A 54,729-nucleotide genomic window follows, 5' to 3' on the forward strand; every position below is an offset into this window, starting at 1 on the left:
AACCGCGCCCGCTGCCGCCCGGCATCGACGTCACCGCCTACCGGATCGTCCAGGAGGCGCTGACCAACGCGCTCAAGTACGGCGACGGGGGCACGGCGACCGTGACGGTGCGGTATTCCGACCACGGTCTGCGGGTCGAGGTGCTCAACAGCGGACCGAGCGTGCTGTCCGCCGGCCCCGCGAGCACGGGCGCCGGATCGGGCAGCCGCGAGCGCCGGGACGACGGAGCGGGGCGCGGCCTGATCGGTCTGCGCGAGCGCGTCGCCGTCTACGGGGGCCACTTCGACGCCCGGCGCCGCATCGGTGGCGGGTACCGTGTCCGCGCCCGCATCCCCCTGGAGCGCCCGTGACGCAGCCCGCCGCCGACCGCCGCATCCCCCACGCCCCGGGCCGGATCCCGGACACCCAGGGGCCGGGCCCGAACCGGAGCAGGGAAACCGCCGCCCCGCGAGTGCTCATCGCCGACGACGAGGAACTCATCCGAACCGGCTTCCGCCTCATCCTCACCTCGCGCGGCATCGAGGTCGTCGGCGAGGCCGCGGACGGCGTACAGGCCGTCGCGGAAGCCGAACGGCTGCGCCCCGACGTCCTTCTGATGGACATCCGGATGCCCCACCTGGACGGCCTGGAGGCCGCCAAACGCGTCCTGCGGCTGCTCCCGCACTGCCGGGTCCTCATGCTCACCACGTTCGACCTCGACCGCTACGTCTACGCGGCGCTCGCCGCCGGGGCGAGCGGCTTCCTGCTCAAGGACGTCACCGCCGCCCACCTCGCCGCGGCCGTACGACTCGTGAACACGGGCGACGCGCTGCTCGCCCCCTCGATCACCCGCCGTCTGGTCGAGCGCTACGCGACCACCCACGAGGCCGACCGGGCCGGCCCCGTGCGCCACCCCGCCACTGCGCCGGCCACGGCCCGCACCGCCTCGATCCACCGCGACCTGGCTCCGCTGACCCCCCGTGAACGCGAGGTCCTGACCCTGATGGGCCGGGGCCTGTCGAACACCGAACTCGCCGGCGCCCTCACGCTCAGCGAGGCCACCGTGAAGACCCACGTCGCCCGGATCTTCGCCAAGCTCACCCTCCGCGACCGCGCCCAGGCCGTCGTCCTCGCCTACGAGACGGGCCTGGTCACCCCCGGCGACTCCGCCGCCGGCTGACACCGCGCCCTTGGGAGACGGTCAAGGACCGCGCCCGCGCCGGCGCTCTGGGATGTGGAGCAGGGCGGTGCCGCCGGGATCGAGGCGCGGGTGGTCGATGCCGCCGAGGCTGTCGCCCTGGCCCTACACCGCGAGCCAGGCCGCCCGGTCGGGACCCAGCCGGCCGTCCTCGACGGGGCCGCTGGTCAGCAGGATCGCGGTGTGCTCGGGCAGCGGGTACGGCTCGGTGGAGAGGTTGACCACGCAGACGAAGCCGGGGTCGCGGCGGAAGGCGAGGACTCCGGCGGGGGCATCCAGCCAGGTGAGGGTGCCGTCGCCGAGGGCGGGATGCTCGCGGCGCCGCAGCAGCGCGGCGCGGTAGAGCTCCAGCATGGAGGTCTCGTCGCCGGTCTGCGCCTCGACGGTGCGCGCGGCCCAGTCCGCGGGCTGCGGCAGCCAGGGTGCGGCGGAGGCGCCCTCGGGGCTGAAGCCGTACGGTGCGCTCCGCCCGGACCAGGGGATCGGCACCCGGCAGCCGTCGCGGCCGCGGTCGGTGTGGCCGGAGCGTTCCCAGACGGGGTCCTGCAGCACCTCCTCGGGCAGGTCCTCGACCTCGGGCAGGCCGAGTTCCTCGCCCTGGTAGACGTAGGCGCCGCCGGGCAGGGCAAGCATGAGCAGGGCGGCGGCGCGGGCGCGGCGGGTGCCCAGGTCGAGGTCGAGGGGGCCTTCGGGTTCGTACCGCTCGTTGGCCACCCAGCGCTTGGCCGCCCTGCGGCCGTACCGGCTGGCGTGGCGCATGACGTCGTGGTTGGAGAGCACCCAGGTGGCGGGTGCGCCGACCGCGCCGAGCATGGCGAGGGAGTCGTCGATGACCGTGCGCAGGTCCTTGGGGTCCCAACTGGACATCAGGAAGTCGAAGTTGAACGCGGTGTGCAGGCCGTCTGCGCGGACGTAGGCCGCCAGCCGCTCGGGGGTGTCGGCCCACGCCTCGGCGACGAAACACCGGTCGCCGGGGAACTCGTCGGCCACCTTGCGCCAGGCGCGGTAGATGTCGTGGACCTCGTCGCGGTCCCAGTGCGGGTGGTCGAGGTGGTGCCGGCGCCGGCCGACCCCGGCCGGAGGCGGCGGCAGGTCGGGCAGTTCGGGGTGCTTGATCAGTCCGTGCGCGACGTCGATACGGAAACCGTCCACGCCCCGGGCGAACCAGAACCGCAGGATCGACTCGAACTCCGCCCGCACCTCGGGGTGCTGCCAGTTCAGGTCGGGCTGCTGCGGGGCGAAGAGGTGCAGGTACCACTCGCCGTCGGGCAGCCGGGTCCAGGCCGGGCCGCCGAAGGAGGAGACCCAGTCGTTGGGCGGCAGGTCGCCGTCGGGGCCGCGGCCGGGGCGGAAGATGTAACGGTCGCGTTCCGGGCTGCCCGGGCCGGCCGCCAGCGCCGCCTGGAACCAGGCATGCCGGTCGGAGGTGTGGTTGGGCACCATGTCGGGGATGACGCGTATCCCGTGCCGGTGGGCTTCCTCGATGAGCCGCTCGGCCTCCTGCACGGTGCCGAACAGCGGGTCGATCGCGCGGTAGTCGGCCACGTCGTAACCGTGGTCCGCCTGCGGCGACTTGTACCACGGGTTGATCCAGAGGGCGTCGACGCCCAGCGCCTTCAGGTACGGCAGCCGGGAGCGGATGCCGGCGATGTCACCGACGCCGTCCCCGTCCCCGTCGGCGAAGCTGCGGATGTAGACCTGGTAGATGACGGCGCTGCGCCACCACGGTGCGGTGCCGGACATGCTGCTCCTTAGGAGTGGACGAGGGCTTACTTCGCGGCACCGGCCGTCAGGCCGGCGACGATGCGGCGCTGGAAGAGCAGCACCATGACCACCAGCGGGATCGTGACGAGGACGCCCGCGGCCATCTGGCTGCCGAACGGGGTCTCGTACGTCGTGGCGCCGGTGAACTTGGAGATGGCGACCGGTGCGGTCTGCATGTCCGGCCGGTTGGTCATCGACAGGGCGATGAGGAACTCGTTCCAGGCGGCGATGAACGTGATGATCGCGGTGGTGAAGATGCCGGGCGCGGCGAGCGGGACGATGACCTTGCGGAAGGCCTGGCCGCGGGTGCAGCCGTCGACCATGGCGGCGTGCTCCAGCTCGTCCGGCATCTGCCGGAAGAAGGTGGTCAGGTTCCACACCGCGAGCGGCAGTGCGAAGGACATGCTCGGCACGATCATGGCCTGGTAGGTGTTGATCCAGCCGATGTCCGTGAACAGCTTCAGCAGCGGGACCACGATCGACACGACCGGGAACATCGAGGTGGCGATGATCAGGGTGAGGATCAGCCGCTTGAACCGGAACTCCAGCCTCGCCATCGCGTAGGCGGTGAACGTGGCCAGCAGCAGCGCCAGCACGGTGGTGACACCGGCGACGACCAGGCTGTTGAGCAGCGCCCGGGTGAAACCCTGGGAGGCGCCGAACAGCGACCGGTAGTTCGCGAACGACACCGGTGTCGGGACGAGCGAGGTGTCGAAGATGTCGGAGGTGCGGCGCAGGCTGGAGACCAGCATCCAGTAGAAGGGGGCCAGGCAGTAGGCCACCACCGCGGCAACCCCCACGTACAGCAGGCGGCCGCGCCACTTCGCCGTGGTCGTCATGCCGTCACCTCCGTACGGCGCGCGAACACGAGCCTGGTCTTCGTCTTCCGGCGGCCGCCGCCGGTGTCGCCGACGAGATCCGCGCCCAGCAGCCGTACGAAGGCGAGCGCGATGAGGAAGACATACAGGAAGAGCAGGACCGCGTAGGCGGAGGCGGGCCCGAAGCGGACGTTGGACGCCTCGTTCTGCGCCAGCATGGACAGGGTTTCCACCGAGTTCTTCTGCGCGCCGATCAGGATGTACGGCAGGTCGAACATCCGCAGCGCGTCCATGCAGCGGAACAGCATCGCCACCAGCAGCGCGGGTTTCACCAGGGGCAGCGTGATGTGCCAGAACCGGCGCAGCGCGCTCGCCCCGTCGATGCGGGCCGCCTCGTAGACCTCGTTCGGGATGACCTGCAGTCCGGCCAGGACCAGCAGCCCGATGAACGGGGCGGTCTTCCACACCTCGGCGACGATGACCGCGACCTTGGCGTGGAAGCCCTCGGTGGTCCACAGGATCTGGTGGCCGATCAGGGCGTTGGCGATGCCGTCGCTGTTGAAGATCCACCGCCACAGCAGGGCGGAGATGGCCGTGGGCACCGCCCAGGGGACGAGGATGCTCGCCCGCACCAGGGCCCGGCCGCTGAACGCCCGGTGCATGATCAGGGCCATGACCACACCGATCACCGTCTCCAGTCCGACGGTGACGACGGTGAAGAAGCTGGTGTTCCAGAAGGCGTTCCAGAACCGGTCCCCGGCGGCGCCGAAGATGTCGGCGTAGTTCTTCAGCCCGACGAACGGCTCGGTGCTGCGGATGAAGCCGGTCCTCGGGTCGAGACCCTTCGGTCCGTACAGCGACTCCCTGAGCGCCATGAGCGTCGGGTAGAGCACGACGACCGTCAGCACCAGCAGCGTCGGGGACACCAGCAGGGCCGCCATCCGCCCGGCGCCGGCCGTGGCGCGTGCCCGGGGGCGGGACCGCCGGCCTGTCACGGTCGTACCGGACCGGCGGTGGGGCTCGGCCGCCGCGGGTCCGTGCGGCATCTCGATGTCGGTCATGGCCCCGCTCCTCACTGCCCCGTGGACTTCAGCAGCTCCCGCTGCAGGTCCTTCAGCGCCTGTGCGCTGCTCTTGGTGCCGGTCAGCGCGGCGTACGCCTCCTGCTGGACCGCCGAGGTGACATCGCCGTACTGGACGACGCGCGGGCGGGGCACGGCGTGCAGGATCGACTGCTTGAGGACCGGGAGGTACGGGTACTGCCCGGCCAGTGCCGCGTCGTCGTACAGGTCGGCGTACGGCGGGGCGAGGGAGGCCTTCTCCAGGAAGGTCTTCGCGGTGGCCTCGCTGCTGTAGAACTTCATGAAGTCCAGGGCCGTCGCCTTGTTCTTGGCGAAGGACGACAGGGCCAGGTTGTGACCGCCCAGGCTGGAGGCGCCGGGTCCGTTCAGGCCGGGCAGCGGCGCGACGGCGTACTTGCCGGCCAGCTTGCTCTTGCCGGCGAGCGCGTACATGTACGGCCAGTTGCGCAGGAAGACCAGCTTGCCGGCCTGGAAGGCCTGGCGGCCGTCCTCCTCCTGGTAGGTGATGGCCTCCTTGGGGATCGTGGCGTCCCGGAAGGAGCCGGCCAGGAAGTCCAGTCCCTTCTTCGCCTCGGGGGTGTCCACGTCGGGCTTGCCGTTCGCGTCGGTGACGACGCCGCCCGCGGAGTTCACGGCCTCGGAGAAGTTGACCGTCAGGCCCTCGTACTTCTGGAACTGCCCGGCGTAGCAGGACACGCCCTTGGCGGCGGGCAGCTTCTTCACCTTGGCGCAGTCGGCCTTCAACTCGGCCCAGGTCACCGGGGCCTTGCCGATTCCCGCCTGCTTCAGCAGGTCGGTGCGGTAGTACAGCATGCCGCCGTCCGAGCTGGCCGGGGCCGCGTACAGACCGCCGCGGTACTTGGCCGTCTCCACCACCGGCTTGAGCATCCTGTCCAGGGGGAACTGCTGCTCGGGCAGCTTGTCGATCCACTGGTGCGCGGCGAACTCCGACGTCCACACGACGTCCAGAGAGAGCACCGTATAGGCGTCGGACTTCGTCTCGGCGTTCTGGATCATCTGCTGGCGCTGCGCGTCCGCGTCCGTGGGCAGCTGGATGAAGGTGACCTTCTCCTTCGGGTGCAGCTTGTTCCACTGGTCGAGGACCGGCTGGACGGCTCCGGTGGTGTCCTTTCCGGCCACGTAGGTGATGGGGCCGCGGCCGGTGAACGAGGTGGGCCCGGACTGCCCTGCGGAGCCGCCGTCGTCGGACGAGCCGCAGGCGGTGAGGAGGAGTCCGGCGGCGGCGAGCGCGGCCGAGCATCGAAGGGCTCTGGCGGTTGTGGTCTTCACTGTCTCTCCTGGTCGTGCGGAACCTGAGGCGACGCTGTTGTGAGACTGCGTTGTCACAGCAACTTCTTAATCAAACACGCAGGTCAAAGCACATGGAGCAAGTACATGGGGGACGGCTTTGACCCCTCCGAGACAACGCTTGCACGCTAGGAGCGAGGTAAGCGGAAGTCAATGCGTTACTTCCCGGTAACGAGTGGAAATCAGGGCGCCGGGCTTGTGAAAGCGCTGTCACAACCAGCGTCGACAGCGGGCCTTTTGTGCTACGGTCCGGCACATGCCTCCAGCTCAGCGACACCCGACGATGGCTGACGTCGCCGAACGGGCCGGGGTCTCCACGTCCACCGTCTCGCGGACCCTGCGCGGCCTGACCACCGTCTCGCCGGAGGTGCGCGCCCGTGTCGAACAGGCCGCCCGCGAGCTGAACTTCGCCGTCTCCCGGCAGGCCGCAAGCCTTGTCACGGGGAAGACCGGGACCGTGGCGGTGCTGGTCCCCACACTCAACGCGTGGTTCATGGGATCGGCCCTCTCCAGCCTGGCCCCGGTGCTGCGGGCCGCGGGGATGGAGCTGACCGTCTATGTGATACCCGACCTCGCCGAGCGCACCTCGTTCTTCGACCGGCTGCCCGCCCGCCGGAACGCCGACGCGCTGCTGGTCTTCTCCTTCGACCTCACCGAGGAGGAGACCGACCGGCTGGACACCCTCGGCATGCCGGTCATCTACGTCAGCCAGCATGTCGACGGCCGCCCCAGCGTGTACGTCGACGACGTCGCCGGCGCCCTGCACGGCACCCGGCACCTGCTCAACCTCGGGCACCGGCGGATCGCGTTCATCAAGACGGTGGGCGCGAGCGGCTTCTCCTTCAGCTCCAACGAGCGGCTGCTCGGCTATCAGCAGGCGCTCACCGAGGCGGGCATCCCCCTCGACGAGAACCTGGTGGCCGGGCTCCCGGTGGGCGACAAACGCGCCACCGCCGAAGCGCTGGGGAAGCTGCTGAGCCTGCGCGAGCCGCCCACCGCCGTCTTCGCCGAACAGGACGAGGTCGCCGTCGCCGTCATCCGGGCCCTGCGCCGGACGCACATCGAGGTACCCACGCAGATGTCCGTCCTGGGCTTCGACGACCAGCCGGTGGCCGACTGGTTCGACCTGTCCACCATCGCCCAGTCACCCTCGGACATCGGCCGCGAGGCCGGCCGGCTGGCCCTGCGGCTCATCGACGGCACCGAGGCGGACCAGCCCGACCAGCCCGACCGGGCGGACCACAAACAGCACATCGTGCTGCCCACGCATCTGATCCCGCGGGCCACCACCGCGCCCGTCCCGCACGGCGACCGGGACGTCGACGGCGAACTCCCGCGCGCCTGAGGCTTTCTGCGTACGCGTTCGGAGAACGGGTACGGTCGTGCGTTCGGCAACGGGCCCGGTCGGTTTCCCCTCGACCGGGCCCCTGCCGTCCGCGTATCCGCCGTCAGTGGAACTGCGGCACGATCAGACAGATCCCGTACACCACCACCGCCGCGCAGGCGAGGAAGCACAGGGCGGCCTGGACCCGGCCCGCGGTGGCGGCTCCGGAGCGGCCGGCTTCGGCGGCGTCGGCTTCGGCCCGGGACAGGCCGAGGACGCCGAAGGTGAAGACGACGACCAGGGCGACCGTGACACCGAGACTGACCACGGCAACCTTGCCGAGGGCGGACCAGTCGACATGCATGGGGACTCCCGGGGGTTCAGGCGGCCGAGCCGACGTTCGTCGGGCTCGGGGCGCGGAGGGTGACCTCGTGGTGGTCGTTGACGTTGTCGGCGCGCACCGGATTACGGCGGGACGCGGCGACGATGACGGCGGCGAAGGCCAGGGCGACCAGGGCGATGACCGCCGTACCGAGATTGCCGCCGTGCTTGACCACGCTCGCCGCGAGGCCGCCGACCAGCGCGGCGGAGGGCAGGGTGATCAGCCAGGCCAGCACCATACGGCCGGCCACGCCCCAGCGGACCTCCGCGAGCCGGCGGCCCAGGCCGGCGCCGAGGATGCTGCCCGAGGCGACCTGGGTCGTGGACAGCGCGAAGCCCAGGTGGGCCGAGGTGAGGATCACGGCCGTGGAAGCCGTCTCGGCGGCGAAGCCCTGCGGTGACTGGATCTCCGCCAGACCCTTGCCCATGGTGCGGATGATCCGCCAGCCGCCCAGGTAGGTGCCGAGGCCGATGGCGAGGCCCGCCGAGCCGATCACCCACACCGGCGGACCCGCGTCATGGCCGAGCGCGCCCGCCGAGATGAGGGTCAGCGTGATCACGCCCATGGTCTTCTGCGCGTCGTTGGTGCCGTGCGCGAGGGAGACCAGGGAGGCGGAGGCGACCTGGCCGAGGCGGAAGCCCCTGGTCACCGACTCCTGGCGGGCGCGGGCGGAGAGCTTGTAGGCGAGGTAGGTGGCGACCAGGGCGGCCAGGCCGGCCACCACCGGAGAGGCCACGGCCGGGATCAGCACCTTGTCGACGACCTTGTCGAAGTGCACGGCGCCGGAGCCGGCGCCGACCCAGACCGCGCCGATCAGACCGCCGAAGAGGGCGTGGGAGGAGCTGGAGGGCAGTCCGGCGAGCCAGGTCACCAGATTCCACAGGATCGCGCCGACCAGCCCCGCGAAGATCATCGCCGGGCTGACCAGGGAGTCGTCCACGATCCCGCCGGAGATCGTCTTCGCCACCTCGGTGGAGAGAAAGGCCCCGGCGATATTGAGGATCCCGCTGATCAGGACCGCTACGCGCGGTTTGAGTGCGCCAGTCGCGATGGAGGTGGCCATCGCGTTCGCAGTGTCGTGGAACCCGTTCGTGAAGTCGAACGCCAGTGCCGTGACGATGACGACCGCCACGAGGAACGTGATGTGGTCCATTCTCCAAGGCAAGCAAGAGAGAGCCAATGCACGGGGAACCGAAGGCGAACGGCGTGTCGAATATGGGGAAGCCTGTTGTGCAGTCCTGTGCGAAACCGTTGCATCCCGCGGTGTCGGTGCCCTGTGCCAAGCTGTGGACGTGACCCTGGAGGACCTCAGACAGCTGCGGCGCGTGCGCGACCGCATGGACCGGGAGTACGCCGAGCCGCTCGACATGACCGAGCTGGCCCGGGGGGCCCATATGTCGCCCGGCCACTTCCAGCGCAGCTTCCGCAAGGCCTTCGGGGAGACGCCGTACAGCTATCTGATGACCCGCAGGATCGAGCGGGCCAAGGCGCTACTGCGCCGGGGCGATCTCACCGTGACCGAGGTGTGTCTCGCCGTGGGGTGTACGTCGCTGGGCTCCTTCAGCTCCCGCTTCACCGAGCTGGTCGGGGAGACTCCGAGCGCCTACCGGGCTCGCGACCACGAGGAGAGCGCGGTGATCCCGTCCTGTGTGGCCCGTACGTTCACCCGCCCCCGCCGCCGCCCGTACTGAACAGCACGCCTCCCGACCGCCTCGGCGTGAACGGCTCACTACACCCCGCACCGCCTCGCCGACGACTCCGCGCCGCCGCCCTCAGCGTCCCCGCACCGGCCCATCCCACCCACCGCCGCCTCCACCCCCCGTCCCCCGACCGCCGACCGCCGACCGCCGACCGCCGACCGCCGCCACAGCGTCCCCCCAGCCGTCCGCACCGGCCCATCCGCCTCCATTGCCGCCACCGACCCGCCGGCACCGCCGTCCTCGGTCCCCCCTGGGCACCACCGCACCGCTGCCCACGATCCCCGACCGCCGTCCTCGATGCCCCCTTCACATCCAGGCGCCCACACCTCCGGTCCCCTCCCCTCCCCCTCCCCCCTCCGGCGCCGCCGCCTGTCGGCTCGCGCGCTTCGGCGCGGATGGGCCTAGCGTGAGCCCATGGACGTGAAACTCAAGAACTGCTTCATCGCGGTGGATGACCACGACAAGGCGCTCGCCTTCTACCGTGACGTGCTCGGCCTGGAGGTCCGCAATGACGTGAGCTTCGAGGACATGCGCTGGGTGACGCTGGGCTCGCCGCTGCAGCCGGACGTCGACATCGTGCTGGAGCCGCCCGGCGCGAACCCGGACGCCTCCCCCGCCGACCGGCAGGCGATGGCCGAGCTGCTGGCCAAGGGCATGCTCCGGGGCGTCATCTTCACGACCGAGGACTGCGACGCGCTGTACGAGCGGGTGCGGGCGTCCGGCGCCGATGTGCTCCAGGAGCCGACGGACCAGCCGTACGGTGTGCGTGACTGCGCCTTCCGGGACCCGGCGGGCAACCAGCTGCGCTTCCTCCAGCGCCTCGCGGAGTGAGTGCCCCGGCTGAATTCCCGGAGTCCGTCGAGGAGTTCGGACCTACACTCCCCACATGATCATTCGCTGGACGTACGCCTTCGCCGACCGCCCCGCCGGCCGGCTGCCCGAGGCGCGCGACTTCTGGACGGCCGTCACCGGCACCCGGGCGTCCCGGCCCCGTGGCGAGCGCGGCGAGTTCCTGACCCTGCTGCCCGAGGGGGCGGCCGGGACGGACCCGTGCGTGAAGCTCCAGGGCGTCACCGAGGGCGACGGCGGCGCCCATCTCGACCTCTGCACCGAGGACGTACGGGAGTTGACCGGGACGGCCCTGGAACTCGGCGCGGCGCTGGTGGCGGACCACGGCGACTGGGCCGTACTGCGTTCCCCAGCGGGGCAGTTGTTCTGCGCCGTGCCCTGGCACGGAGAAAGGGTACGGCCGCCGGTGGTGGCCGGCAGCCGACTGGACCAGGTGTGCCTGGACATCCCGCCGTCGGCGTACGCCGCCGAGTCGGACTTCTGGGCCGGTCTCACCGGCTGGGAGCGGCTGAAGGGGTCCCGGCCGGAGTTCGAGGTGCTGAGGCCGCCGGCGGGGCTGCCCGTCCGGATCCTGCTCCAACGGCTCGGCGAGGAGCGCGCCGCCTCCGCCCACCTCGATCTGGCCTGCACGGACATCGCCGCCGTCCGCGCCCGGCACGAGGAGCACGGCGCCGTCGTGGTGGGCGGCGGCCCGCACTGGACGGTGCTGCGCGACCCGGCGGGCGGCGTCTACTGCCTGACCGGCCGCGACCCGGAGACCGGCGGCCTGCCGGGCGGGGGTCGGCGAGCCGTCGTGGCGTAGCGGCACACGGCCGCGGCGTGCCCGGCTGCCGCCGCCCGATCCGCCGGCGGACTCGGCGGGCAGGAGCGGTCGTCGCCCAGCGGCTGCTGCCGCAGGCGCCGCGCCGCGGCCGGAGACGGGCCCGCCCCATGACCGCCGTCCAATGGCCGCCGTCCCATGGCCGCCGTCCCATGGCCGCTGTCCCAGACCTACGCCCCTGCGGCCGGGCGGCTTCCCGGAGTACGACCGTGACTCCTCCCACGGCCACGGCGACCGCCCGGACCGTCACCGCCCACCGCCACCACCGGCGGCGAGGCGTTCCCTCTGCGCGGTCAGCCCCAGGACTCCACGGCCACCACGGCGTCGGCCGGCACCGGCCCGTACACATGCGGGAACTCCTCCCCGCCGGGCTCCACGGCCTCGTACTTCACCGGCGCGCCGACCAGGGCCGGGTCCACGACCAGCACGACCAGCTCGTCCGGGCCGGCGTAGTCGCCGTAGAGGAACTCGGCGATGCGCGGGAGCTGTTCGCGGGTGGAGAAGTGGATGAAGCCCTCCTCCTGGAGGGTGCGGCCACGGGTCGACACCTCGTAGGTGCCGCGCTCGCGCGCCGCCTCCCACAGGGAGCGCTCGGTGATGTGGACGATGTGCGGAAGTTTCGGCATGCGGCCACGCTACGGCCCTGCCGGGGGCGCGCGTCTCCTCATCCGGCCCCGATGTCGTCCGCTCCGCCCATGACGGGCCGGATCACCACGGGGTAGTCGGTCAGGCCCTCGGGGCCGGGACAGCGGGTGACGCGTTCGGCGATCTCGGTGACCCGGTCCAGGCTCGCGCAGTCCACCACCCAGTAGCCGGCCATCAGCGGTTCGGTCTCGTCGTACGGGTCGTCGGTGATCAGGGTCCGGCCGTTCTCACCCCGCGCGACCAGCCGGGTCAGGGCGGGCTCGGCCAGGCCCTGGGCCTCGACGAGTTCGCCGGACTCGGCGAGGTCGTCGCTGAGCGCCGCCATGTACAGGTACATGGCCTTGAGCTGCACCTCGGTCCAGGCCGGGGCGTGCTCGGTGCGCTTGCCGGCCATCGCGTCGTAGTCCGCCTGGGTGCCCTGCACCATCACCAGGTACCTCATGGCCCCCTCCTTCGGCTCGGGACCGCCCGCCTCAGGACTCCTCGGCCGTGGATCCACCGGGGCGCGGCTGCTCGTTCCCGTCGTCCGGAGCCGCGGGCGCGACGGGCGCGACGGGCTCGCCGTAGGCCGGGCAGTCGGGGTTGCGGCAGGGGCCGGGGCCCCACACCGGCACCCAGGCACCCAGCGTCTTGCGCCGTCCGACGACCGTGTCGACGGGCTGTCCGCAGACGGGACAGACGTGGTCCTCGCTGTCCATGTCCTCAGGGTAGGGCGGGCGAGGGTTCAGCGCTTCCTGCGGTACGTCCGCACCAGCGCGCCGTTGCCGAAGGTGCGCACCGAGTCCAGGGTGAACTCCTTGATGTCGAGTCCGGTGCCGAACATCGGCATGCCGGTGCCGTAGACGATGGGATAGGTCTTGATGACGAGTTCGTCGATCTCGTCCAGCAGTGCGCCGGCGAGCAGCGAGCCACCGCACAGGAAGATGTCCAACCCGCCTTCCTCGGCCTTCAGTTCACGCACCCGGCCGACCAGGTCGTCGGCGATGACCTCGACGTTCGGGTCGGGGGAGCTGCCCAGCGTGCGCGAGGCGACGTACTCGCGCAGATGGGCGTAGGGGCTGGTGATGCCCTCCTTCAGTGCCAACTCGTAGCTGGCCCGGCCCTGGATGACGGTGTCGAACCGCTTGTTCTCCAGGTCGTCCAGGCCCATCGGCTTGCGGACGTGGGTGGGGAGGGTCTCCGGGAACTCCGTCCCGAGGAACTTGAGGGAATCCTCGTCCAGGAAGCGGAACATCGCGGAGGCGTCGCCGTGCTCGTCGCCGATGAAGCCGTCGAGCGAGCAGGCGATGAAGTACGTGAGCTTTCGCAAGCTTGGTCTCTTTTCGTAGGCTGCTGGGCGGCCGGTTGACCACTCCGTCTGTAGTGCTTCATTTGTAGTACTCCGTATGTAGTGGTGGCAAGGTCTTTCGGGGATGCTGTCGGGACCGAAGGCAAGTGGGAGAAGGGATTCCGCATGGCGGGCAATCCGGAACGGCGGGCGGCGCTGGTGGACGCCGGGATCGCGGTGCTGGCGCGGGAGGGCGCGCGCGGGCTGACGTTCCGCGCGGTGGACGGCGAGGCGGGCGTGCCCACGGGTACCGCCTCCAACTACTTCACCAACCGCGACGACCTGCTCCGCCAGATCGACGCCCGGTTGCATCTCCGGCTCGCGCCCGATCCGGAGGTGGTGGAGACACTGTTGCGCGGGGCCCGCGACCGCTCCCTGGTCTTGGCGTTCATGCGGGATCTCATGGACCGCGCCACCCGCGACCGCACCGGCTATCTGGCCCTGCTGGAGATGCGTCTGGAGGCCACCCGGCGCCCCGAACTGCGCGCCTCCTTCACCAGGTCGGTGCGCGGGGACCTGGAACAGGGCATGGCGTTCCACCGCGAGAGCGGCCTGCCCGGCGGCGACGAGACCGTCACCGTCCTCTACCTCGCGATGCTCGGCCTCATCCTGGAGCACCTGACACTGCCCGGCGTCCTGGACGGAGCCCTGGCAGGAGTGAGCGTGCCGGAGGGGCTGGTCGAGAGAATCGTGACGACGATCGTCCCGGCCGAGTAGGCCCCGGCGGCCCTCTTCGGCGCGACGGCTCCTTGACGACGGCCGTCCCCGCCGAGCGGGCCGACGGGGCCCCACGGCTCAACGGCTCAACGAAGATCGCCCCGGCCGAGTGACCCGGTGACCCGGTGGGGCTCCGCAGCGCGACGGGTGGTTGCTTCCGGGCCCCCGTGCCCTCAGGGCTCAGCTGTTGCGGCGGGTGACGAACTCGGCGAGTGCCAGCAGGCCGCCCGCCGCCTCGGGAGCGGGGATCGCGCGGGACAGCTCCTGCATGGCGCGGGCCATGCGGTCGGCCGCCTCGGCCTGCGCCCAGTCCCGGCCGCCGGCCCGCTCCACGGCCAGGGCCGTACGCGCGATGCCCTCGTCGTCACCGGAGACGTACGGCTTGCCGTACAGCTCGGCGAGTTCGGCCGCGGCCTCGGTGCCGGAGGCCAGGGCCGCCACCACGGGCAGCGACTTCTTGCGGGCGGCGAGATCGGCACCGGCCGGCTTCCCGGTGTGCCGTGGGTCACCCCATATGCCGATGACGTCGTCGATCAGCTGGAAGGCGAGCCCCGCCTGGCGGCCGAAGCCGTCCAGCGCCGCCACCTCGTCCCGGCCGGCGCCCGCGTACAGCGCGCCGAGGGCGCAGGCGCAGCCCAGCAGCGCGCCGGTCTTCGCCTCCGCCATGGCGAGCACCTCGTCGAGGGTGACCTCCTCCGGGGCGCGGTGCTCCATGTCCGTGTCGGTGTGCTGGCCGGCGCACAGCTCCACGACACAGTCCGCCAGCCGGGCCGCGGCCGGACCGGAGGCCGGGTGCGTATCCTCCGCGAGCAGCCGCAGGGCCAGCGCCTGCAGTGCGTCACCGGCGAGGATCGCGTCGGCGTCGCCGAACACGGTCCAGGCCGTGGGCCGGTGCCGGCGGGAGGTGTCGCGGTCCATCACGTCGTCGTGCAGCAGCGTGAAGTTGTGGACCAGTTCGACCGCCACCGCCGCCCGGACCGCCGCCGTACGGGCCTCGGATCCGCCGAGGGCCGCGGCCGCCGCCAGGACGAGCGCGGGCCGTATCGCCTTGCCGGCGTTGCCCGTTGCCGGGCTGCCGTCCGCGTGCTGCCAGCCGAAGTGGTAGAGCGCGATCCGGCGCATGGAGGCGGGCAGCGACTCCAGGGCCGACCGCAGCTCCGGGTCGACGACGGCCCGGGTGCGCTCCAGCAGCGCCGGCGCCTCCTGCCCTTCGGACCGAACTTCGAGCTGTTCGTCGAGAGGCCGCCGTTGCCCCGCCGTGCCGCATCCCGGCACGGCGGGGCAACACTGTTCGGTCTCTGTCATGAACTCGGCCATGTCTCCCCCTCGCCAGGTCCGTGGACACCGGCGTCGCCGGCCCGGCCGGACGCATATTCCGAGGGTCTACCCCGCCCGGCGGGCGGGGACACGGCCGCGTAGTGCGGAAACGTCACCTCCACCGGCCGATCTCGACGTTCTCCAGGACGCCGAGCGCGTCCGGCACCAGTACGGCGGCCGAGTAGTAGGCCGTCACCAGGTACTTGATGATGGCCTGTTCGTTGATGCCCATGAACCTCACGGACATGCTCGGCTCGATCTCGTCCGGGATGCCCGACTGCCGCAGGCCGATGACACCCTGGTCCTGCTCACCGGTACGCATCGCGATGATCGAGGTCGTGCGCTCCGGGGTGACCGGGATCTTGTTGCACGGGTAGATCGGCACCCCGCGCCAGGTCGGGATGCGGTTGCCGCCGATCTCGACGGTCTCCGGAACCAGTCCGCGCTTGTTCAGCTCGCGCCCGAACGCGGCGATCGCGCGCGGGTGGGCCAGGAACAGCTTGGTGCTGCGCCGGCGGCTGAGCAGCTCGTCCATGTCGTCCGGGCTGGGCACGCCGTCGTGCGGCTGGATCCGCTGGTCGTACTCGCAGTTGTGGAGCAGGCCGAAGTCCCGGTTGTTGATCAGCTCGTGCTCCTGGCGCTCCTTGAGCGCCTCGACCGTGAGCCTGAGCTGCTGCTCGGTCTGGTTCATCGGCTGGTTGTAGAGGTCGGCCACGCGCGTGTGGATGCGCAGCACGGTCTGGGCGATGCTCAGCTCGTACTCACGGGGCCGCGCCTCGTAGTCCACGAAGGTGTGCGGGATGTCGGGCTCGCCGGAGTGACCGGCCGCCAGCTCGACCTCCTTCTCGCCGTACTTGTTGGTCCGCTGCTCCGGCACCGAGCGCAGCTGTTCGAGGTGCTCACGCAGGCTGTCCGAGCGCTCGGCGACCTGCTGGAAGTCCCGGCGGCTGAGGATCAGCACGGTGGTCGCGGTGTCGGCGCGGACGGTGTACTCCCAGATGGCGTCCGGATCCAGCAGCGCCTGCTCGCCGAAGTAGGCGCCGTCGGCGAGGACTCCGAGGACGGCGTCGTCGCCGTAGGGGCCGGTGCCGACCTTCTCGACCCTGCCGTGCGCCAGCAGGTACACCTCACCCGTCTGGTTGCCGAAGTCGGCGATCACCTCGCCGGGCGCGAAGTCGCGCTGGCGGCAGCGCCGGGCGAGCTCCGTCAGCACCTCCTCGTCCTCGTAGGCGCGCAGGGCCGGCAACTCGCCGAGTTCAGCCGGGATGACCTCGACCTGGTCCCCGGTCTTCACGAAGGTGATGCGGCCGTCGCCGACTGAGTACGTCAGCCGCCGGTTGACGCGGTACGTGCCGCCCTGGACATCGACCCACGGGAGTGTGCGCAGCAGCCAGCGGGAGCTGATCTCCTGCATCTGAGGAACGGACTTGGTCGTGGTGGCCAGGTTCCGCGCGGCCGCCGTCCCGAGGGACTGCTGCGGCTTGCCCTGATCCGTGCGGACCTCTTCGCCTACCGACATAGAGAATTGCCTCCCAAGTATGCCCGGCACCGAATCGCAGGGGGCACCGGTCTCACTGTCGAGCTTCCATCACGGAACGTGATCGCGCCATTACCCGAAAGAGCGGGAATGGATCATCGGACTACTGGGCAAGAAGGGGGACTCCGGCCGGCGCGTTGTGCCGACGGCGACCCGCGCCGCCTGTCCGGATCGGCTCGCACAGCGTGCGAACGATGTGGTCCGCGACGTCCGGTTTTCGGTAGATGTTTCATCGTAAGTCGGCAGATCGGCACGGCACGAAGGAGGCGGCATGGCCCCACCCATGTCCGCGAGCGGATTTCTGGACGCACTGCGCGCGGAGGGCGGCACAGTCGTCGAGGTGGGCGACTGGCGGAACCACAACCGCAACCACAAGGGCCCGTGGGGGCCCGTCCACGGCGTGATGATCCACCACACGGTGACCCGGGGCAGCGCGCACACCGTGCAGATCTGCCGGGACGGCCACCCAGCGCTGCCGGGTCCGCTGTGCCACGGCGTGATCACCAAGGACGGCACGGTCCACCTGGTCGGCTACGGCCGCGCCAACCACGCCGGCCTCGGCGACGACGACGTGCTGCGCGCCGTCATCGCCGAGAAGGGGCTGCCGCCGGACAACGAGGCCAACACCGACGGCAACCGGCACTTCTACGGCTTCGAGTGCGAGAACCTCGGCGACGGGGAGGACCCCTGGCCTCACGCCCAGCTGGACGCGATCGAACGGGTCGCGGCCGCTTTGTGCCGGCGGCACGGATGGACCGAGAGGTCGGTCATCGGCCACTTGGAGTGGCAGCCGGGGAAGGTCGATCCTCGCGGGTTCGGGATGGATTGGCTGCGGGATCGCGTGGCAGAGCGGCTGAAGGGATAGCGCCGCAGGGGTTCCTGGCCGTCACCGAGTGCGGTCCCCGGGCGACAATGGAGCGGTGACCAGCCGTACCCCGCTCACCCCCCGCCTCCCCTCCCCCCTCCAGGAGGTCAGGGACGACCGGTTCGAGCGGCACGGGCTGCGGCTGGTGCTCAAGCGGGACGACCTGATCCACCCCGAGCTCGTCGGCAACAAGTGGCGCAAGCTCGTGCCGAATGTCGAGGCGGCACGAGGGCGGCCGCTGGTGACCTTCGGCGGGGCCTACTCCAACCATCTGCGGGCCACCGCCGCCGCGGGCCGCATCCTCGGGCTGCCGACCACCGGTGTGGTCCGCGGCGAGGAGCTGGCCGGCCGTCCGCTCAATCCCTCGCTGGCCCGGTGCGCGGCGGACGGCATGCGGCTGCACTTCGTCGACAGATCGACGTACCGGCGGAAGAACGAGCCGGAGACGCTGGGCGCCGTCCTGCGCGCGGCCGGCGCCGAGGACGCGTACGTCGTGCCCGAGGGCGGCAGCAACGGCGCGGCCGTGCGCGGCTGCCGGGTGCTGGGAGCGGAGTTGCGCGGGCTCGCCGAGGTCGTCGGCGTCGCCTGCGGCACCGGGGGCACGCTTGCCGGACTGGCCGCCGGACTGGCCCCCGGGCAGCGGGCACTCGGCGTGCCGGTGCTCAGGGGCGGCTTCCTGGAAGGCGACGTACAGGAGCTGCAGGAACGTGCCTTCGGCGGCCGTACCGGCTCCTGGTCCCTCGACGAGCGTTTCCACTTCGGCGGCTACGCCCGTACCACACCCGAACTGCACGCGTTCGCCGAGGACTTCGAGGACCGCCACGGGCTGCCCGTCGAACGTCTCTATGTCGCCAAGTTGCTCTACGGACTTGCCGCCCTCGCGGAGGAGGGCGCCTTCGCGCGCGGGACGACGGTCGCCGCCGTCGTCACGGGGCGGCCGTTCCCGTAGCGCTACTCCGCCTCCCGGTAGGCCGCCGCCTCCTCCAGGTCCAGGCGTCTGAGCAGCGCGCGCAGCATCTCGTCGTCGATGTAGCGGTGATCACGGAGCGTGACGAAAACCTCGCGTTCGGCGCCGATCATCTCGCGCGAGAGGCGGCGATAGGTGTCGTCGACGGACTCGCCGGTGATGGGGTTGGTCTGGCCGAGACGCTCCCAGACGGCGTTGCGGCGGCGCTCCAGGACGGTGCGCAGACGGTCGGCGAGCGGCGGGGGCAGCTCGTTGCGCTCGTCCGAGAGGAGGTCGTCGAGGCGGTTCTCGGCGGCCCGGGAGGCCTGTGCCTGGGCGTTGGCCTCGGCGAGGGTCTCGGCCTGCGGGTCGCGGGCGGGGAACTTCAACAGGCGGATCAGCGGCGCGAGCGTCAGTCCCTGCACCACGAGGGTGCCGATGACCGTGGTGAAGGTCAGGAAGAGGATCAGGTTCCGCTGCGGGAAGGGGGCGCCGCCGTGCACCGTGAGCGGGATCGAGAAGGCGATGGCCAGGGACACCACCCCCCGCATGGCGGCCCACCCGGTCACCACCGGCCCCCGCCAGGTCGGGTTGTCCTCGCGCTCCCTGATGCGGCGGAAGAGCAGCCGGGGCCAGAAGGTCGCCGGGAACACCCACACGAAGCGGGCCGCGACGACCACGAGGAAGACCGCGACCGCGTACCAGGCCGCGTCGGCGCCCCGGTACGCGCCCAGTCCCTTGAGGACGGTGGGCAGTTGCAGGCCGATCAGCGCGAACACCGCCGATTCCAGCACGAAGGCGACCATCCGCCACACCGCGTCCTCCTGGAGCCGGGTGGCGAAGTCGACCTCCCACGCGTGGTGCCCGAGATAGACCGCGACCACGACGACCGCCAGGACCCCGGAGCCGTGGAACTGCTCGGCGACGCCGTAGGCGACGAACGGGATCAGCAGGGAGAGGGTGTTCTGGAGCAGGGCCTCCTTCAGGTGGGTGCGCAGCCAGTGGATCGGCACCATGAGCACCAGACCGACCACGACACCCCCGATGGCGGCCCGCAGGAACTCACCGATTCCGCCCGCCCAGGTGGCGCCCTCGCCGACGGCCGCGGCGAGGGCCACCCGGTAGGCGGTGATCGCGGTGGCGTCGTTGAGCAGGGACTCGCCCTGGAGGATGGTGGTGATCCGGGAGGGCAGACCCACCCGGCGCGCGATGGCGGCGGCCGCGACCGCGTCCGTCGGCGCGACCACCGCGCCCAGCACCAGCGCGGCGGGCAGCGGCAGCCCCGGTACGACGAGATAGGCGACCCAGCCGACGGCGAAGGTCGCGAAGAGCACGTATCCGATGGACAGCATGCCCACGGGCCGCATCTGGGCGCGCAGATCCAGGTACGAGCTCTCGGTGCCCTCCTTGTACAGCAGCGGCGGCAGCACCAGCGGCAGGACGATGTTCGGGTCCAGGGTGTAGTGCGGGATGCCCGGGATGTACGAGACCGCCAGGCCGACGGCGACCAGCAGCAGCGGCGCGGGCACCGGCGTGCGCCGGGCGACCCCCGCGACCCCCGCACTGCCCGCCACCAGCAACAGCAGCGGCATCACGTCCATGGTCCTCGCCCACCCTCGTTTTCCGCGCGGCCAACAGCAGGCCCGTCGTAATCTGGCAATCATGAAACAGTGCACGCACGCCGACGCGCTGCCGCACCCGGAACCGGAACCGCTCGATCCGACCTGCCCGGAGTGCCTGCGCGACGGCACGCACCCCGTGCAGCTGCGCCTGTGCCTCACCTGCGGCCATGTCGGCTGCTGCGACTCCTCGCCCGGACGGCACGCGACACAGCACCACGAGACGTCCGGTCACCCGGTGATGCGGACCATCGAACCCGGCGAGGACTGGCGGTGGTGCTTCGTGGACCACGTGCTCGTCTGACCCTCTTTCGAGCGGGTTCTCGCGTGATCGCATTCCCGTTCGACCGTGTTCTCGTGTGACACTGCATGCGGCGGCTGCCGCACGACGGTTCGAGTGTCTGACGTCTGGGTACGTCAACCCGGCGCGCGCTCCTCCCTTTTGGGCCCGCAAACCCTCTAGACACGGAGCGTATGCACAGCTTTACTGTGAGTGACGCCTGGGGGGTTGGGGTCCCGGGACAGGACCGTTCGGAGCGCGATAGCGTCACCGCGGAACCATGTGCGCGTTACCCCGGGGGGCGACCCTCGGCCCCGTAAAGCTTGTACCACCATGGAGGTGAGGGTGTCCCAGATCGCAGGCGAGCCCGCGGCGAATCAGGACTTCGTGGAAGTCCGGCTGCCGGCCGCGGGTGCCTACCTGTCGGTGCTGCGGACGGCCACGGCCGGTCTCGCGGCCCGCTTGGACTTCACCCTGGACGAGATCGAGGACCTGCGCATCGCCGTGGACGAGGCGTGCGCGATCCTGCTGCAGCAGGCCGTGCCCGGCTCTGTGCTCAGCTGTGTCTTCCGGCTCGTCGACGATTCGCTGGAAGTCACGGTCTCGGCGCCGACCACGGACGGTCACGCCCCTTCGCGGGACACCTTCGCCTGGACCGTGCTCTCGGCCCTCGCGGGCAAGGTCTCGTCCGCCGTCGACGAGGACAAGACCGTGTCGATCAGCCTCTACAAACAGCGCGGCGCGGGCCCCGGCCCGGCGTGAGGAACGGGGACGGTCCGGTGCGGGACGAAGAGCGCGGCACACGGGAGCTGCCGGCCGAGGACGGGGGCGCGTCCTGGCCCAGCACGGGCGACCTGTCCGGGGAGGCCCCCCGGGACGGTTCCCGGCGCATGGTGGACGGCATCGACGGCATCCCCGAGCAGGCCAGACCACACCCGGAGGACGACTCCGCGCGGGCCGGAGGTGACGGTGCCGCGCAGGGTGTACCGCCGGAGGGCTCCGGCGACGCCGGGTCCGCCGGCCGCACGGGGGCCAGGGCTCGGGGAAGGGCTACGGGCGGGACGATGAGCGAACACGAGCGGTACGCCGGGGACGACGCGCCGGGCGCGGAGGCCATGCGGGCCGTGCAGGCCGTACAGCACGACCCGGCGGACCGCAGCGGGGCGCGGGCGATGTTCGTGGAGCTGCGCGCGCTGAAGGAGGGCAGCCCGGAGTACGCGGCGCTGCGCAATCAGCTGGTCCGTATGCATCTGCCGCTCGTGGAGCACCTGGCGCGCCGGTTCCGCAACCGCGGCGAGCCGCTGGACGACCTCACCCAGGTCGCCACGATCGGGCTGATCAAGTCCGTCGACCGCTTCGACCCGGAGCGCGGCGTGGAGTTCTCCACGTACGCCACCCCCACCGTGGTCGGCGAGATCAAGCGGCACTTCCGCGACAAGGGCTGGGCGGTGCGCGTGCCGCGCAGGCTGCAGGAGCTGCGGCTCGCGCTGACCACGGCGACGGCCGAGCTGTCCCAGCTGCACGGCCGCTCCCCCACGGTCCACGAGCTGGCCGAGAAGCTCGCGATCTCCGAGGAGGAGGTCCTGGAGGGCCTGGAGTCCGCCAACGCGTACTCCACGCTGTCCCTGGACGTCCCCGACACCGACGACGAGTCCCCGGCGGTCGCCGACACCCTCGGCGCGGAGGACGAGGCGCTGGAGGGAGTGGAGTACCGGGAGTCCCTCAAGCCGCTGCTGGAGGATCTGCCGCCGCGTGAGAAGCGGATCCTGCTGCTGCGCTTCTTCGGGAACATGACCCAGTCGCAGATCGCGCAGGAGGTCGGCATCTCCCAGATGCACGTCTCCCGGCTGCTGGCCCGCACGCTGGCCCAGCTGCGGGAGAAGCTGCTGGTGGAGGAGTAGAGCGCCGGCCTACTCGGTGCGGCCCGGTCCCTTGATGCCGAGGGCCTGGGCCGTGGCCGGGTTCACCAGCAGCACCAGGGCGACCACGGCCACGACCGCGACGGCGATACCGGCCGGGATGGCGAGACTGTCGGCCTGGAGCAGTTGGTAGGCGCAGAAGAGGCCCATGATCTGCGTGATGACGGCGGGCCCCCGGCTCCAGCCACGCCGCAGCAGCAGTCCGCGCGCGGCGAGCAGCGGCAGCAGCGCAAGCACGACCAGGATGATCCCCAGGGCGACCGCCTGCTGCCGGTTGTCGGGCGAACCCGTGAGCGCGCGAACGCACACCAACAGGCCTACCGCCACCAGCGCGACACCCTCCAGGGCGGCCAGCACAGCGGCACAGGTCAGCCGACGGGGACGGGGTTCCTGGGCGGGGTTCTGCTCACTGCTCACCCCAGCAGGGTAGCGGGGGCGGTGTCAGCGCCCCGAGGGGCGGCCCGCAGACCAACGGCGTGTCCAGGCTCACGCCCGCCCCTCTTACCCGATCCCTACCTCGCTGTGGGCCCAGTACCCCCCAGTAGGTACGCTGCAGACCATGCGTGCACTTCTCGTGGTCAACCCGGCGGCAACCACCACAAGCGCACGCAGGCGTGACGTGCTGATCCACGCGCTGGCGAGCGAGATGAAGCTGGAGGCGGTCACCACCGAGTACCGCGGACACGCGCGCGACCTCGGCCGGCAGGCGGCGGACAGCGACGACATCGACCTGGTCGTGGCCCTCGGCGGCGACGGCACGGTCAACGAGGTCGTCAACGGCCTGCTGCACGCCGGCCCCGACCCCGAGCGCCTGCCCGGTCTCGCCGTCGTACCCGGCGGCTCCACCAACGTCTTCGCCCGCGCCCTGGGCCTGCCCAACGACCCGGTCGAGGCCACCGGCGCCCTGCTGGACGCGCTGCGGGAGGGCCGGGAGCGGGTCGTCGGGCTCGGGCTGACCTCGGGCACGCCCGGCACCGAGGACGAGGCGGTCCCGGACCGCTGGTTCACCTTCAACGCGGGACTCGGATTCGACGCGGGTGTCGTCGGCCGGGTGGAGCAGCAGCGCGAGCGTGGCAGGAAGTCGACACACGCGCTGTACGTACGTCAGGTGATCCGGCAGTTCCTCGGTGAGCAGAACCGCCGGCGCGGCTCGATCACGCTGGAGCGACCCGGCGAGGACCCGATTGCCGATCTTGTGGTGGCCATAGTCTCGAACACGTCCCCTTGGACGTATCTCGGCAATCGCCCCATGTACACGTCGCCTAAGGCCTCGTTCGATACCGGCGTCGACGTGCTCGGTCTCAGCCGTCTGTCGACTGCCGCGGTTGCCCGGTATGGCACCCAGTTGCTCACTTCGTCCCCCGAGCGTGGACCCCATGGTCGACATGTCGTCTCGCTGCACGATCTGGACCAGTTCACCTTGCATTCGAAGGCGCCCCTGCCCCTGCAGATGGACGGTGACCACCTGGGGCTGCGTACGAGCGTGACGTTCACAGGCGTACGCCGTGCACTGCGTGTGATTGTGTGAGCGGAACAGGCAAAAGTCCTTTCACTCGAACGTTTAGACCAGGATCCACCCCATGGAAGTACGGCTGTGACCTAGTCGACACCGAGGAATCAAAAAAAACTTTCCGGAAGGGGTTGTATCCGCCGCCGAGGTTTGCGAGTCTCTTCCTGGCGATCGGGACGGCCCGCAAGACCGGCCTCCACTGATCACCGGAACCCCTCTTCAAACCAAGGACCACGCCGGGGAAGACTCGGCGGTCGGCCCTTCACTTGTTGAGGGATTCGTGAAAGCGTTCACATTCACAAGCAACCTGCACGTAATACGTTCAGAGAACCTAGGAGAGGTAGCAGCCATGGACTGGCGTCACAACGCCGTTTGCCGCGAGGAAGACCCCGAGCTCTTCTTCCCCATCGGCAACACCGGTCCTGCGCTGCTGCAGATCGAGGAAGCCAAGGCCGTCTGCCGTCGCTGCCCGGTGATCGAGCAGTGTCTGCAGTGGGCGCTCGAGTCCGGTCAGGACTCCGGCGTCTGGGGTGGTCTCAGCGAGGACGAGCGCCGCGCCATGAAGCGCCGCGCCGCCCGCAACCGGGCTCGTCAGGCCTCCGCCTGACATACCCACCCCTGCTGACAGCCTGAGCTTGGCGGCGCGTGCAGCACGCACGCATCTCCCGCCCCCGAGCCGCAGCGCGCAGTATCCCCCGATGTGCTTAGCGATATAGCGGAGCAGCAACGAGCACAAGCCTCGGACCAACGGGTCCGGGGCTTTTTGCTGTCCTCAAGCTCCTTTACGGCGTACGGAGTTGCTCACTTCTGCGCCCGCACCGGAATGTCGAGGATCACCCTGGTCCCCCGCCCCGGCGCCGGGACCATGTCGAAGGAGCCACCCAACTCCCCCTCCACCAGCGTCCGTACGATCTGCAGCCCCAGGTTGCCCGAGCGGTGCGGGTCGAAGCCCTCCGGCAGGCCGACGCCGTCGTCCTGGACCGTGACGAGAAGCCGGGCCTCCTTCGTCGTACCGCCCCTGACCGCCGAGACCTCGACCGTGCCGGTGTCGCCCTCGCGGAAGCCGTGCTCCAGGGCGTTCTGCAGGATCTCGGTGAGGACCATCGACAGCGGTGTGGCCACCTCGGCGTCCAGGATCCCGAACCGCCCGCTGCGCCGGCCCGTCACCTTGCCCGGCGAGATCTCGGCGACCATCGCCAGCACGCGGTCGGCGATGTCGTCGAACTCCACCCGCTCATCCAGGTTCTGAGACAGCGTCTCATGCACGATCGCGATCGAGCCGACCCGGCGGACGGCCTCCTCCAGGGCCTCCCGGCCGCGCTCGGACTCGATGCGCCGGGCCTGCAGCCGCAGCAGCGCGGCGACCGTCTGGAGGTTGTTCTTCACCCGGTGATGGATCTCCCGGATGGTCGCGTCCTTGGTTATCAACTCGCGTTCGCGACGTCGCAGTTCGGTGACGTCCCGGCACAGCACCAGCGAACCGATCCGGGTGCCCTTGGGCTTGAGCGGGATCGCCCGGAACTGGATGACGCCGTCGTTGGCCTCGATCTCGAACTCGCGCGGCGCCCAGCCGCTGGCCGCCTTGGCGAGCGCCTCGTCGACCGGCCCCCGGGTCGGGGCGAGCTCGGCGGTGGTCTGTCCGAGGTGCTGGCCGACCAGGTCGGCGGCGAGGCCCAGGCGGTGGTAGGCGGACAGCGCGTTCGGGGAGGCGTACTGGACGATGCCGTCGCCGTCCAGCCGGATCAGGCCGTCGCCGACGCGCGGCGAGGCGTCCATGTCGACCTGCTGGTCGGGGAAGGGGAACGATCCTGCGGCGATCATCTGCGCGAGGTCGGAGGCGCTCTGGAGGTAGGTGAGCTCCAGACGGCTCGGGGTGCGGACCGTGAGCAGGTTGGTGTTGCGGGCGATCACACCGAGGACGCGGCCCTCGCGCCGTACGGGGATGGACTCGACCCGTACGGGGACCTCTTCACGCCACTCCGGGTCGCCCTCGCGCACGATCCGGCCCTCGTCCAGCGCGGCGTCCAGCATGGGCCGCCGGCCGCGCGGGACCAGGTGGCCGACCATGTCGTCCTGGTAGGAGGTGGGGCCGGTGTTGGGGCGCATCTGGGCGACCGAGACGTACCGGGTGCCGTCCCGGGTGGGGACCCACAGAACCAGGTCGGCGAAGGAGAGGTCGGAGAGCAGCTGCCACTCCGAGACCAGCAGATGGAGCCACTCGAGGTCGGAGTCGTCGAGGGCGGTGTGCTGGCGGACCAGTTCGTTCATGGAGGGCACGTCTGCGAGCGTACCCGGACGTTCGAACATGGCTGAAAAACGTCCGCGACCGGCTCCGGAAACACCCGCGGGCCGCGGCGCCTGGAAGGGACCCTCAACCCTCCCGGCACCGCAGCCCGGAGCATCATCGGCCGTGGGGTGTGCGGTCCCGGTCGGCCGAAGGTCGAGGAGCCGGGGCAGTCAGGGCAGAGAGCTCCGGGTCCTCGATCCGCCTTCCTGTGCGGGGAAGACGGAGGCTTGTTCACGTGGATACGTCGTCGGATCCGTCGTCGTCGATTGTGGACTAGACCACAACGATGTGTCCATGGCTTTGTCGGCATGCACGACGATGGCACCCGATGCCACGAAGCCTAGCCCGCCTCGGTCAGCCGTGGGGCCAGATGGACATGGCAATTTCCGCGAGTGCTTCCAGTTCCCGCCGGCTCGCTCCGTCGCGGGCCTGCTGGGACATGCCCTGGATCATGGCGCCGGCGTGCCGGGCGAGGGCGGCGGCGTCGGTGCCGGCCGGGAGCCGGCCCTCCGCGACATCGGCCCGGATCCGGGACTCCAGGGCGGCGATGTTCGCGTTCCGCCGCTCCCGCAGCAGCCGCGCCACCTCGGGACTGGTGCAGTTGGTGGCGGCGTGCACGACAAGGCAGCCGTAGGGATGGGCGAGGTCGGTGTACTCGGCGGCGGCCTCGCGCAGGATGCGCTCGACAGCGGCGCGGGCGGTGGGCTCCTCGGCAAGGGCGCGATCACCGAAGGCGCCGTACGTGGAGGTGTAGAGCCGTACGACCTCCTCGAACAGCGTCCGCTTGTCGCCGAAGGCGGCGTACAGGCTCGGGGCGCCGATCCCCATGAGCCGGGTGAGGCCGGCGACCGAGGTGGCCTCGTAGCCGTGCTCCCAGAAGGCCATGAGCGCCTTCTCCAGCGCGGTGGCACGATCGAAGGAGCGCGGGCGGCCCCGCGTTCCGGAGGCCCCGGCCCGTGTTCTCGTCTCCTGAGCGCTCGCCATGGAGGGCATTTTATAGCGGGCCCTAGAAAAATGTGCCGGTCGGGAGAAGCGCATCTCCAGCGGGACCCGGTTCTGTTAGATTGGTCTAAACCACATAGACGTCCAGAGCCCACTTCAGAACGGCAGGCCCAGCGTGGAAGTTGTCATCGTTCCGGACGCCGCGGCGGGCGGCGAACTGATCGCCGAAGCCATGGCACAGCTGCTGCGACGCAAGCCCGACGCCCTGCTCGGCGTGGCCACCGGCTCCACCCCGCTGCCCATCTACCAGGCGCTGACCGCGAAGGTGCGCTCCGGCGCCGTGGACTCCTCGCGGGCGCGCATCGCCCAGCTCGACGAGTACGTGGGGCTGCCCGCCGACCACCCCGAGTCCTACCGCTCGGTGCTGCGCCGGGAGGTCCTGGAGCCGCTCGGTATCGGCATGGACAAGTTCCTCGGGCCCGACGGCACCGCCGAGAACATCCAGGCGGCCTGTAAGGCGTACGACCGCGCGCTCGCCGAGGCCGGCGGGGTGGACCTGCAGCTGCTCGGGATCGGCACCGACGGGCACATCGGGTTCAACGAGCCGTGCTCCTCGCTCGCCTCGCGCACCCGGATCAAGACGCTGACCGAGCAGACCCGCGTCGACAACGCCCGTTTCTTCGACGGCGACATCGAGCAGGTGCCGCGCCACGTCATCACCCAGGGCATCGGCACCATCCTGGAGGCCCGCCACCTGGTGCTGCTGGCGACCGGCGAGGGCAAGGCGGACGCGGTCGCCGCGACCGTCGAGGGCCCCGTCGCGGCCGTCTGCCCGGCCTCCGCGCTCCAGCTGCACCCGCACGCCACGGTGGTCGTCGACGAGGCGGCGGCCTCCAAGCTGAAGCTGGCCGACTACTTCCGGCACACCTACGCGGGCAAGCCGGACTGGCAGGGGATCTGACGCCTGCTCGGCACTATGGACTAGACCAAACCCGGTCACCACTGTATATAGAGGAGATCACGGAGCGTGCGGGTGGAGTCCCGACAGAAGAACCCGTGCCACGATGTGAGCCGTGGCCGATGTCAGTCGGTCGCTTTCGGCATCCGCAGCCGGGAAGGCAGAGCATGAGCACCGACGTCAGCAGTGCGGAGAACGAGGCCGCGACGACCGTCCGTACGGCGCGCGTGCCCAAGTACTACCGCCTGAAGAAGCACCTGCTCGACATGACGGAGACGCAGGCGCCGGGCACGCCGGTCCCGCCCGAGCGCACGCTGGCGGCCGAGTTCGACACCTCCCGCACCACCGTCCGCCAGGCCCTGCAGGAACTGGTGGTCGAGGGGCGCCTGGAGCGCATCCAGGGCAAGGGCACCTTCGTCGCCAAGCCCAAGGTCTCCCAGGCGCTCCAGCTCACCTCCTACACCGAGGACATGCGCGCCCAGGGGCTGGAGCCGACCTCGCAGCTGCTGGACATCGGGTACATCACCGCCGACGACCGGCTCGCGGAGCTGCTCGACATCACCGCCGGCGGACGCGTGCTGCGCATCGAGCGGCTGCGCATGGCCAACGGCGAGCCGATGGCCATCGAGACCACCCACCTGAGCGCCAAGCGCTTCCCGGCCCTGCGCCGCTCCCTGGTGAAGTACACGTCGCTCTACACCGCCCTCGCCGAGGTCTACGACGTCCACCTCGCCGAGGCCGAGGAGACCATCGAGACCTCGCTGGCCACCCCGCGCGAGGCGGGCCTGCTCGGCACCGACGTGGGCCTGCCGATGCTGATGCTCTCCCGCCACTCCCTGGACCACGAGGGCAAGCCGGTGGAGTGGGTGCGCTCGGTGTACCGGGGCGACCGGTACAAGTTCGTCGCGCGGCTGAAGCGGCCTGCCGAGTAGGGCACCGCGGACCGTCGCTGAATCGATATACCGAGATCCGGACGAGGTCTTCCGCTTCCACGACACCGTCACCTACATTGCCTGCGCATTACACAGGTGATCAGCGAGGGGACGGAGCCGTGGCATGTCCGAAACGCCTGAAGTGAAACCACCGGTGGTGACGCCGGTGCGTGTGATCATCGGCCTGTGTCTCGTCGCGCCCTTCGTGGCGACGCTCTGGGTCGGCTCCTACGCCAAGACGGACCCCGCCTTCATCGGGATCCCGTTGTTCTACTGGTATCAGATGCTCTGGGTGCTGATCTCCACCGCGCTCACGATGACCGCGTACAAGCTGTGGCAGCGTGACCAGCGCGCCCGCGCCGCTCAGCAGGGCGGTGAGGCGAAGTGAAGAACGGCGTCAACGGCGTCGCGCTCGGCGTCTTCATCTTCTTCTTCCTGGCCGTCACGGTCATGGGCTTCCTCGCCGCCCGCTGGCGCAGGGCCGAGAACGAGCACTCCCTGGACGAATGGGGCCTGGGCGGGCGGTCGTTCGGCACCTGGGTCACGTGGTTCCTGCTCGGCGGCGACCTGTACACCGCGTACACCTTCGTCGCCGTACCGGCGGCGATCTACGCGGCGGGCGCGGCCGGCTTCTTCGCCGTGCCGTACACGATCCTGGTCTACCCGCTGATCTTCACGTTCCTGCCGCGCCTGTGGTCGGTCTCGCACCGCCACGGGTACGTCACCACCTCCGACTTCGTCCGGGGCCGCTTCGGCTCCAAGGGCCTGTCCCTGGCGGTGGCGCTGACCGGCATCCTGGCGACGATGCCGTACATCGCGCTCCAGCTCGTGGGCATCCAGGCGGTGCTGGACGTGATGGGCGTCGGCGGGGACAGCAGCACCAACTGGTTCGTACGGGACCTGCCGCTGCTGATCGCCTTCGGCGTGCTGGCGGCATACACCTACTCCTCCGGTCTGCGCGCCCCCGCCCTGATCGCCTTCGTCAAGGACACGCTGATCTACATCGTCATCGCGGTGGCGATCATCTACATCCCGATCAAGCTGGGCGGCTTCGACGACATCTTCGCCAAGGCGGGCCAGGCGTTCAGCCAGGTCAACCCGGCGACGGGCAAGCCGCGCGGCGCGCTCGTGCCCCCGGAGGCCGGACAGTGGACGTACGCCACCCTGGCCCTGGGCTCCGCCCTCGCGCTCTTCATGTACCCGCACTCGATCACCGCGACCCTGTCCTCCAGGAGCCGTAACGTGATCCGCCGCAACACCACGATCCTGCCGCTGTACTCCCTGATGCTCGGCCTGCTCGCGCTGCTGGGCTTCATGGCGATCGCGGCCGGGGTCAAGGTCACCAACGGCCAGCTGGCCATCCCCCAGCTGTTCGAGGACATGTTCCCGGACTGGTTCGCGGGCGTGGCCTTCGCGGCGATCGGCATCGGTGCCCTGGTCCCCGCGGCGATCATGTCGATCGCGGCGGCGAACCTCTTCACCCGCAACATCTACAAGGACTTCATCAAGCCGGACGCCACGCCGAAGCAGGAGGCCCAGGTCTCCAAGATCGTCTCCCTGCTGGTGAAGGTCGGCGCCCTGGTCTTCGTCCTCACCATGGACAAGACGGTGGCGATCAACTTCCAGCTCCTGGGCGGCATCTGGATCCTGCAGACCTTCCCGGCCCTGGTCGGCGGCCTGTTCACCCGCTGGTTCCACCGATGGGCGCTGCTGGCCGGCTGGGCGGTCGGCATGGCGTACGGCACGGTCGCCGCGTACGGCGTCGCCTCCCCGACCCAGAAGCACTTCGGCGGCTCGGCGAAGGAGATTCCCGGCATCGGCGAGATCGGCTACATCGGCCTCACGGCCTTCGTCCTCAACGTCGTGGTCACCGTGGTCCTCACCGTCGTCCTGAAGGCCGTGAAGGCCCCCGAGGGCGTCGACGAGACCAAGCCGGAGGACTACACGGCGGACGCGGGCGACCCGGGGGTGCAGGTGGAACTGCCGCCGGCGACGGCGGGCGCCGGTCACTGAGCGACCGCCGTACGACGGGCCGCCGGAGGAAATCCGGCGGCCCGTTGTCGTATCGCTCCGGCAGACTCGACGCCATGGACATCGTGATCCGGCAGGTAACCCCGGAAGAGTACGACGCCCTCGGCGAGATCACCGCCCAGGCCTACCTCCAGGACGGTCTCCTCGACTTCGGGGAGAGTGACTGGTATCTGGGCGAACTGAGAGACGTGGCCAAGCGAGCGGCCGCGGCACAGGTGCTCGTGGCCGTCCGGGACGGCGCCCTCCTCGGCGGAGTCACCTTCGTGCCGTCCCCCGGGCCCATGGCCGACATCGCCCGGCCCGGAGAGGCCGAGATCCGCATGCTGGCGGTCGCGCACGCGGGCCGGGGACAGGGTGCCGGCGAGGCGCTCGTCCGGGCCTGCGTCGACCGCGCACGGGCCACGGAGGCCTGCACGGCCCTCGTCCTGTCCACCCAGCGCACCATGCACGCCGCCCACCGCATCTACGAGCGCCTGGGGTTCGTCCGCGTCCCCGAACGCGACTGGAACCCGCTCCCGGAACTCGCCGACATCACTCTCCTCACCTACGAGTTGACGCTCTGACACCGTCACGACACAACATCTGGGGGTGACACGACAGCCCGGCACTAGATGTATGCTCATGCTCGCTGTCGCCGCAGGGGAATCCGGTGCGAATCCGGAACTGTCCCGCAACGGTGTACTTGTGCGCGTCTGCGCTCAGGAGTCAGTCCGAGGACCTGCCGGCAGCGCACCCGGCCGTCCGGTTCGGGTGCCCTGAGACGTCCGGGCCTCGTGGGATGGGCCGGTGGACGCGACGCCGTGCGCGCTCGTGGCTGCCCCCTGCCCTCCACAAGGCCCCCGTGCCGAGCGAGGGAGAGCCCCCACGTGACCATCGCGCCAGCAGATCCGGCTTCAGCCACCGGCCTGGAGACCGACGGTCCCGGTGCCGCGCTGCTGCGGACCCTGACCGAGCTGACCGCCGACCTCCCCGACGCCGACCCCGGCCGGGTCGCCGCCGCCGCGCTGCGCGGCCGGTCCGCCCGGGCCGACGAGGCGGAGTTGCGCGAGCTGGCCACCGAGGCCGCCGCCGGGCTCATCTCCGAGGACCCCGCCTACTCCCGGCTGGCCGCCCGGCTGCTGACCATCTCCATCCGCGCCGAGGCCGCCTCGCAGGGCGTGACGTCCTTCACCGGATCCGTGGCCGTGGGGCACCGCGAGGGGCTCATCGCCGACCGCACCGCCGAGTTCGTACGGCTGCACGCCGAACGGCTCGACGCGCTGATCGACCGCGACGCCGACGACCGCTTCGGCTACTTCGGGCTGCGGACGCTCCACAGCCGCTATCTCCTGCGGCACCCGATCACCCGCAAGGTCATCGAGACGCCCCAGCACTTCATGCTGCGGGTCGCGAGCGGCCTGGCCGAGGACGACACGACCCGTTCCGTGGACGAAGTGGCCGCGCTCTACGGGCTCATGAGCAGGCTCGACTACCTCCCGTCCTCCCCCACGCTCTTCAACTCCGGCACGCGGCACCCGCAGATGTCGTCCTGCTACCTCCTCGACTCCCCGCTGGACGAGCTGGACTCCATCTACGACCGCTACCACCAGGTGGCCCGGCTCTCCAAGCACGCCGGCGGCATCGGTCTGTCGTACTCCCGGATCCGCAGCCGGGGTTCGCTGATCCGCGGTACCAACGGGCACTCCAACGGCATCGTGCCGTTCCTGAAGACCCTGGACGCCTCGGTGGCCGCCGTGAACCAGGGCGGCCGGCGCAAGGGCGCGGCCGCGGTCTACCTGGAGACCTGGCACTCCGACATCGAGGAGTTCCTGGAGCTGCGGGACAACACCGGTGAGGACGCCCGCCGTACGCACAACCTGAACCTCGCGCACTGGATCCCGGACGAGTTCATGCGCCGGGTCAACGCCGACGGGCAGTGGTCGCTGTTCTCCCCGTCGGACGTGCCGGAGCTGGTGGACCTGTGGGGCGAGGAGTTCGAGGCCGCGTACCGCAAGGCGGAGGAAAAGGGCCTTGCGAAGAAGACCATGCCGGCCCGTGAGCTGTACGGCCGGATGATGCGCACCCTCGCGCAGACCGGCAACGGCTGGATGACCTTCAAGGACGCGGCCAACCGCACCGCCAACCAGACGGCCCTGCCGGGGCACGTGGTCCACTCCTCCAACCTCTGCACGGAGATCCTGGAGGTCACGGACGACGGGGAGACCGCGGTCTGCAACCTGGGGTCCGTCAACCTGGGTGCGTTTGTCGACATGACGACTGGCGACCTCGACTGGCAGCGGCTGGACGAGACCGTCCGTACCGCCGTCACCTTCCTCGACCGCGTGGTCGACATCAACTTCTATCCGACCGAGCAGGCGGGTCGGTCGAACGCCAAGTGGCGTCCCGTCGGTCTCGGCGCGATGGGTCTGCAGGACGTCTTCTTCAAGCTGCGCCTGCCCTTCGACTCGCCTCAGGCCAAGGCCCTGTCCACGCGGATCGCCGAGCGGATCATGCTCGCCGCGTACGAGGCCTCCGCCGACCTGGCCGAGCGCAACGGCCCGCTGCCGGCCTGGGAGAAGACCCGTACGGCCCAGGGCGTGCTGCACCCCGACCACTACGGTGTCGAGCTGTCCTGGCCGGAGCGCTGGGCGGCGCTGCGCGGCCGTATCGCCGAGGTCGGCATGCGCAACTCCCTGCTGCTGGCCATCGCGCCCACCGCCACCATCGCCTCCATCGCGGGCGTCTACGAGTGCATCGAGCCGCAGGTGTCGAACCTGTTCAAGCGCGAGACGCTGTCCGGTGAGTTCCTGCAGGTCAACTCCTACCTGGTGCAGGACCTGAAGGAGCTGGGCGTCTGGGACGCCCGCACCCGTGAGGCGCTGCGGGACAGCAACGGCTCGGTGCAGGACTTCGCGTGGATCCCGGCCGACGTACGGGCGCTGTACCGCACGGCGTGGGAGATCCCGCAGCGGGGCCTGATCGACATGGCGGCGGCCCGCACGCCGTTCCTGGACCAGTCGCAGTCCCTGAACCTGTTCATGGAGACGCCGACCATCGGCAAGCTCTCCTCGATGTACGCGTACGCCTGGAAGTCGGGCCTGAAGACGACGTACTACCTGCGCTCCCGCCCGGCGACCCGCATCGCCCGCGCCGCCCAGGCGCAGACCCCCGCCGGCATCCCCGTCCAGCAGGTCGCCGACCCCGACGCGGTCGCCTGCTCCCTTGAGAACCCCGAGTCCTGCGAGGCATGCCAGTAATGTCCAACCGTCCCCAGAACCTTCTCGACCCGGGCTTCGAACTCACCCTGCGCCCCATGCGCTACCCGGACTTCTACGAGCGCTACCGCGACGCGATCAAGAACACCTGGCACGTCGAGGAGGTCGACCTCCACTCGGACGTCGCCGACCTCGCGAAGCTGACGCCCGAGGAGCAGCACCTCATCGGCCGCCTGGTCGCCTTCTTCGCGACCGGTGACTCGATCGTCGCCAACAACCTGGTGCTGACGCTGTACAAGCACATCAACTCTCCCGAGGCGCGGCTCTACTTGAGCCGTCAGCTCTTCGAGGAGGCCGTGCACGTCCAGTTCTATCTGACGCTCCTGGACACCTACCTGCCCGACCCGGACGACCGCGCGGCGGCCTTCGCCGCGGTGGAGAACATCCCCTCCATCCGCGAGAAGGCCGGGTTCTGCTTCAAGTGGATCAACGAGGTCGAGAAGCTCGAGCGGCTGGAGACGAAGGCCGACCGCCGTCGCTTCCTGCTCAACCTGATCTGCTTCGCCGCGTGCATCGAGGGCCTGTTCTTCTACGGCGCGTTCGCGTACGTCTACTGGTTCCGCAGCCGGGGTCTGCTGCACGGTCTGGCGACCGGCACCAACTGGGTGTTCCGCGACGAGACGATGCACATGTCCTTCGCCTTCGACGTGGTCGACACCGTCCGCAAGGAGGAGCCGGAGCTGTTCGACGAGGAGCTGGGGCAGCAGGTCACCGACATGCTGAGGGAGGCCGTCGAGGCCGAGCTGCAGTTCGCGCGCGACCTGTGCGGCGACGGCCTGCCGGGCATGAACACCGAGTCGATGCGGCAGTACCTGGAGTGCGTCGCCGACCAGCGCCTCAGCCGCCTGGGGTTCGCCCCGGTGTACGGCTCGGAGAACCCGTTCTCCTTCATGGAGCTGCAGGGCGTCCAGGAGCTGACGAACTTCTTCGAGCGCCGCCCGTCGGCGTACCAGGTCGCGGTGGAGGGCACCGTCGACCTGGACGAAGACTTCTGACCGGCCGTTCAGACGGGGTGGGCCGCGCCGTGGTGCCTACGGGTCCGGCTCGGCCGCCTCGCCTCCTTCTCCCCCTTCGGCTTCGTCGCCTCTTCTCGCTGTGACCTACTGATCTGGCGGTCGATCATCCTGTCGTGCGCGATACCGATCACCGCCGGGAGGATCAGCAGGCCCAGGATCCCGATCACGGCGATCATTCCGAGCAGTCCTTCTGTCTGTGATGTGGTCATAGACATCACTGTCGCGCCGAATGCTCCTTACCGGGAGTGGCAGGACTGCCGCACACCCTCGAATTACTGCCACCGGCGAGGCAGACTGGCAGCATGCTGCAGAACGTGGCCGCCGTGCTGCTCGACGGCGTGAACCCCTTCGAGATGGCCGTCGTCTGCGAGGTCTTCGGCACCGACCGCAGTGACGAGGGACTGCCGGTGTACGACTTCGCGGTCGCCTCGGCCGAGGGCCCGGTGCTGCGCTCCAACGCGGGATTCACCCTGCAGGTCGAGCACGGCCTGGAGCGCCTGGAGGCGGCCGATCTGATCGCCGTACCGGCCGGGGCCTGCTACGACTCGCGCGCGTTTCCGCCGGAGCTGCTCACCGCCCTGCGCCGCGGGGTGGACCGCGGCGCCCGGGTGCTCAGCGTCTGCTCGGGCGTCTTCGTGCTCGCCGCCGCCGGGCTGCTGGACGGCCGGCGCTGTGCCGTGCACTGGCACCACGCGGCGGAGCTGGCCCGCCAGTATCCGCGGCTGACCGTCGAGCCGGACGTGCTCTACGTCGACGAGGACCCAGTGATCACCTCGGCCGGCACCGCCGCGGGGATCGACGCCTGCCTGCATCTCGTGCGCAAGGAGCAGGGACCCGAGGTCGCCAACAAGATCGCCCGCCGGATGGTCGTACCGCCGCACCGGGACGGCGGGCAGGCGCAGTACATCGAGCGGCCGCTGCCGAAGGGGCCGTGCGACACCGTCGGCGAGGTGCTGGTGTGGATGGAGGAGCACCTCGACCAGGAGGTGACCGTCGAGCAGCTCGCCGCCCGCGCCCACATGGCCCCGCGCACCTTCGCGCGCCGCTTCCAGCAGGAGACCGGGACCACTCCCTACCGGTGGATCCAGCGGCAACGGGTGCTGCGCGCCCAGGAGTTGCTGGAGGGGACCGACGAGACCATGGACGCGATCGCCTGGCGCACCGGGTTCGGTACGGCGGCTGCCATGCGGTACCAGTTCGTGCGGGCGCTCGGCACCACCCCGAACGCCTACCGGCGCGCGTTCCGGGGCCCTGAGGCCGCCTGAGCGCGCGCCGGTACCAGGTGTCCTACCCCGACCCTCCTACCAGGGCAGCGGCCTCAGCAGCAGGTTGTGCGGGCGGAGCGTGATGCCCACGCGGGTGGTGTCGTTCGACCCCGCGACCTGCTCGAAGCGGTACTTCGCCGAGATCGCCGCGGTGATCAGGCTCAGCTGGGTCATGGAGAAGTGGTCGCTGGGGCACTTGCGGTTGCCGACGCTGAAGGGGCTCATGGCGTACTTCGGCACGTCCTTGGCCCGCTCCGGCAGCCACCGGTCGGGGTCGAAGTCGAGGTGGCGCTCGTAGGAGCGGGCGTCACGCTGGATCGCGTAGGGGCTGTAGACGATGTCCGCCCCGGCCGGAATGCGATATTCACCGAGCGCGGTGTCGGTCACCGCTCGCCGCGTCAATATCCATACGGCGGGCCGGAGCCGCATGGCCTCGACGACGACATTGTTGGTGTGCCGGAGTGAGCGGACGTGTTCGAATCCGACCGGTTGACCGCCGGTCACGGATTCGACCTCGGTCCGTACCTTCTCGGCGTGTTGCGGGTGTTCCGCGAGGACCTGGAGCAGCCACATGATCGTGGACGCCACTGTTTCGCTGCCGGGGGTGAGTATCGCGACGACCTGGTCGTGGATCTCCTGTTCCCCGATGGGGTCGCCATTGTCGTCCTTCGCCTCCAGCAATGCCGTCAGCAAATCGTCCGGCTTTTGACCAGATGCCCTCCGCTCGGCGATGATCTCGTCGACCAGCAGATGCAAATCGGCCAGCGCCCGGTTGAATTCGCGGTTGGCCGGGAACGGCAGCCGGTACAGCGGCCCGAGCGGGATGACCATGCGCCGGTACATGCCGCGGAAGACGGTGGCGAGGTCGACGCTGAGCCGCTCGGCGCGCTCGTCCATGTACTCGCCGCGCAGCAGGCAGCGGGCGGCGATGCGGACGGCCACCCGGAAGGACTCGGAGGTGCAGTCGACGGTCTCGCCGGGCCGCCAGCGCTCGGTCAGCGCGTGCGCCTCCTCCTCCATGACCGGCCCGTAGTTCGGGATCGCGTCGAGCCGGAACGCGGGCTGGATGGTGCGCCGCTGGCGCCGGTGCCGAGGGCCGTTGGCGGTGGCCACGCCCTCCTTGCCGAGCAGCCCTTCGAGGGACTCCCACAGGGGTCCGTCGATCTTGAAGTCGGGGTTGAGCGCGAGCGCGCCGGTGAGCTCCGGGGCGGTGACGGCGTACACCGTCTTGGGGCCGAGCCTGAGGCGTACGACGTCGCCGTGGTCGCGGAGCCGGGACATGAACGCGAGCGGATCGCGGACCAGTTGCAGACCGTGCCCGAGGCCGGGCACCGCGCCGCCGGCCAGCGGCGGTTCACGCAGCTCGGCGGTCTGGGAGTTCAGGGGCAGCACAGACTCGACGGTCATTTCTCACCTGCCGTTTCGTTCCTGACGTACGGGGGTGTGGACCGGTCGTCCCAGGTGTCGACCATGTACCGGCCGGACTCGTGGTGGAACCAGTAGACGGAGCTGAACCAGTTGCGCATATTACCGACGCAGGCGCGGACCGCGGCGCTCAGTTCCTTTCCGTGGACCGTGCCGTCGGCGAGGCCGTCGGCGAACTGCAGGGCCTCCTGCTCGACTTCGAGGAATTCACTGATGCATTCCTCGACGCGCCGCCTCATTTCATCCACCGATTCCTCGAGAGTCAGCCTCTCATGGGTGATGAGACTGATGCCGAGATTGTGGACCTCGTCGCCCGCAATTTCCTTCGGCAGCGAGCACAGATCGTTGTACCAGGCGGCGAATTCCTGACTGAGCAGTGCGGCCCGGCGATAGGCCGGGCTTTTCCGTACGGAATCCGGGAGTTCACACCCGGCGCTCGGCTCCAGCAGGTCCGTCCATATCCGGTGCGCGAAGGTGTGCCGGCGCAGGGCGAGGTATTCCTCGACGCCGGGTATGTATCCCTCGGTGCGGTTGCGGAACTCGCGGTCGTAGGCCTCGATCACCGCGTGGAAGTGCCGGGCGAACCGCTGGTTCCAGGTGCGCGACAGGAAGCCGTACAGCCGCAGCACGCTGTCCGCGAACCCCGCGACCAGCGAGTCCGGGTGGTGCAGATGGTGCCGGGGTGCGTCGAGGGCCGTATGGAGGCGGTGCCTGAGGCGTCGCCAGTCGTCGGCCCGGCCGTGGACCACGTACCGGTCGTGGCGGTCGTCCCAGACGAAGAACCATGCGCTGTAGTCGGCGATGGCCTGCAGGACCTCGTCGGGGGCACCGAGGTAGTAGCCCGCCATGAGGTCGGTGTAGCACAGTCCATCGGCATATTCCCGCACCAGGTCCGCCGGCATGAGCCGCTTTTCCAGCAGCCAGAGCCGTGTCTTCTCCTGGAGTCGCGGCCAATACGGGTGCAGTTGCCGAGGAAAGGCGGACTCGATCACCGGGAGTGCCAGTGAGGGTGGTACTACGACCGCCATCGGCGTCGCTGTGGTGCCGTGTGGGAAAGCATGCACGTACAAACCCCTCTCCGCCGCCAGGAGCGCACACCCCTACCGTCGTGCCGGGCGTGCGCCGTTGCGTATCCCCGCACTTACATTCAGCACCACAACTGTCCGCCATGGGAACGGATTTGCTTCACTCACTACCCCAAGGTGCCGAGAATCCCCCCCTGCGTGACCGATTAAGGATCATTAGGAGGGCAGAACGGTTCGGTTGTACGACGCACGGATGATCGAAGCCGGACATACGAAGGGCGCCCGACCGGGAGTGATCCCGGCCGGGCGCCCCAAGTCCGCGGTCTCTGCTAGTCGTTGGCGACCACCGGATAACGTGGCTCGTTCTCGGCCATCTGCCGCAGCGCGTCCTTGCGGTCCCGCTTGGACAGCCGGTCGATGTACAGGTAGCCGTAGAGGTGGTCGGTCTCGTGCTGCAAACACCGTGCGAAGTAGCCGGTGCCACGGACCCTGATCGGGTTGCCCTGCTCGTCCTGGCCGGTCACCTCGGCGTAGTCGGGCCGGGCGAGCGGTGCGTACGCCGTCGGCACCGACAGGCAGCCCTCGTTGCTGTCGTCCAGGCGGCGCTGGTCGGCGGGCAGCTCGACGAGCTTGGGGTTGCACACCACGCCCACGTGCCGGACGCCCTCGTCGTCGGGGCAGTCGTAGACGAAGACCTTCAGGTCGACACCGATCTGGTTGGCGGCCAGGCCCACACCCTCGGCGGTGCGCTGGCTGGCGAACATGTCCGCGACGAGCTGCTGCAGCTCCTCGCCGAACTCGGTGACGTCCTTGCACTCCTTGTGCAGCACCGGGTTGCCGACGACCGTGATCGGCCGCGAGGTCCCGCGCTCCCGCCAGGCCTTCTCGCGCTCCTCGCAGTCCTCCGTGTCGACGACGTACCCCTCCTCGTCGACGGGGAGCACGCCCGCGTGCTGCTGATCGGTGTCCTGCTGCGCCATGACCGACGTACGCCTTCCTGCAAACCTTGGAAAAGTCTCGGGTACAGCCTAAAGGCGGCTGGTCACCGGCGGCTCAGCAAACCTCTTCGAGATCCCGCCAGTCCCTGGAGTCCGGGCTGTCGGCGACCCACCCGTCCAGCAGCCCCCGCACCAGCGAAGCCGGCGCGGCCACCCCGCACTCCCGCTCCGGCACCCACAGCTGCCCGTCCGTCCGGTGCCCCAGCGGCCCGGGATGACCTGGCTCGCTGTGGTCGTGCGGGTCCAGGTGATCACCCTCGCCCTCGTCCGACGGCATCCGCGACTCCGAGCACATCCGGCACAGCAGCCGCACGGACGACGACCAGTCCTCCGCGGCGAACCCGGCGTCCGCGGCGAGCTGCTCCAGCGCGTCCCGGTCCGCCTCCGTGGCCGCCTCCAGCAGAACCACCCAGGTCGGCACGGGTGAGGGCGCCCACAGCTCGATCTCGTCGAAGACCGGATACGCATGGCCGGTGGAGGTCGTGCGCTCGCCGTGCGGGACCCCGTCGTGCAGCACGACCTCGCCCCAGCGTCGCCCGGACGAGGGAAGCGGGATGGACAGCACCTCGATCCGCGCGGGGTCCAGCCTGCGGCCCCACACGACCTCGGCCTCACCCTCCGGGGAGAGCCGTACGGCCGCGCTGCCCAGCTCCATGCCGACCGGTTCCCCGGCCACGGCGGCGCCTCCCCCAGCCTTCGGCCGGGAGGGGCCCCCAGGCACCTTCAGCCCGTACGCCTGCCAGGCGCGGCGGGCCAGCGGCCAGTCCTGCAGGGCGGTGGCGGCGATGCCGACGTTCCACCAGTCGGGCGCCCCGGTCTCGCGGTCGAGCAGGGCCACCGCGCGCAGACCGGCCGCGCGGGCCTGCTCCCAGTCGTGCCGGAACTTGTGCAGCAGGGCGAGGTTGAACCAGGACTCCGACAGCCAGGGCTCCAGGTCGGCGGCCCGTGTCAGCAGCTCGCCCGCGTCCTCGTACCGACCGTCGCCGATGAGCGTGAACGCCCGGTCGGTGGCCTGCCGCCAGGAGGCGGAGGGCCGGTGCCGTCCCTTGCCGAAGATCCTCACGATTCCCGCCTGCCAGTTCCAGTTCCGCTCAGTGGGCTGGCTTGTGCCCCCGGACACCCTCTCCCTCGCATCCAACCACGTACGGTGGGAAAGGCGCTCATTACCCATGGGTTACCCAGCCGCGAGGGGGGTCAGACAGTGCCGTGCGTCTCCCGTCGCCCGCCACCGGCGCACTCTCCCCCCAGGTCCGTGGCTGGGCCAGGACGCGGGCGAGGGACTCCACCACCTCCGGAGCGTAGTCACCGGCGGTGCCGAGACGCAGCTCCTCCAGCGCCCGCAGGGGTCCCTCGGGGCCTGCGTCCCGGGTCATCTCCTCGTAGGCGTTCACGGCGCGGATGATCCGGGCGGCGAGGGGCTGTTCGCGGTAGGGGTCCGCCTGCCGTTCCACCATCACGGCGACGGCCGCGGACACACCGGTCTGCCGTACGACGGCCCCGCCGAGCAGCGCGATCCGCCGCTGCTGCGCGGGCGGCAGCCCGGCGGTGGCACCGGCCGGGACCGGGTCGACCAGGCTGAGCTGGCCGATGTCGTGCATGAGGGCCGCGTACTCCAGGACGGTCAGTTCGCCGCCGGTCAGGCCGAGATCCCGGCCGACGGCGAGGCTGAGCGCGGCCACGCGGCGGGCGTGCCCGGGTGGGGTGCAGCCGGCTATCTCGGTGGCACGGGCGAGCGAGGCGATGGTCTGCCGGTAGGTGGCGCGGACGGCCGCGTATCTGCGCAGGGACAGCTGGGTGAGCAGCAGGGGCAGACAGAACACGGGCAGCGCCCACAGCCCGGCGACGGCGACCCCGAGCGCGATCACCGCGCCGGTCGCACAGACGGCGGAGCCGATGCCGAGCAGCCCGCGCAGTTCCTCGCGCAGCAGCGGGCCGAACGGCCAGCGGGTGCGGGAGTGGGCGAGAGCGGCGGCCAGGACGGCGTCGCACAGCGCGGTGAGGCAGAGCAGGGCGACCAGGAGCAGGGCGTAGGCGGGGCCGCTCCAGGAGGTGAACGCGCCCTTGTTGTAGAGGGGTTGGAAGCAGACGGCGGCGAAGCCGACGGTGAGCACGCGGCGGGCCAGATGGTCGAGGGTGGGGGTGCGTCCGTGCCAGATGTGCGGGACGGCGCCGAGCAGGGCGGCCGCCAGGACCACGGTGACGACCTGCGCCGCGTCGTGGTGCGCGGGCCGACCGGCCTCCGCTCCGAGCAGGGCGTACGACAGCGAGCCGGCGGTGGCGAGGGGGGCGGCCTGCCGTACCTCGGCGTCGCTCCAGCGGGTCAGCTCGCCGACGGCTATGAGCACCCCGAAGGCGAGGGCGACGCCCCGTTCGTCGAGCCCGGTCCACAGGGTGACCGCGAGGGACCCGGCCGCGGTGAGCCCGGCGGCCCCGTGCACGATCCTCAGGGCCGTCACCGGGGTGCCCCGATGACCGGCGACCGGCCCTGGCTCTCGTGCGGCTTCCCGGTGTCCTCGGAGGTGACCGTGGGGTGCCAGCCGTAGCGGCCCAGTGCGCGCCGGAACGCGTCCACCATGCGCGGGTCGAACTGCGCGCCGGCGCAGCGCTCCAGTTCGGCGACGGCCGCCTCGACCGGGCGGGCCCGGCGGTAGGAGCGGGTGGAGGTCATCGCGTCGAAGGCGTCGGCAACGGCGACGATGCGGGCGCACTCGGGGATCTGGGTTCCGACGAGGCCGTACGGGTAGCCGCTGCCGTCGAGGCGTTCGTGGTGGTGCAGGATCGCGGCGCGGGCCTCGCCGAGGAAGGAGATCCCGCGGACCATCTCATGGCCGTACTCGGGGTGCAGTTCGATGATCCGGCGTTCCTCGGGGGTCAGCGGGCCGTCCTTGCGCAGCAGCCGCGTCGGGACACCGAGCTTGCCGACGTCGTGCAGGATGCCGGCGAAGCGCAGCACCTCGACGCGGTCGTCGTCCATGCCGAGTTCGCGGGCGATCATGACGGAGGCCTGTCCGACGCGTTCGCTGTGGCCGCGGGTGTAGCCGTCCTTGATGTCGACCGCCTGGACGAGGGCACGGATGGTGGCCTGGTGGGCGGCGCGTTCGCGGTGGTACTGGGCGAAGATCCACCAGGACACGCACATCGGCAGCAGCACGAGCAGCGCGGCGACCGGGCCGTACGGGCTGCGCCACAGCACGGCCGTCATCAGCCCGGCGAGTCCGTGCGCCGCGACCGGCGCGAGGGAGCGGGACAGCAGCCCGCGCCAGGCCCGGCGCAGCGGGATGCCGAGGGCGACGGCGCGGATCCCGCCGTCGAGGACGGTGAGGATCAGGCAGAAGGCGAGCACGGCCGCGCCGGCGGGCAGCAGCGCGTACGGGAAGTCGGAGGCGACGACGGCGTCCCGGCCGCCGAGCGCCCAGTGCACCCGGGCGGCGCCCCACACGGCCAGCGCGGGCCGCGCGGCCCGCCAGAGGCGTCTGAGCGGCGCCGGCCGGTGCCCGGCCCGCTCGACCGGGGAGAGCAGGGCCGCGGGCAGCGGGACCAGCGCGGCGGCCGGCGGCGGCAGCAGGAACGCCCCGGCGAGCAGCACGGGGTAGAAGGTGCCGCCGAAGCGCCGGCGCACGACGTGCTCGCAGACGGCGTAGAGCGCGCAGAGCAGGCCGAGCGCCCACCACGGGGTGCGGACCGTCGGCAGCGGCAGGAGGCAGAGCAGCGCCAGCAGGGCGACACAGGCCACACAGCCGCGTGCCCTCGCCGGTACCGCCTCCATCGCGCCCCTCCCCCGACCATGCCTGTCCAGGCTCGGAGCCTAGGGCGGGGATCGGGGGGTGCGGGGCCTATGACCTGAGGATTAGCACGTTCGGGTGATGACCCGGCGGTCAGCTCTCCTGCGGGGTGGCGGTCACGTCGTGCTCGGGCACAGCCTGGCCGGAACGGATCAGGTCGATCCGCCCCATGACCTTGGCGCGCAGATCCGCGGGTACGTCGTCATGCCCGCAGCACCGCTTGACCAGCTTCTTCACGGCCTGCTCCAGGCCGTACTTCTCCAGGCACGGAGAGCATTCCTCGAAGTGGTGCTGGAACTTGTCGCGATCGACGTCCGGCATCTCACTGTCGAGGAACTCGTACAGATGGTCGAGGACCTCACTGCAGTCCGTCTCGTGCGGCTCTCCGCAGCTCATGAGCCCGAGCCTTTCGCTTCGTTCGACTCTCCGGCGCCCGCCGGGACCAGCCCGCGCTCACGGGCGTAGTCCTCCAGCATGCCGCGCAGTTGACGACGGCCCCGGTGCAGCCGGGACATCACCGTACCGATGGGTGTCCCCATGATGTCCGCGATCTCCTTGTACGCAAAGCCCTCTACGTCCGCGAGATAGACGGCGATGCGGAACTCCTCGGGGATCGCCTGCAGCGCTTCCTTCACGTCCGAGTCGGGCAGGTGGTCGAGCGCCTGCGACTCGGCGGAGCGCAGACCCGTCGACATGTGCGACTCGGCGCGGGCGAGCTGCCAGTCCTCGATCTCCTCCGCGGCGGAGCGCTGCGGCTCGCGCTGCTTCTTGCGGTAGGAGTTGATGAACGTGTTGGTGAGGATCCGGTACAGCCACGCCTTGAGGTTGGTGCCCTCGCGGAACTGGTGGAAGGACGCGTACGCCTTCGCGTAGGTCTCCTGCACCAGGTCCTCGGCATCGGCCGGGTTGCGCGTCATGCGCAGCGCGGCCGAGTACATCTGGTCGAGGAACTCGAGCGCGTCCCGCTCGAAGCGCGCACTGCGCTCGGCGGTGGACTCGGAGATCGCCTCCGCGCTCACGCCCTGGCCCTCGGGCTGCTCCGCCTGGCCGTTGTCGGTCCCTGCGTCGGTACCGGTGACCGGACCCACCTCCTCAAGATCCCGGGCAGGACCAAAACCGGTCCCACTCGTTTCGGAGGATAGAACACGACCCGTGCCTGCCGCCCCTCGAATAGGAGTGGCCTTGGCCGCGTGCAGCACCGTCCAGTCCAGGTCAGCGCTGCGCTTTTGGCTCGGGCAGATGGTCGAACCCATGCGGCGGACTTCCTCTCCTACGACCTCGGTGCCGAGGCCTCAGCACTTCTGTCCGGATCAACAGAGGTCCAGCCCGCAACATTCCCGGGGGTCACCCGAGTGACACGGTCCACTCCACGACGCCCTCGGTGGCGATCTCCAGGGCCCGCTCCTGGGTGATCTCCGCGCGCTTGGGGACCGCGAACCCGTGATCGCCGTACGGCACCTCGATCAGCTCGAAGTCACCCTTCGGGAACTCCTCCGGCTTGCCGAAGGGGTCGTTGCCGCCCTGCACGACCAGTGTGGGCACTCCGGCTCCCAGCAGCTCCTCGGCGCGGGACTTCTCGGGCTTGCCCGGCGGGTGCAGCGGGAAGCTGAGCGCGAGGACGGCATGCGCGCCCAGCTCGGTCGCCGTGCGGCAGGCGACCCGGGCGCCGGCGCTGCGGCCGCCGGAGACCACCGGCAGCTCCATCCCGGACAGCGCGGGCCAGATGCCGCGCCAGCCGGTGTCCAGGGTCTTCGGCGCGGGGGCGACCTTCTTCCCGGCGACGCGCCAGGGCTGCTCCACGAGGGCCACGGTCACGCCGTGCTCCGGGAGCACCCGGGCGAGCGCCTGGAGGTCCCGTACCTCGATGCCACCGCCCGCTCCGTGGCTCACGGCCAGGACCAGCCGCGCCTTCTTCGCCTTGTGCCAGGTGATGCGTGCGGTCCCGGCGTCGGTCTCGACAATCTCGATCACGCTAGAAGAGTGTGCCCGCTTCCGGTGCCTCAAGCTCCTTCAGCAGTTCCGGGCCGTTGTTGCGGACGTTGCTGACGGCCGTGGAGACCGGGTAGGCGCGCATCAGGCCGGGCGGGGGCGGGGCGAGGAGGTCGCGGAGGGCGTCGGGGTCGGTGCGGGCCGGGTCGAGCCAGGCGTCCCAGCGGTCCGGGGTGAGCATCAGCGGCATCCGGGGGTGGATGTCGGCCAGCGAGTACGGGCCCTCGGCGGGGGCCACGGCCAGCGGGGTCTGCTCCGCCTCCGTGGTGATCACCGAGCAGGTCACCCACCAGGCCTGGGGGTGGTCGTCGGGCAGGGTGCGGTCCCGCCAGAACTCGTACAGCCCGGCCATCGCGAACACCGAGCCGTCGGCCGGCAGCACGAAGTACGGCTGCTTGCGCGGCCGCTTCTTCTTTCCCTCGACCTCCAGGTCGCGCTCCTGCTGGCCGGTCACCCACTCGTAGTAGCCGTCGGCGGGGATGATGCAGCGCCGGGCGGCGAAGGCACGGCGGTAGGCGGGCTTCTCGTGCACGGTCTCGGCCCGCGCGTTGATCATCCGGGCGCCGCCCTCGGGGGTCTTGGCCCAGGACGGCACCAGACCCCACTTCAGCTTGCGCAGCTGGCGGACCGGACGCGGGGAGTCCGCGTCTTTCAGGGGACGGTCGAGGACGGCGTAGACCTCCTTGGTCGGCGCCACGTTGTAGTCCGGCTCCAGCGTCTCCTCGGGCTCCCACTTCTCGACCTCGAAGATGCCTGCGAGATCCTCGGGCCTACGACTCGACGCATACCGTCCGCACATCCGAAACCACCCCTCCGACCTGCCCAGTGACCCCAGGGCCTTCACCACCTTACGCAAGGAGGACGAGCAGTCCGAGAAACGAAAGTGACGCGTGATGCGCTGGATCTCTCGGGGATCATGTAATCGTCCGGCGGTCATGGGCCGGCCGGCCACGTCATCCGGTCCCCATAGGTTCGACGTGTGGCAAGGGATGCCACGTTTCCACAAGGTGGGGCATGAGAACTGCATACAGGGGCCGGCGATCGCGTCCGTCCGGACTGAAGAAGCGCGCCTGGGTGGCGTTGGGAGCGGTCGTCGCGGGAGGCGGCCTGGCGGTGGCAGCCGTCGCGGCGGCCGGGCAGGGCGGTGGTTCCGGGGCGTCGGCGGCGGGGCCGGTCAAGACGCATGTGCACTCGCTGCCGCTGACCGGTTCGAGCGCGTCGCTCAAGACGCTGGGCGCCCGGTCCACGGACCCGTTCAGCATGGTGGGCGTCACCTGGAACGGCGCGCACACCTCGCTGCGCGGCACGGTGGAGGTGCGCACCCGCTCCGCGGCCGACGGCCACTGGACCCAGTGGCTGAAGATGCAGCAGCCGGACGACATCCCCGACGCGGCCGAGCTGAACCGTCCCGGCGTACGGGGCGGGATGTCGCCGATGTGGGCGGGGCCGTCGAACGGCATCCAGGTCCGCGCGGCCGGCGCGCACCGCGCGGCCGCGCTGCCCGCCGGGCTGCGGGTGGATCTGATCGACCCGGGCAAGTCCGCCTCGGGCACCTCGGGCTCCGGCATGGCCCCGGCCGGCTACGCCATGGACGCGACGGCCACCGACACCGCCACGGCCACCGACACGACCACGCCGACGGACACGGCCACCGCGACCGACACGGCGACGGCCACCGACAGCTCCGCCCCGACCTACTCGGCGACGGCGACGGCGACGGACTCAGCCACCCCCACGGCCACGGACTCCAGCTCCGCCGCGCCGTCCACCAGCACCTCGCCCTCCGCCTCCGGCTCCACCTCGCCGAGCGCGTCGGCGACGTCCTGGCCGAGCCAGTTGCCGACCATGGACCAGGCGTATCCGTCCTGTCCGGCCTCCTCGGCCAGCCCTTCCGCGTCGGCATCGCCGGTCCCGCCGGACCCGATGCCGGCCACGACCACCTCGACGGTGGCGCCGCCGACCGTGGTCACCCGGGCCGGCTGGGGCGCGGACGAGTGTGCCCGGGAGGCCGGTTATCCGTCGTACGGGTCGGCGGTGAAGGTGATGTTCGTCCACCACACGGACACCACGAACAACTACTCCTGCTCCGACTCCCCGGCGATCGTGCGCGGCATCTACGCCGAGCACCTCAACCAGGGCTGGCGCGACCTCGGCTACAACTTCCTGGTCGACAAGTGCGGCACCATCTTCGAGGGCCGCTTCGGCGGGATGGCTCTGCCCCTCGTCGGCGCCCAGACCTACGGGTTCAACACCAACAGCATGGGCGTGGCCGCCATCGGCACGTACACCGACTTCAGCGGCGGTGACTCCACGGCCAGCACCTTCCCGGGGGCCACGCCGACGCAGGCGATGCTGGGCTCGATCGCCCGGATCGCCGCCTGGAAGTTCGGCATGACCGGGGTGAATCCGGGCACCGGCTCCGCCTCCCTGCCCGAGGGCGCCTCCGACAGTTACGGCTTCACCCTGGGCAACAGCTACAACTTCAACGTCATCTCCGGGCACCGCAACGGTTACGCCACCGACTGCCCCGGCAACCAGCTCTACAACGCCCTGAGCACGGTCCGCTCCTACGCGGCCGGCCCGGTCGGTGCCGTCACCGTCACCGGAATGTCCGGCGGCGCGGCCAAGTCCGGCACGAGCTACTACACCAAGGGCGCGGCAGCGGTGAGCTGGACGACCGCCACACCGTCCCAGGTGATCTCCGGCTTCGACGTCCTGGTCGACGGCAAGGCCGTGGCGCACGCCTCCGGTTCCGCCCGCTCCGCCTCGATCTCGGTCGCGGCCGGCAGCCACACGGTCCAGGTCCGTGCCACTCACGTCCGCGGCTCGACCACCCTGTCCGGCTCGGTCACCCTGGTCGGCGACACCACCGCGCCCACCTTCCCGACCGCTCCCGACGTCAAGACGCGCACCGGCACGGTGAGTTCGACAGCGGTTCCGGTCACGGTGACCTGGAAGGCAGCCGACAGCGCGGCGCTGGCCAAGGCCCTTGCGACCTCGCCCTCCGCCGCCTCCTTCGGCCCGACCACCACTTCCTGGAACACCACCGCCAAGCCCGGCAGCTCGGACTTGTTCGCGCTGAAGGCGTACGACGTGGCAGGCAACAGCGCCGGCGCCTCCGTCTACCGGACGCCGAACATCATCCAGGAGACCTCCACCACCCGCACCGGCACCTGGACGCACAAGAGCAGCACCAGCTACCTGGGCGGCTACTCCTACAGCGCCTCCTCCGCCGGGGCCTCGATCAGCTGGACCTTCACCGGCCGCTCGGTGGCCTGGATCGTCTCGCGGGCCTCCACCTCCGGCCAGGCGTACGTCTACGTCGACGGCACCAAGGTCACCGAGGTCGACCTGAAGTCCTCCACCACGCTGTATCGACAGGCGATCTGGACGAAGACGTGGTCCAGCTCCGCCAAACACACCCTGAAGATCGTCGTGGTCGGCACCTCGGGCCGCCCGACCGTCACCACCGACGGCATCGCAACCATCGGCTGACCGGCACCCCCCGCCGTCCCGCCCACGGTCGCACCGCTGGGCGGGACGAGCGGGCACGCGCGCTCACCGACGTAGGCCCTGAGCCCGAAGAGCACGTCCCGTGCCCCCTCACGGCGACCCCGTCTTTCGGGTCGGTCAGATGCTTTCCCGGTAGCTCATGAACCAGTGGGTGTCGAAATAGCGGGCCATCGTGAACGGGTGGTGCGGGTCGACGAGGATGCGGCAGACGAACTCCGCGGCCTGGCAGTCGAAGGAGACGTCCTCGCCGTCGAAAGAACGGACCACGACGGGCCAGCGGTCGGGGTCGTCGCCGTCGGCCCTCCAGCAGTACAGGTCCTCGTGCTCAGTGCCCGCCCAGATCAGCAGCCCGTCCTCCCTGAGATGCGTCCACGGCTCCTGGTTCAGATCCAGATATCCGTCGAAGGCACCCTTGCCGAACGTCTCGACCATGCACTTGTAGTCGCTCGGCAGCGCCGTGCCCAGGCGCGACTCCGCCTCCGCCCAGTCCACGTCCGGCCGCTGGGCGCGATGCGTCCAGCCGGTGATCCGTCTGAGCCGCTCCATCCAGTCGACGTCCTCGTCCTCGTCCTCGTCCGGAGCGACCGCCAAGGGTTCTGGCATCTCCCTGCGCGCGATCACCAGCACCGGCCGCTCGACCCCTTCGGCGTCGCGCACCGTACCCGTGCCGACCCACTGATCCCCGTACGCCCACGCCCGTATCTTCACGGCCCGGTCCTCGAAGGGGGCAAGGAGGGCCGCGCCCCGGGACTCGTCGACCGTCGGATCGGTGAAGCCGTCGAGGACGAGGGTGCGCGGGGCGCCGTACCTGCCGCCGAGCAGGTCGGTCAGGTCCTGCGGGTCCAGGTCGCCGGGCAGGTACATGTAGCCGCCCCCGGGCCGAGTTGGGCCAGCAGGTCGTTGACGGTCGCTTGGGTGAGCTCCACGGCGGACAGTGAAGCGCACCGCACTGACAACGGACGTGCTCAGACTTGTCCGACGTCGGCCCAGGCATCGACGAGCCCGCACACCACCACGGCCGTCACCAGGAACGCGGCCGCCCCCGAGAGCAGCGTCACCTCGTAGTAGGCCCTGGGCGTCAACCAAGCGGCCGCGGCACTCGCTCCCGCCAGGACGGCACATCCAAGTCTTCCGGCCGGCAGAAGCACAAACGGCCGACGCCGCTCCGCCCCCGAGAATTCGCCGACACCGAACGCCTGGCACAACTGCTTGTAGTCGCTGGGCAGTTCGGTACCCAGTTCTGCTTCGATCTGCGACCAGGGCTGCGCGACGCCCCGCGCGTCACGACCTGTCGCACGGAGAAGAGAGTCCACCCGCATGACAACACCTCGACCTGCACCCCAACGCTGCGGCCTGCACATGTGCCCTCAGGAACGATCGCTGCGAGGTCGGCGTCTCAGATACCGTCCGCACAGACGTGCCACACTGCCAGACTCCGCACCAGAACAGGGGGCCTCTCGGACATATGGACAGCCTCGCCGCCACCGCGCTGCCCGACATCTGGGACCGGCTCACCGGTACCCAGCCCGATCCCGATCTGTGGGTGGTGCTCGCCACCTCGGTGGCCGCACTCGCCGTGGTGGTCCCGCACACCGTGTGGCGGATATCCCGCAATGCGATCACCATCGCGCACGAGGGCGGTCACGGGCTGATCGCCCTGCTCACCGGCCGGCAGCTCACCGGCATCCGGCTGCACTCCGACACCAGCGGCCTCACGGTCAGCAGGGGCAAGCCGCACGGGCTCGGCATGATCCTGACGGCCGCCGCCGGGTACACGGCCCCCTCGCTGCTGGGCCTCGGCGGCGCCGCCCTGCTGGCCGCGGGCCGCATCACGCTGCTGCTCTGGGCCGCGACGGCCCTCCTGGTGGCGATGCTGGTGATGATCCGCAACGCGTACGGCGTGCTGACCGTGGTGCTGACAGGGGGCGCCTTCCTGCTGGTGTCCTGGCTGGCCGGGCCCCAGGTGCAGGCCGCGTTCGCGTACGCGGTGGTGTGGTTCCTGCTGTTCGGCGGGGTACGGCCGCCGTTCGAGCTGCAGCTGAAGCGGTCGCGTGGCGGCGCGGGCGACTCGGACGCGGACCAGCTCTCGCGGCTCACGCACGTACCGGCGGCGCTGTGGCTGTTCCTGTTCCACGCGGTGTCGCTGTGCTCGCTGATCGGCGGCGGCCGCTGGCTGCTGGAGGTGTGAGCCCCGGGCAGGGACGCCGCCGCGGGCGACGGCTCCCGTCGGGCTCTCGGCGGGGGTTTCGCCGCTTTTGGTCGAGATCTCCGGCCGCCCCCAGCCACTAAAGTGGGGCGCATGACCGTTAACCCCGCACACACCGCCCTCTGGCCCGCCCCGCACGCGAGCGGAGCCGTCGACGCGACGGTCCACGTGCCCGGGTCCAAGTCGGTCACCAACCGCGCTCTGGTGCTGGCCGCCCTCGCCTCCGAGCCCGGCTGGCTGCGCCGCCCGCTGCGCTCCCGCGACACCCTGCTGATGGCCGGTGCCCTGCGCGCGATGGGCGTGGAGATCGAGGAAGGGGTCGGCCCCGACGGCACCGGCGAGGCCTGGCGGGTACTGCCGACGGGGCTGCACGGCCCGGCCACGGTCGACGTCGGCAACGCCGGCACGGTGATGCGCTTCCTGCCGCCGGTGGCCGCGCTGGCCGACGGCCCGATCCGGTTCGACGGCGACCCGCGGTCGTACGAGCGTCCCCTGCACGGTGTGATCGACGCGCTGCGCGTGCTCGGCGCCCGGATCGACGACGACGGCCGGGGCGCGCTGCCGCTCACGGTGCACGGCGGCGGGGCCCTGGACGGCGGCCCGGTCTCGATCGACGCCTCCTCGTCCTCCCAGTTCGTGAGCGCCCTGCTGCTGTCCGGACCCCGTTTCAACCAGGGCGTCGAGGTCCGCCACACCGGCGCGACCCTGCCTTCCATGCCGCACATCCGGATGACCGTCGACATGCTGCGCGCGGTCGGCGCCCAGGTGGACACCCCGGAGTCGGGCGGCGAGCCGAACGTGTGGCGGGTGACGCCGGGCGCGCTGCTCGGCCGGGACCTGACGATCGAGCCGGACCTGTCCAACGCCCAGCCGTTCCTGGCTGCGGCCCTGGTGACAGGCGGCAAGGTGCTGATCCCGGACTGGCCGGAGCGCACCACCCAGCCGGGTGACCGGCTGCGGGAGATCTTCACCGAGATGGGTGGCTCCTGCGAACTCACCGAGTTCGGGCTGGTGTTCACCGGCTCCGGCGCCATCCACGGCATCGACGTGGACCTGGGCGACGTCGGTGAGCTGACCCCGGGCATCGCGGCGGTCGCCGCCCTCGCGGACTCCCCCTCGACCCTGCGGGGCGTGGCCCATCTGCGGCTGCACGAGACGGACCGGCTGGCCGCGCTCACCAAGGAGATCAACGAACTCGGCGGTGACGTCACCGAGACCGCCGACGGCCTGCACATCCGCCCGCGCCCGCTGCACGGCGGCGTCTTCCACACCTACGAGGACCACCGCATGGCGACCGCCGGCGCGATCATCGGCCTCACGGTCGAGGGCGTGCGGATCGAGAACGTGGCGACGACGGCGAAGACCCTGCCGGACTTCCCCGAGCTGTGGACCGGGATGCTCGGGCAGTAGGGACACGCCATGCGCCGCTACGGCAAGCACACCGACGAGGACGACATCCGTACCCGCCCCGGCCGCCGGGGCACCCGGCCGCGCACGAACATCCGGCCCAAACACGAGGACGCCGCCGAGGGCCTGGTCCTCACGGTCGACCGGGGCCGGCTGACCTGCCTGGTCGACGACCGGACCGTGATGGCGATGAAGGCCCGCGAGCTGGGCCGCAAGGCGGCGGTGGTCGGGGACCGGGTGGCCCTGGTCGGCGACCTGTCCGGCAAGAAGGACACGCTCGCCCGGATCGTACGGATCGAGGAGCGCACGTCGGTGCTGCGGCGCACGGCCGACGACGACGACCCGTTCGAGCGGGTGGTCGTCGCCAACGCCGACCAGCTGGCGATCGTCACGGCCCTGGCCGACCCGGAACCGCGCCCGCGTCTGATCGACCGCTGCCTGGTCGCCGCCTTCGACGGCGGCCTGGAGCCGCTGCTGGTGATGACGAAGTCGGACCTCGCCCCGCCGGACAAGCTGCTGGAGCTGTACGGCGCCCTCGACATCCCCCACGTCGTCACCAGCCGCGAGGATCTGGAGAACGGGGACGCCGCGGACCGGGTGCGGGAGTACCTGGACGGCAGGGTGACGGCGTTCGTCGGCCACTCGGGCGTCGGCAAGACGACCCTGGTCAACGCGCTGGTGCCCCAGGAACGCCGGCGTTCGACGGGACACGTCAACGCGGTGACGGGCCGCGGCCGCCACACCACGACGTCGGCCCTCGCCCTGCCCCTGACCGATGTGGACGGCTGGGTCATCGACACCCCGGGCGTGCGCTCCTTCGGCCTGGCCCACATCGACCCGTCCCGTGTCATCCACGCCTTCCCGGATCTCGAACCCGGTACGGAGGGCTGCCCGCGCGCGTGCAGCCACGACGAGCCGGACTGCGCGCTGGACGCCTGGGTCGCGGACGGCCACGCGGACCCGGCGCGCCTGTACTCGCTCCGCCGCCTGCTGGCCACGCGGGAGCGCAAGGAAGGCGACTGAGCCGCCCTGCGTTGTTTGCCGGGGCCCGGGTTCGGTAAGTGCATAATCGCACCGAGCCGGAGATCCGGATCAACGGGAGGACCGCACATGGCGTGGCTGCTGGTCATCGTGGCCGGGGTTCTGGAGACCGGTTTCGCCGTGTGCCTGAAGCTCTCGCACGGGTTCACCCGCCTCTGGCCGACCATCGCCTTCGCCTCGTTCGCCCTCGGCAGCTTCGGCCTGCTGACCCTGTCCCTGAAGAAACTCGACGTGGGCCCCGCGTACGCCGTGTGGACCGGCATCGGCGCGGCGGGGACCGCGATCTACGGCATGGTCTTCCTCGGCGACCTGGTCTCCACCCTGAAGATCGTCTCGATCAGCCTGGTCATCGTCGGGGTGATCGGGCTGCAGTTGTCGGGGTCGGCGCGCTAGGAAGGTGCATCGCCGGCGGCTCCGGCCGTCGCCGGGTGCGGGTCCGTGGACAGCTGCCCGTGCCGAGACCCGGGAATCACACGGCCTGGCGTGGGACGACCGCCTGGATCAGCTCTGCCACGCCGCCTTCCCCCGGCGGTGCCGCGACGCAGGACAGGGCGAGGCGTACGGCCAGTTCGCAGGGGCGGGTCAGCTCGGCGGGGTCGGCCGGGGTGGCGGCGGGGCCTGTCAGGGCGGTGACGGCGCGGTCCCGCACGATCCGCACGAAGTCGCGGGGCGTGGGCAGCGGCCCGTCCGCGCGGCGCTGGGCCGGCACCGAGGAGGAGGACGGCACGGCGGCGAGCGGCGGCGTGGGCAGCC

General features: G+C 70.7%; 57 protein-coding genes and 1 riboswitch (2 of these 58 running past the window's edge). Of the genes, 27 read left to right on the forward strand and 30 right to left on the reverse strand.

From position 1 onward, the window contains the following. Window positions 1-350, forward strand: the final stretch of a protein-coding gene (locus tag ACWCQS_RS00245) for a sensor histidine kinase (RefSeq protein ID WP_451002401.1). Its footprint begins 532 nt before the window's first position; only the last 350 of its 882 coding nucleotides appear in the window; its start codon lies beyond the left edge, outside the window; the stop codon is at window positions 348-350. Between the two features lie 44 nt (window positions 351-394). After that, the gene (locus ACWCQS_RS00250; RefSeq protein WP_451002993.1) at window positions 395-1,159 is read left to right on the forward strand and encodes a response regulator; all 765 of its coding nucleotides are present in this window, start codon (window positions 395-397) and stop codon (window positions 1,157-1,159) included. Window positions 1,160-1,282: 123 nt separating this feature from the next. On the opposite strand, the gene ACWCQS_RS00255 is transcribed toward ACWCQS_RS00250, so the two are convergent. From ACWCQS_RS00255 to ACWCQS_RS00270, 4 genes are read right to left on the reverse strand one after another with little or no spacing between them, the layout of a single operon-like run. Beyond that, on the reverse strand, window positions 1,283-2,920 hold the full coding sequence (locus tag ACWCQS_RS00255; protein ID WP_451002402.1) for a glycoside hydrolase family 13 protein: 1,638 nt from the start codon (window positions 2,918-2,920) through the stop codon (window positions 1,283-1,285). A gap of 26 nt (window positions 2,921-2,946) precedes the next feature. Then, entirely contained in the window at window positions 2,947-3,780 is an 834-nt protein-coding gene (locus tag ACWCQS_RS00260; protein ID WP_451002403.1) for a carbohydrate ABC transporter permease, read from the reverse strand. Then, entirely contained in the window at window positions 3,777-4,820 is a 1,044-nt protein-coding gene (locus ACWCQS_RS00265; protein WP_451002404.1) for a carbohydrate ABC transporter permease, read from the reverse strand. Before ACWCQS_RS00265 ends, ACWCQS_RS00260 begins: the two co-directional genes overlap by 4 nt. A gap of 11 nt (window positions 4,821-4,831) precedes the next feature. Continuing rightward, complete coding sequence (locus ACWCQS_RS00270; RefSeq protein ID WP_451002405.1) at window positions 4,832-6,130, reverse strand: ABC transporter substrate-binding protein; 1,299 nt, start codon at window positions 6,128-6,130, stop codon at window positions 4,832-4,834. 274 nt (window positions 6,131-6,404) lie between these two features. Between ACWCQS_RS00270 and ACWCQS_RS00275 the strand changes: the two genes are divergently transcribed. After that, window positions 6,405-7,493 (forward strand): LacI family DNA-binding transcriptional regulator, encoded by a 1,089-nt coding sequence (locus ACWCQS_RS00275; RefSeq protein ID WP_451002406.1) that lies wholly within the window; start codon window positions 6,405-6,407, stop codon window positions 7,491-7,493. A 103-nt stretch (window positions 7,494-7,596) separates the two neighbouring features. Here the strand turns inward: ACWCQS_RS00275 and ACWCQS_RS00280 are convergent, their stop codons facing one another. Continuing rightward, window positions 7,597-7,836, reverse strand: a complete 240-nt coding sequence (locus ACWCQS_RS00280; RefSeq protein ID WP_451002407.1) for a hypothetical protein — start codon at window positions 7,834-7,836, stop codon at window positions 7,597-7,599. 16 nt (window positions 7,837-7,852) lie between these two features. Next, window positions 7,853-9,007 (reverse strand): anion permease, encoded by a 1,155-nt coding sequence (locus ACWCQS_RS00285; protein ID WP_451002408.1) that lies wholly within the window; start codon window positions 9,005-9,007, stop codon window positions 7,853-7,855. 139 nt (window positions 9,008-9,146) lie between these two features. Here ACWCQS_RS00285 and ACWCQS_RS00290 point away from each other — a divergent pair, with 139 nt between their 5' ends. The 3 genes from ACWCQS_RS00290 (at window position 9,147) to ACWCQS_RS00300 (ending at window position 11,205) form a co-directional block, all read left to right on the forward strand. Next, entirely contained in the window at window positions 9,147-9,545 is a 399-nt protein-coding gene (locus tag ACWCQS_RS00290) for a helix-turn-helix transcriptional regulator (RefSeq protein WP_451002409.1), read from the forward strand. A 423-nt stretch (window positions 9,546-9,968) separates the two neighbouring features. Then, entirely contained in the window at window positions 9,969-10,385 is a 417-nt protein-coding gene (locus ACWCQS_RS00295) for a VOC family protein (RefSeq protein WP_451002410.1), read from the forward strand. A 55-nt stretch (window positions 10,386-10,440) separates the two neighbouring features. Beyond that, window positions 10,441-11,205, forward strand: coding sequence for a VOC family protein (locus ACWCQS_RS00300; RefSeq protein ID WP_451002411.1), 765 nt, complete (start codon window positions 10,441-10,443; stop codon window positions 11,203-11,205). Between the two features lie 311 nt (window positions 11,206-11,516). Here ACWCQS_RS00300 and ACWCQS_RS00305 read toward each other — a convergent pair whose 3' ends face one another. The 4 genes from ACWCQS_RS00305 to ACWCQS_RS00320 are packed head-to-tail and all read right to left on the reverse strand — an operon-like array spanning window position 11,517 to window position 13,177. Further along, window positions 11,517-11,849 carry a DUF952 domain-containing protein gene (locus ACWCQS_RS00305; protein ID WP_451002412.1) on the reverse strand — a complete coding sequence of 111 codons (333 nt, stop codon included), beginning with the start codon at window positions 11,847-11,849 and terminating at the stop codon, window positions 11,517-11,519. A 38-nt stretch (window positions 11,850-11,887) separates the two neighbouring features. After that, window positions 11,888-12,310 (reverse strand): YciI family protein, encoded by a 423-nt coding sequence (locus ACWCQS_RS00310; protein ID WP_451002413.1) that lies wholly within the window; start codon window positions 12,308-12,310, stop codon window positions 11,888-11,890. A 31-nt stretch (window positions 12,311-12,341) separates the two neighbouring features. After that, entirely contained in the window at window positions 12,342-12,566 is a 225-nt protein-coding gene (locus ACWCQS_RS00315) for a hypothetical protein (protein WP_451002414.1), read from the reverse strand. A 26-nt stretch (window positions 12,567-12,592) separates the two neighbouring features. Continuing rightward, complete coding sequence (locus tag ACWCQS_RS00320) at window positions 12,593-13,177, reverse strand: dihydrofolate reductase family protein (RefSeq protein ID WP_451002415.1); 585 nt, start codon at window positions 13,175-13,177, stop codon at window positions 12,593-12,595. Window positions 13,178-13,321: 144 nt separating this feature from the next. Here ACWCQS_RS00320 and ACWCQS_RS00325 point away from each other — a divergent pair, with 144 nt between their 5' ends. After that, window positions 13,322-13,912: a TetR/AcrR family transcriptional regulator gene (locus tag ACWCQS_RS00325; protein ID WP_451002416.1), complete on the forward strand. Its 591-nt coding sequence runs from the start codon at window positions 13,322-13,324 to the stop codon at window positions 13,910-13,912. A gap of 180 nt (window positions 13,913-14,092) precedes the next feature. On the opposite strand, the gene ACWCQS_RS00330 is transcribed toward ACWCQS_RS00325, so the two are convergent. Both ACWCQS_RS00330 and ACWCQS_RS00335 read right to left on the reverse strand, forming a co-directional pair. Then, entirely contained in the window at window positions 14,093-15,229 is a 1,137-nt protein-coding gene (locus tag ACWCQS_RS00330; RefSeq protein ID WP_451002417.1) for a family 2 encapsulin nanocompartment cargo protein polyprenyl transferase, read from the reverse strand. Window positions 15,230-15,341: 112 nt separating this feature from the next. After that, a complete protein-coding gene (locus ACWCQS_RS00335; protein WP_451002418.1) occupies window positions 15,342-16,748 on the reverse strand; it encodes a family 2B encapsulin nanocompartment shell protein in 1,407 nt (468 codons plus the stop codon). 289 nt (window positions 16,749-17,037) lie between these two features. Here ACWCQS_RS00335 and ACWCQS_RS00340 point away from each other — a divergent pair, with 289 nt between their 5' ends. Further along, window positions 17,038-17,631: an N-acetylmuramoyl-L-alanine amidase gene (locus ACWCQS_RS00340; protein WP_451002419.1), complete on the forward strand. Its 594-nt coding sequence runs from the start codon at window positions 17,038-17,040 to the stop codon at window positions 17,629-17,631. 55 nt (window positions 17,632-17,686) lie between these two features. Beyond that, a complete protein-coding gene (locus ACWCQS_RS00345) occupies window positions 17,687-18,580 on the forward strand; it encodes a 1-aminocyclopropane-1-carboxylate deaminase/D-cysteine desulfhydrase (protein WP_451002420.1) in 894 nt (297 codons plus the stop codon). A 2-nt stretch (window positions 18,581-18,582) separates the two neighbouring features. Here ACWCQS_RS00345 and ACWCQS_RS00350 read toward each other — a convergent pair whose 3' ends face one another. Continuing rightward, window positions 18,583-20,178 carry a Na+/H+ antiporter gene (locus ACWCQS_RS00350; RefSeq protein WP_451002421.1) on the reverse strand — a complete coding sequence of 532 codons (1,596 nt, stop codon included), beginning with the start codon at window positions 20,176-20,178 and terminating at the stop codon, window positions 18,583-18,585. A gap of 61 nt (window positions 20,179-20,239) precedes the next feature. Between ACWCQS_RS00350 and ACWCQS_RS00355 the strand changes: the two genes are divergently transcribed. The 3 genes from ACWCQS_RS00355 to ACWCQS_RS00365 all read left to right on the forward strand — a co-directional run bounded on the left by ACWCQS_RS00355 (window position 20,240) and on the right by ACWCQS_RS00365 (window position 22,377). Beyond that, window positions 20,240-20,500 (forward strand): UBP-type zinc finger domain-containing protein, encoded by a 261-nt coding sequence (locus ACWCQS_RS00355; RefSeq protein WP_451002422.1) that lies wholly within the window; start codon window positions 20,240-20,242, stop codon window positions 20,498-20,500. A gap of 321 nt (window positions 20,501-20,821) precedes the next feature. Then, window positions 20,822-21,238: an ATP-binding protein gene (locus tag ACWCQS_RS00360; protein ID WP_009190566.1), complete on the forward strand. Its 417-nt coding sequence runs from the start codon at window positions 20,822-20,824 to the stop codon at window positions 21,236-21,238. A gap of 17 nt (window positions 21,239-21,255) precedes the next feature. Then, window positions 21,256-22,377 (forward strand): RNA polymerase sigma factor SigF, encoded by a 1,122-nt coding sequence (locus ACWCQS_RS00365; protein WP_451002423.1) that lies wholly within the window; start codon window positions 21,256-21,258, stop codon window positions 22,375-22,377. Between the two features lie 9 nt (window positions 22,378-22,386). On the opposite strand, the gene ACWCQS_RS00370 is transcribed toward ACWCQS_RS00365, so the two are convergent. Further along, window positions 22,387-22,812, reverse strand: coding sequence for a hypothetical protein (locus tag ACWCQS_RS00370; RefSeq protein ID WP_451002424.1), 426 nt, complete (start codon window positions 22,810-22,812; stop codon window positions 22,387-22,389). A gap of 142 nt (window positions 22,813-22,954) precedes the next feature. Between ACWCQS_RS00370 and ACWCQS_RS00375 the strand changes: the two genes are divergently transcribed. Together ACWCQS_RS00375 and ACWCQS_RS00380 are read left to right on the forward strand one after the other, a co-directional pair. Then, the gene (locus tag ACWCQS_RS00375; protein WP_451002425.1) at window positions 22,955-23,923 is read left to right on the forward strand and encodes a diacylglycerol/lipid kinase family protein; all 969 of its coding nucleotides are present in this window, start codon (window positions 22,955-22,957) and stop codon (window positions 23,921-23,923) included. Between the two features lie 331 nt (window positions 23,924-24,254). Then, window positions 24,255-24,512: a WhiB family transcriptional regulator gene (locus tag ACWCQS_RS00380; protein ID WP_003992873.1), complete on the forward strand. Its 258-nt coding sequence runs from the start codon at window positions 24,255-24,257 to the stop codon at window positions 24,510-24,512. A gap of 194 nt (window positions 24,513-24,706) precedes the next feature. Here ACWCQS_RS00380 and ACWCQS_RS00385 read toward each other — a convergent pair whose 3' ends face one another. Both ACWCQS_RS00385 and ACWCQS_RS00390 read right to left on the reverse strand, forming a co-directional pair. After that, window positions 24,707-26,182 carry a sensor histidine kinase gene (locus tag ACWCQS_RS00385; RefSeq protein ID WP_388620703.1) on the reverse strand — a complete coding sequence of 492 codons (1,476 nt, stop codon included), beginning with the start codon at window positions 26,180-26,182 and terminating at the stop codon, window positions 24,707-24,709. A 364-nt stretch (window positions 26,183-26,546) separates the two neighbouring features. Further along, window positions 26,547-27,185: a TetR/AcrR family transcriptional regulator gene (locus ACWCQS_RS00390; protein ID WP_451002426.1), complete on the reverse strand. Its 639-nt coding sequence runs from the start codon at window positions 27,183-27,185 to the stop codon at window positions 26,547-26,549. 124 nt (window positions 27,186-27,309) lie between these two features. Between ACWCQS_RS00390 and nagB the strand changes: the two genes are divergently transcribed. The 7 genes from nagB (at window position 27,310) to ACWCQS_RS00425 (ending at window position 35,304) form a co-directional block, all read left to right on the forward strand. Continuing rightward, window positions 27,310-28,095: a glucosamine-6-phosphate deaminase gene (gene nagB, locus ACWCQS_RS00395; RefSeq protein ID WP_451002427.1), complete on the forward strand. Its 786-nt coding sequence runs from the start codon at window positions 27,310-27,312 to the stop codon at window positions 28,093-28,095. Between the two features lie 164 nt (window positions 28,096-28,259). Next, on the forward strand, window positions 28,260-29,024 hold the full coding sequence (locus ACWCQS_RS00400) for a GntR family transcriptional regulator (RefSeq protein WP_388620698.1): 765 nt from the start codon (window positions 28,260-28,262) through the stop codon (window positions 29,022-29,024). 124 nt (window positions 29,025-29,148) lie between these two features. Beyond that, complete coding sequence (locus tag ACWCQS_RS00405) at window positions 29,149-29,412, forward strand: DUF3311 domain-containing protein (protein ID WP_451002428.1); 264 nt, start codon at window positions 29,149-29,151, stop codon at window positions 29,410-29,412. Then, window positions 29,409-31,037 carry a monocarboxylate uptake permease MctP gene (mctP, locus tag ACWCQS_RS00410; RefSeq protein ID WP_451002429.1) on the forward strand — a complete coding sequence of 543 codons (1,629 nt, stop codon included), beginning with the start codon at window positions 29,409-29,411 and terminating at the stop codon, window positions 31,035-31,037. Before ACWCQS_RS00405 ends, mctP begins: the two co-directional genes overlap by 4 nt. A 74-nt stretch (window positions 31,038-31,111) precedes the next feature. Further along, entirely contained in the window at window positions 31,112-31,618 is a 507-nt protein-coding gene (locus tag ACWCQS_RS00415; RefSeq protein WP_451002430.1) for a GNAT family N-acetyltransferase, read from the forward strand. Between the two features lie 52 nt (window positions 31,619-31,670). Further along, window positions 31,671-31,795, forward strand: a riboswitch (cobalamin riboswitch). A 126-nt stretch (window positions 31,796-31,921) separates the two neighbouring features. Continuing rightward, window positions 31,922-34,291 carry a ribonucleoside-diphosphate reductase subunit alpha gene (locus ACWCQS_RS00420; protein WP_451002431.1) on the forward strand — a complete coding sequence of 790 codons (2,370 nt, stop codon included), beginning with the start codon at window positions 31,922-31,924 and terminating at the stop codon, window positions 34,289-34,291. Further along, a complete protein-coding gene (locus tag ACWCQS_RS00425; protein WP_451002432.1) occupies window positions 34,291-35,304 on the forward strand; it encodes a ribonucleotide-diphosphate reductase subunit beta in 1,014 nt (337 codons plus the stop codon). Before ACWCQS_RS00420 ends, ACWCQS_RS00425 begins: the two co-directional genes overlap by 1 nt. Window positions 35,305-35,312: 8 nt before the next feature. Here ACWCQS_RS00425 and ACWCQS_RS00430 read toward each other — a convergent pair whose 3' ends face one another. Beyond that, window positions 35,313-35,534 carry a hypothetical protein gene (locus ACWCQS_RS00430; protein ID WP_451002433.1) on the reverse strand — a complete coding sequence of 74 codons (222 nt, stop codon included), beginning with the start codon at window positions 35,532-35,534 and terminating at the stop codon, window positions 35,313-35,315. 93 nt (window positions 35,535-35,627) lie between these two features. Here ACWCQS_RS00430 and ACWCQS_RS00435 point away from each other — a divergent pair, with 93 nt between their 5' ends. Continuing rightward, window positions 35,628-36,590, forward strand: coding sequence for a GlxA family transcriptional regulator (locus ACWCQS_RS00435; RefSeq protein ID WP_451002434.1), 963 nt, complete (start codon window positions 35,628-35,630; stop codon window positions 36,588-36,590). Window positions 36,591-36,626: 36 nt separating this feature from the next. Here the strand turns inward: ACWCQS_RS00435 and ACWCQS_RS00440 are convergent, their stop codons facing one another. From ACWCQS_RS00440 to ACWCQS_RS00485, 10 genes are all read right to left on the reverse strand, one after another. Next, the gene (locus ACWCQS_RS00440; protein WP_451002435.1) at window positions 36,627-37,997 is read right to left on the reverse strand and encodes a bifunctional albaflavenone monooxygenase/terpene synthase; all 1,371 of its coding nucleotides are present in this window, start codon (window positions 37,995-37,997) and stop codon (window positions 36,627-36,629) included. Continuing rightward, the gene (cyc1, locus tag ACWCQS_RS00445; protein ID WP_451002436.1) at window positions 37,994-39,079 is read right to left on the reverse strand and encodes an epi-isozizaene synthase; all 1,086 of its coding nucleotides are present in this window, start codon (window positions 39,077-39,079) and stop codon (window positions 37,994-37,996) included. The genes ACWCQS_RS00440 and cyc1 overlap by 4 nt, the downstream gene beginning before the upstream one ends. A gap of 290 nt (window positions 39,080-39,369) precedes the next feature. Further along, the gene (gene def / locus ACWCQS_RS00450; protein WP_451002437.1) at window positions 39,370-40,020 is read right to left on the reverse strand and encodes a peptide deformylase; all 651 of its coding nucleotides are present in this window, start codon (window positions 40,018-40,020) and stop codon (window positions 39,370-39,372) included. A gap of 73 nt (window positions 40,021-40,093) precedes the next feature. Further along, window positions 40,094-41,101, reverse strand: coding sequence for a tetratricopeptide repeat protein (locus ACWCQS_RS00455; protein WP_451002438.1), 1,008 nt, complete (start codon window positions 41,099-41,101; stop codon window positions 40,094-40,096). A gap of 100 nt (window positions 41,102-41,201) precedes the next feature. Then, window positions 41,202-42,494, reverse strand: coding sequence for an HD-GYP domain-containing protein (locus tag ACWCQS_RS00460; protein ID WP_451002439.1), 1,293 nt, complete (start codon window positions 42,492-42,494; stop codon window positions 41,202-41,204). Continuing rightward, complete coding sequence (locus tag ACWCQS_RS00465) at window positions 42,491-43,804, reverse strand: HD-GYP domain-containing protein (protein WP_451002440.1); 1,314 nt, start codon at window positions 43,802-43,804, stop codon at window positions 42,491-42,493. Before ACWCQS_RS00465 ends, ACWCQS_RS00460 begins: the two co-directional genes overlap by 4 nt. Before the next feature lie 109 nt (window positions 43,805-43,913). Further along, window positions 43,914-44,216, reverse strand: a complete 303-nt coding sequence (gene rsrA / locus ACWCQS_RS00470; protein WP_388620671.1) for a mycothiol system anti-sigma-R factor — start codon at window positions 44,214-44,216, stop codon at window positions 43,914-43,916. Next, window positions 44,213-44,908, reverse strand: coding sequence for an RNA polymerase sigma factor SigR (gene sigR, locus ACWCQS_RS00475; RefSeq protein WP_450981149.1), 696 nt, complete (start codon window positions 44,906-44,908; stop codon window positions 44,213-44,215). The genes rsrA and sigR overlap by 4 nt, the downstream gene beginning before the upstream one ends. A gap of 256 nt (window positions 44,909-45,164) precedes the next feature. Then, entirely contained in the window at window positions 45,165-45,791 is a 627-nt protein-coding gene (locus tag ACWCQS_RS00480) for an alpha/beta hydrolase family protein (protein WP_451002441.1), read from the reverse strand. 1 nt (window position 45,792) lies between these two features. Beyond that, window positions 45,793-46,608 carry an SOS response-associated peptidase gene (locus tag ACWCQS_RS00485; RefSeq protein ID WP_451002442.1) on the reverse strand — a complete coding sequence of 272 codons (816 nt, stop codon included), beginning with the start codon at window positions 46,606-46,608 and terminating at the stop codon, window positions 45,793-45,795. Between the two features lie 215 nt (window positions 46,609-46,823). On the opposite strand from ACWCQS_RS00485, the gene ACWCQS_RS00490 reads away from it, so the two are divergent. Beyond that, on the forward strand, window positions 46,824-49,304 hold the full coding sequence (locus ACWCQS_RS00490) for an N-acetylmuramoyl-L-alanine amidase (protein ID WP_451002443.1): 2,481 nt from the start codon (window positions 46,824-46,826) through the stop codon (window positions 49,302-49,304). Window positions 49,305-49,439: 135 nt separating this feature from the next. On the opposite strand, the gene ACWCQS_RS00495 is transcribed toward ACWCQS_RS00490, so the two are convergent. Together ACWCQS_RS00495 and ACWCQS_RS00500 are read right to left on the reverse strand one after the other, a co-directional pair. Further along, window positions 49,440-50,186: an SMI1/KNR4 family protein gene (locus ACWCQS_RS00495; protein WP_451002444.1), complete on the reverse strand. Its 747-nt coding sequence runs from the start codon at window positions 50,184-50,186 to the stop codon at window positions 49,440-49,442. A 101-nt stretch (window positions 50,187-50,287) separates the two neighbouring features. After that, window positions 50,288-50,641 (reverse strand): SMI1/KNR4 family protein, encoded by a 354-nt coding sequence (locus ACWCQS_RS00500; protein WP_451002445.1) that lies wholly within the window; start codon window positions 50,639-50,641, stop codon window positions 50,288-50,290. A 146-nt stretch (window positions 50,642-50,787) separates the two neighbouring features. On the opposite strand from ACWCQS_RS00500, the gene ACWCQS_RS00505 reads away from it, so the two are divergent. From ACWCQS_RS00505 to ACWCQS_RS00520, 4 genes are all read left to right on the forward strand, one after another. Next, entirely contained in the window at window positions 50,788-51,510 is a 723-nt protein-coding gene (locus ACWCQS_RS00505; protein WP_450981145.1) for a M50 family metallopeptidase, read from the forward strand. A gap of 111 nt (window positions 51,511-51,621) precedes the next feature. After that, window positions 51,622-52,938 (forward strand): 3-phosphoshikimate 1-carboxyvinyltransferase, encoded by a 1,317-nt coding sequence (gene aroA, locus ACWCQS_RS00510; protein ID WP_451002446.1) that lies wholly within the window; start codon window positions 51,622-51,624, stop codon window positions 52,936-52,938. 9 nt (window positions 52,939-52,947) lie between these two features. Next, the gene (gene rsgA / locus ACWCQS_RS00515) at window positions 52,948-53,958 is read left to right on the forward strand and encodes a ribosome small subunit-dependent GTPase A (protein WP_451002447.1); all 1,011 of its coding nucleotides are present in this window, start codon (window positions 52,948-52,950) and stop codon (window positions 53,956-53,958) included. 87 nt (window positions 53,959-54,045) lie between these two features. Beyond that, the gene (locus ACWCQS_RS00520; RefSeq protein WP_451002448.1) at window positions 54,046-54,369 is read left to right on the forward strand and encodes a DMT family transporter; all 324 of its coding nucleotides are present in this window, start codon (window positions 54,046-54,048) and stop codon (window positions 54,367-54,369) included. Window positions 54,370-54,445: 76 nt separating this feature from the next. On the opposite strand, the gene ACWCQS_RS00525 is transcribed toward ACWCQS_RS00520, so the two are convergent. Further along, a protein-coding gene (locus tag ACWCQS_RS00525) for a TetR/AcrR family transcriptional regulator (protein WP_451002449.1) crosses the window boundary here: on the reverse strand, window positions 54,446-54,729 show its end. The gene runs 325 nt beyond the window's last position; the window shows 284 of its 609 coding nt (coding positions 326-609); the start codon falls outside the window, past its right edge — the gene reads right to left on this strand; its stop codon occupies window positions 54,446-54,448.

The organism is Streptomyces sp. NPDC002076 (assembly GCF_053593835.1).

Coding starts and splice junctions, on each gene's coding strand:
- ACWCQS_RS00440 (WP_451002435.1), bottom strand. CDS start 37,997: ATGACCGTCGAGTCTGTGCTGCCCCTGAACTCCCAGACCGCCGAGCTG.
- ACWCQS_RS00330 (WP_451002417.1), bottom strand. CDS start 15,229: ATGGCCGAGTTCATGACAGAGACCGAACAGTGTTGCCCCGCCGTGCCG.
- ACWCQS_RS00485 (WP_451002442.1), bottom strand. CDS start 46,608: ATGTGCGGACGGTATGCGTCGAGTCGTAGGCCCGAGGATCTCGCAGGC.
- ACWCQS_RS00465 (WP_451002440.1), bottom strand. CDS start 43,804: ATGGAGGCGGTACCGGCGAGGGCACGCGGCTGTGTGGCCTGTGTCGCC.
- ACWCQS_RS00350 (WP_451002421.1), bottom strand. CDS start 20,178: ATGGACGTGATGCCGCTGCTGTTGCTGGTGGCGGGCAGTGCGGGGGTC.
- ACWCQS_RS00520 (WP_451002448.1), top strand. CDS start 54,046: ATGGCGTGGCTGCTGGTCATCGTGGCCGGGGTTCTGGAGACCGGTTTC.
- ACWCQS_RS00505 (WP_450981145.1), top strand. CDS start 50,788: ATGGACAGCCTCGCCGCCACCGCGCTGCCCGACATCTGGGACCGGCTC.
- ACWCQS_RS00405 (WP_451002428.1), top strand. CDS start 29,149: ATGTCCGAAACGCCTGAAGTGAAACCACCGGTGGTGACGCCGGTGCGT.
- ACWCQS_RS00285 (WP_451002408.1), bottom strand. CDS start 9,007: ATGGACCACATCACGTTCCTCGTGGCGGTCGTCATCGTCACGGCACTG.
- def (WP_451002437.1), bottom strand. CDS start 40,020: ATGGCGCAGCAGGACACCGATCAGCAGCACGCGGGCGTGCTCCCCGTC.
- ACWCQS_RS00305 (WP_451002412.1), bottom strand. CDS start 11,849: ATGCCGAAACTTCCGCACATCGTCCACATCACCGAGCGCTCCCTGTGG.
- ACWCQS_RS00490 (WP_451002443.1), top strand. CDS start 46,824: ATGAGAACTGCATACAGGGGCCGGCGATCGCGTCCGTCCGGACTGAAG.
- ACWCQS_RS00400 (WP_388620698.1), top strand. CDS start 28,260: ATGAGCACCGACGTCAGCAGTGCGGAGAACGAGGCCGCGACGACCGTC.
- ACWCQS_RS00325 (WP_451002416.1), top strand. CDS start 13,322: ATGGCGGGCAATCCGGAACGGCGGGCGGCGCTGGTGGACGCCGGGATC.
- ACWCQS_RS00315 (WP_451002414.1), bottom strand. CDS start 12,566: ATGGACAGCGAGGACCACGTCTGTCCCGTCTGCGGACAGCCCGTCGAC.
- aroA (WP_451002446.1), top strand. CDS start 51,622: ATGACCGTTAACCCCGCACACACCGCCCTCTGGCCCGCCCCGCACGCG.
- ACWCQS_RS00415 (WP_451002430.1), top strand. CDS start 31,112: ATGGACATCGTGATCCGGCAGGTAACCCCGGAAGAGTACGACGCCCTC.
- ACWCQS_RS00300 (WP_451002411.1), top strand. CDS start 10,441: ATGATCATTCGCTGGACGTACGCCTTCGCCGACCGCCCCGCCGGCCGG.
- ACWCQS_RS00260 (WP_451002403.1), bottom strand. CDS start 3,780: ATGACGACCACGGCGAAGTGGCGCGGCCGCCTGCTGTACGTGGGGGTT.
- ACWCQS_RS00265 (WP_451002404.1), bottom strand. CDS start 4,820: ATGACCGACATCGAGATGCCGCACGGACCCGCGGCGGCCGAGCCCCAC.
- ACWCQS_RS00310 (WP_451002413.1), bottom strand. CDS start 12,310: ATGAGGTACCTGGTGATGGTGCAGGGCACCCAGGCGGACTACGACGCG.
- ACWCQS_RS00425 (WP_451002432.1), top strand. CDS start 34,291: ATGTCCAACCGTCCCCAGAACCTTCTCGACCCGGGCTTCGAACTCACC.
- rsrA (WP_388620671.1), bottom strand. CDS start 44,216: ATGAGCTGCGGAGAGCCGCACGAGACGGACTGCAGTGAGGTCCTCGAC.
- ACWCQS_RS00380 (WP_003992873.1), top strand. CDS start 24,255: ATGGACTGGCGTCACAACGCCGTTTGCCGCGAGGAAGACCCCGAGCTC.
- ACWCQS_RS00390 (WP_451002426.1), bottom strand. CDS start 27,185: ATGCCCTCCATGGCGAGCGCTCAGGAGACGAGAACACGGGCCGGGGCC.
- ACWCQS_RS00355 (WP_451002422.1), top strand. CDS start 20,240: ATGAAACAGTGCACGCACGCCGACGCGCTGCCGCACCCGGAACCGGAA.
- ACWCQS_RS00275 (WP_451002406.1), top strand. CDS start 6,405: ATGCCTCCAGCTCAGCGACACCCGACGATGGCTGACGTCGCCGAACGG.
- ACWCQS_RS00495 (WP_451002444.1), bottom strand. CDS start 50,186: ATGTACCTGCCCGGCGACCTGGACCCGCAGGACCTGACCGACCTGCTC.
- ACWCQS_RS00280 (WP_451002407.1), bottom strand. CDS start 7,836: ATGCATGTCGACTGGTCCGCCCTCGGCAAGGTTGCCGTGGTCAGTCTC.
- ACWCQS_RS00435 (WP_451002434.1), top strand. CDS start 35,628: ATGCTGCAGAACGTGGCCGCCGTGCTGCTCGACGGCGTGAACCCCTTC.
- ACWCQS_RS00340 (WP_451002419.1), top strand. CDS start 17,038: ATGGCCCCACCCATGTCCGCGAGCGGATTTCTGGACGCACTGCGCGCG.
- ACWCQS_RS00255 (WP_451002402.1), bottom strand. CDS start 2,920: ATGTCCGGCACCGCACCGTGGTGGCGCAGCGCCGTCATCTACCAGGTC.
- ACWCQS_RS00335 (WP_451002418.1), bottom strand. CDS start 16,748: ATGTCGGTAGGCGAAGAGGTCCGCACGGATCAGGGCAAGCCGCAGCAG.
- ACWCQS_RS00430 (WP_451002433.1), bottom strand. CDS start 35,534: ATGACCACATCACAGACAGAAGGACTGCTCGGAATGATCGCCGTGATC.
- rsgA (WP_451002447.1), top strand. CDS start 52,948: ATGCGCCGCTACGGCAAGCACACCGACGAGGACGACATCCGTACCCGC.
- ACWCQS_RS00295 (WP_451002410.1), top strand. CDS start 9,969: ATGGACGTGAAACTCAAGAACTGCTTCATCGCGGTGGATGACCACGAC.
- ACWCQS_RS00500 (WP_451002445.1), bottom strand. CDS start 50,641: ATGCGGGTGGACTCTCTTCTCCGTGCGACAGGTCGTGACGCGCGGGGC.
- ACWCQS_RS00375 (WP_451002425.1), top strand. CDS start 22,955: ATGCGTGCACTTCTCGTGGTCAACCCGGCGGCAACCACCACAAGCGCA.